The sequence below is a fragment of the Alkalispirochaeta alkalica DSM 8900 genome (assembly GCF_000373545.1).
GTDB classification, from domain to species: Bacteria; Spirochaetota; Spirochaetia; order DSM-27196; family Alkalispirochaetaceae; genus Alkalispirochaeta; species Alkalispirochaeta alkalica.
On record NZ_KB891691.1, the window covers coordinates 181,973 to 239,643 of the forward strand.

Sequence of the window (57,671 nt, forward strand, 5' to 3'; positions counted from 1 at the left end):
CCTGCGACGACTACGCGCTCCTGCGCCTCTCCCTCACCGTCGATTCTCGGGCCAATTATCTCCTCTGCCGCGCCCTGGCCGAAGAGGGGCTGGGAAAACCCTGGGAGCCCCCGCAGGTCCTGGATCCCTTCAGGGAGCGATTCCCCGACGGTGACGATCCCCTCCTGCAGCGTATTACGGAAGATCGGCTTCTGGGACGAACCCTTCCCCGGTACATTCAGATCCAGCTTACCACGCGCAGGGCCCAGACCCCCCTCTTTCTTCCTCCCGTGCCCGGCGCTCCTTCAACCGAAGATGGTCGCGAGGGGTCTCCGGAAGAGGCGCACCGGGACATGAGCCCCGAGACATTCGGGGCCATCCTGGACGAGATCGCCACCGTTGCCCCCGAGGCGGTGATATCCCTGGGGTATTACGGGGAGCCGGGACTCTGTCCCCGCTTTTCCGAGCTGCTTGACGCGCTGGAACGGGTGCCCCGGGCNAGGGTGTATCTGGAAACCTCCGGTACGGGCTGGTCCAGGGAAAACCGCGAGGCCCTGCTGGCCCGGCATAATCTGCTGGAGGCAGTGATCGTCGAGGTTGACGCGGCCCGGGAAGAGACCTACCAGGCCCTGCGCGGCNCGGGGTGGGAAGAGGTTCAGTCTTTTATCGGGGAGATAGGGCAGACTCTGGCGGGCCGAATCTACGTCCAGGCCACGCGCATGACCGATAACGAGTGGGAACTGCAGGATTTCTTCCGCCACTGGCAGGACCAGCCCGGCCTGACTCCCCTGATCCAGAAATACAATTCCTGCGCGGGGGTGCTCCCGGATCGNCGCGTGGCCGATCTCTCGCCCCTCGAGAGAGTTCCCTGTCGCCATCTGGAGCGGGATCTGGTCATTCTTGCCGACGGCAGGGTGATCGGCTGCCTCCAGGATCTGCAGGCCCAAACCATCCGGGGAGTCTGCCCCCGGGACTCTCTCGTGGCGATCTGGGACCAGGGCAAGGACGACTATGGACGCCATCTTCGCCAGGACTATCCCGAAATATGCAGGAAATGCGATGAGTACTACACCATCAACGCGTGATCGGAACGTCCCCTACACCGTGGTAGGCCATCGGCAGCAGAAGGCCGATCCCTCCCTCCCGGCCCTGGTCCTCCTGAACCGNAGCTCCCGGCTGGTTCGGCGCGACTACATCGCTGCCATCGTAGAGCAGGGCTTCTCGGAGATCATCTCCGTGGAACTGCGGGAAAACGCCTATACCGTGGAATCCCTGAATATCGAGTTTCCCGCCGTTCGCTTCCTTCTGCTGGACACGCCCGTGAACCCGGGAGCGCAGATCAACCTGGCCCTGGGGCTGATCGCCGCCGAGACCGTGCTTGTCATGTGGTCCACCATGGAGCTGCCGGGAAACCTCCTGCGGGCGAGGGATACCCTCATGGCAGGAGGCNCCCTNTGCCTGGCCCCCTCCCTGCGGGGAGAGCGGGGGGAGCAGCTTCCGGTGGTGCAGGTTCCCGCGCTCCATCGGCGGGCGCTGCGGGTCATGACCCTTCCTCTGCGAACAACGGCCCTGGACACGCTCTTCCCCTTCGACTACGTGGGCCTCTACCACCGTCTCAGGTTCGAACAGGCCGGAGGATTCGACGAAAAGATAGAGCGCTCCTTCTGGCAATGCCTGGACCTGGGGTTTCGCGTCGCCCTCTGGGGCGGCCATATTCGTATCGACCCCACCTTCCGGATGAGCTATCGGAGCATGCCCGAACCGGAAGANCAGACCGCCGGGGGAGGGTACGACCGCTTCTACGCCCGCAACCTGGCAGTACGCCTCCGCGAGAAAGGCCCCGCCGTCTCGCCGCTCCAGGCGCTTCCCTTTGCCCTGCGGAGCGGAGGAAGCCTCCTCGAGACATTCAGAATCTTCTCTGAGGCCTCCCGATGGGTCGAGAAAAACCGCGACCGCTTTCGGCGGGATGCCAGGACGGTGATCCGCGAATGGAGTGTCGATCATGGATAACCTGGCGACCTGCGTCCCGGACAANGCGCGTCCCGGAGAAGAGACAGCCGTTTTCCTGCAGGTNCGCCTGGCCTCGACGCGGCTGCCNCGAAAGGCCCTTCTCCTTCTCTCGGGGAAACCCGTGGTTCTCCACGCCATGGAAGCCTTGCGGACCCTCCCGGTGGACCAGTTCTGGCTCGTCACCGACGAGGAGAGTGCTCCGCTCCTTGAACCCTGGGCCCGCGAGGGCGGTTTCCGGGTCTTCGCCGGCGATGCCCGNGACGTNCTTCTCCGGTTCTGTCAGGCTGCAGGTCATAGNGGCGCAGAGGTCATTCTCCGCGCCACGGGAGATAACCCCCTGGTTTCCCGCGATGTCGCACTGGGAGCCCTGAGCCTCTTTTCCCGGATGAGNCCGGACTACGCAGCCCTGCGGGGCAGCCCCCTGGGAACGGGGGTCGAGGTAATTCGTGCAACAGCCCTGGAAGACCTGCGCCGCTTTTCTTCCTCGCCCGGTCACCACGAGCACGTGACCCCGGGCCTCTATGAAAACCCCCATCGCTATCGTCTCGCCATCGAGGAGGTTCCCCAACCGTGGCAAGCCCCCTNCTGGCGGGTCACCCTGGATACGCCCGAGGATTATCAGGTCCTGCAGGCGCTGTACAGCGAGTTGTACCGGGGCAGCCCTGTCACCCTGGAAGAACTTCTTGCCTTCGGCCGCAACCGGGTATGGCGTAGTGCCTAGGCGAATTCTGCTGATCGTCGAGCACCGGCGCGGCCACGGAACGGGCCACCTCCGGCGGTGTGCCACCCTCCTGGCGGAACTCCAAGGGGAAATCTCCTGGTTTCTTCCCCGGGACAGGGGCGCGGCCTGGTACACCCGTCGGGAGGTCTCGGAGATTCTGGGCCCCCTGGTCACTCCCCGGTGGGTAGAGACCCCCCGGGGGGACTACGATCTGGTCCTGGTGGACTGTCGATCCTTCTCGGAAGGGGAGATCGAGACCCTCCCTCCCGGGGCAGTGGTGGCAGGACTCGATGCGCCCGTGCCTCTGCGGCGGTACGCCTCCTTCCTGGTAGACGCCCTGCCTGCCCCGCCGGGATCGCCCCCCGCCAACGTGGCCGACCCGGGGTTCCTCCCGCTTCCCCGGAACGTCCGGTCGGAGTGGCCCCGGAGGATCTCGCGGGTTCTGGTTGCCTTCGGCGGAGAACCNCGGGATGAGCACGTCCAGGACGTGGCGGCCTGCGTGGTGGCGGCCTCTCGNCGGCAGGGACTCTCCGGGGTGATCGTAGAGGCCCTGTGTGGCGATCCCGCTCTCCGAGAAAATCGCCCGGTGCAGGGGGGAACCCCTTCTGTCCAGGATATCCGGTGGATATCCCCCCGACCGGACCTCGCCGAAACCCTGGCCGACTACGATCTGGTCGTCACCCATTTCGGACTTCTCGCCTGGGAGGCCCTCTGGGCCAGAGTTCCCGTGATTACCCTGAATCCCGGCCGCTATCACCGGCTTCTCTCGCGCGCAGCGGGGATCGCTACAGCCCGTTCACGGCGTGAGCTCTCCCGGCTGATCGGGAAGGGCTACGAGCTGGTCCTGGAGCGTTCCCGGGCGGCCCGCCCCGAAGACAAACGGTCCCTGCCGGACCTCCTGAACAGCCTGGTTCTTCCCCGGCGTGTGACCAGCCCCTCGGGGGCTTCAGGACGAAGGGTCCACCAGCGGGCGATCGCGCGCTTTCCTGACCGGACCTTCTTCCGTAATTCCCCGGACGGTCTGGTCTTTCTCCAGAACTTTGTGCCCCAGCAGATCGACTACAGCGAGGACTATTTTTTTTCCGAGTACCAGGCCCAGTACGGGCGCACCTACCTGGAAGACTTCGACTCCATAGCCCGGGTGGGAGCGCGGCGGATCGCCGATATTCTGAAGCATCTCCGCCCCTCTCAGAGCGCTCCCTCGCTTCTCGACATCGGGTGCGCTTTCGGGCCCTTCCTCGCAGCGGCTTCCCGGGCGGGCTGTCGCGTTCTGGGGTTCGAGATCAACGGGGAAGCCGTTCGTCATGTCAGGGAGAACCTGGGNCTCGAGGCCTGCCAGGGTGATCTCATGGATCTGGAGGAGGTCCGGGCCCGGGGTCCCTTCGATATCGTCACGCTCTGGTACGTGATCGAACATATTCAGGATCTCGATGCGTTTCTCCAGAGTCTTCACAGTCTTCTGAAGCCCGGCGGTATTCTGGCCTTTTCCACGCCCCACGGCAGGGGGATCTCGGCGCGCCGATCCCTGCGGACCTTCTTGAGCAACAGTCCCCGGGACCATTATTCTGTCTGGGATATCCCCTCGGCCCGGCGGGTGCTGAAACGGCACGGCTTCTCCCTGCGGGCTGTCCGGGTAACGGGTCATCATCCCGAACGGTTTTCTTCGCGTCTCCCGGCGGGATGGCATCCTGTTTTTCTGGCACTGTCGCGAATCGCAGGGCTGGGAGATACTTTNGAGGTTATTGCNGAACNTTCGCACANGCCGGATTTCGAGGGCAAACCGCAATTCGAAGGCAAATCGGAATTCGAAGGCAGACCAGGATATGCGGGCAGACCGGAATGCGCCGACGGAGAAGCAGAAACGAAGCGAGTAGTGGATTAACCAGTATGAAGCATGAACAACAGGAAACCGCCAGTAGCTCCGGCACCGATTCCCCGAAGGGTGCCCTCTTTATTCTTGGAGGGGGAACGATGCAGCTCCCTGCCATCGCCGCTGCCCGGCGCCTGGGGTGTGCCGTCCACGTGGCAGACGGGAACGCCTCCTGTCCCGGTGCGTCCCGGGCAGACCGGTTCCACCACATCGATCTGCGCGATCAGGAGGGGCTCGTGGCCCGTGCCAGAACGATCCCCGATCTCAGGGCGGTCTTCACGGCCGGTACCGATTTTTCCACCTCCGTAGCAGCCGTGGCCGAGGCGTTGGGGCTGCCGGGTATCTCCCGCGAGGTCAGCGAGCAGGCCACGGACAAGGCCCGGATGCGCCGCGTCCTGGCCGATGCGGGCGTCCCCGTCCCCCGGTTTATCGCCCTCCGGGGGGCGGATGAGCTCCCTTCCCGGGACATCGGTCTGGAGTTCCCCCTGGTGGTCAAGCCCGTGGACAACATGGGCGCCCGGGGTGTCATTCAGGTGGGTGATCCCTCGGAACTTGATCGGGCGGTATCGAGGGCCCTGTCTCTCTCCAGGCGGGGCAGGGTGATCCTCGAGGAGTTTATTCAGGGCCAGGAATACAGCCTCGACGCGATTGTGGTAGATGGGGTGGTTCATATCACGGGAATCGCCGAGCGCCATATTTTCTTTCCCCCCTTCTTTGTTGAACTGGGTCACACCATACCCGCCGGAATCACCCCTCGGGAGGAACAAGCCCTGGGCGAAACCTTCCGCAGGGCTATCGCCGCCCTGGGCATTACCCGCGGGGCAGCCAAGGGCGACATCTTTCTCGATACCCGGGGCGATGAACCCCGGGCGGTGGTAGGCGAGGTGGCGGCTCGCCTCTCGGGGGGCTACATGTCAGGCTGGACCTACCCCCTGGCCACGGGAGTCCCCCTCTCGGAAATCGGCCTNAGGGTAGCTCTGGGAGAATCTCCCCGGGGTGAGGACTTTGCTCCCTCGCGATCGCAGGTCGTGGCCGAACGGGCGCTCATCTCCTGCCCCGGAAAGCTGGTCTCCCTGGTCGTGCCCGCAGAGGAAGAGCGTCCCCCGGGGGTGGAGGAGCTCTTCCTCTGCGCCACTCCGGGCGACCGGGTCTCTCCCCCCTCGAACAACGTCGAAAAAATAGCCAACGCGATCGCCTGGGGTCGCGATGCCCGGGAGGCAGAAGAACGGGCCCTGAAGGCCCTGGATCAGATCGATCTCCACCTCGCGCCGGGCGACGGCGAGACCGAAGCCTTCCTCTTCGCTCCCGCCGGAGCCGGGGCCTTCCGTCGCTACCGTCTGGAAAACTGCCGGGGAGAAGAAATCTCTCTTCAGGATCTTTCCCTCTCCTGGTGCTACGGTGACGGAGATGCGCTCTGCCGGACCGTNCAACGGGGCGATCCCCTCCCGGTGGTNCCTCTCCCGGAGGATCTGCGCTGGGAGCGGTGCTACCCGGTCCGGGAAGCCCGGGAGGTCCTGGCGGACTGCNTCGATCGGGGCCGTGTGAGGTTCACCACCCCCCGTGACGCTGCCACCGGGGAGGGCGGGGCGGCTGGCCGGCTCTTCTGGAGTGCCTTTTCCGCAGCGGGCCGTCAGGGGGTTATCTATCTCCTGGACGCGCTTCTGGCCGGGAGGGTCCCCCAGGAGGTTTCTTCGTGAGGTTGTGGCAGGGAAAAGGGGCGATCGTCTTCCTGGGAATTCTCTTTCTGGGTGGAGGTGACCTCCTGTTCTCCCGATTCCCCGGAAACACTCTCCTGGCTGGCGCCGAAGCTGCCTCCCGAAACGGAGGAAGCCGTGCCGAAGAGGTCTCGCTGGAGTCCCTGCTGGAGCGGGTCTCGGCGCATCTCGAGTGGGATCCCTACCGGGGTCGGGGAGCGATCGTTCGTGGTGGAAGGAGCCTCTCCTTCGGCACCGGCCTGGGCTACGCCGTGGAAAACTACAGGCGTCTTCATCGCGTGGAGCCCCCCTTCCGGCGGGAGGGCGCCCTCGTCTTTCCCCGGGCCTTTCTCGACCTCGCCCTCCGGATCTTCCCGCCCCCCGATACGCTCCGCAGTGTGGGCGCCATCTTCATCGACCCCGGACACGGCGGACGGGACCCCGGGGCGATCGGGCGGCACGCCTTCGGTGAAGAGCTGCGGGAGCTGCGGGAGAAGGATCTGGTCCTCGATGTGTCGTTGCAGCTGCGGGATCTCCTGGAGGGGCGGTTCCCCGAAAAAAAGATCGTCCTCTCCCGGGAGGACGATACCTACATCACCCTGGAAGAGCGAACAGATCAGGCCAACCGGATTCCCNTGGCTCCCCACGAATCGGTTCTCTTCGTCTCGATCCACGCCAACGCCTCCCTCAACAGCCGAGCCAAGGGGTTCGAGGTCTGGGTTCTCCCCCCCGAGTTCCGACGGCGCGATCTGGTGAATCCCGAACGGGTGGGCGTGGAGGACCCCGAGGTTCTCTCGATCCTGAACACCATGAGGGAGGAGGAGATCACCCTGGAGAGCGAACTCCTGGCGAGAAATATCCTCTCCGGCCTCGATGCGGCTGTGGGAGCGGAGTCGCCGAACCGGGGGATCCGCGAGGAGAGCTGGTACGTGGTGCGTAACGCCAGAATGCCCTCGGTCCTGGTGGAGATCGGATTTGTCACCAACCGTGATGATTTTGTGCGACTGGAAGATCCGGCCTACTTGCGGCGAATCACGCGGGGAATCTATACTGGCGTTTTAAATTTTATCGAGAATTTTGAAGAGGTGGGCCGTGATTAGGGTGCGAATAATGAACCGGATCAGCGAGTGGTGGCAGAACAGAACCGTTGCGGGATGTACCNTGGNAGCGGTGCTTCTTGCCGTTCTGGCTGGAACACTGCTCGTTCTGGCCCTTGCGCCCGGTCCCCGGCGCCGTGTGGTGTTCTGGTTCCCCGACACCGCAGGGGCACACGCAAACGCCGAGTGGCGGTATCTTCCCCGCCGGGAGACGCCCCGGGAGTTTCTGGAGCTCTATCTCTCGGAGATGCTTCTCGGTCCCGTTCACATGGGATCTTCCGCCCTGGTGCCGCGGGGTGTGGTNTTCCGGATCGTCGCCCTGGGCGAGGGAGGGCGACTTTTTGTGGACCTTTCCCCGGAACTTCTGGTCGGTCGGGAAGAAGAAGTTGATATGGACCGATTATTTGCTCTTCTGGAGAAAAATGTCGTGCATAATTTCGGGTTTGTGAAAAATGTCATAATTACCGTTGGTGGAGATTTGCCGAATGTTCCCCGGTTTTCTTTCTCGCCGTTGACAAAGCAGAATGGCGCGTTATAATTTGATTGCAGTAACGTAATAACCCGGACTATGAAGTAAAGGAGACATGGATGAGACGTTCCGTCCTATTCGTTTTAGTTTTTCTGCTGTTGTTAGGTGCCGTCGCCGCTGACGAGGCGGTTCTCATTGATTTTGCTACGCTCACAGCGGACTATCCGGCTGACAATCCGCGCCACAACGAGCGGACTCTGGTGGATTACAGTATCGCTGCGGGAACCAGCTTCACCGAAGAAGAAAAAGCAGAGATGCGGATCTCTCTTGCCATCGACTCCTGGGAGGTCGATCTGGCTTCATCGTCCCGAAACGTGACAACCATCGCCGACAGCATGGTGCGCTCCGCCCCCGTGCGGGCCGGTGCGAGTCGCTACGAGGGTGAGACTGTCATGGGCGTCCGGGTCCGTTTCCCCACGGAGCCCTTTAACTCCTGGGCGCTGATTCGTCCTCCCTTCGAGATCCCCGCCTTCGCCGACCTCGAAGTTGTCGATGATACAGGCCAGCTTGTTGTGCCCCAGGAAGAGCAGGGCCGCGGCCGTAAGTTCGACAACTTTGGCGTGGTAAAGAACGTGGGGGTTCTGCGGTCGGTCTCCATGAACGTTCACGGGCTTAATTTTCCTCATTCCATCGCAATCGTCCTCCAGGATGAAAACAACCGGGAGCACGAGATTCTCATGGGCAACCTCCAGTTTGACGGATGGCGAACGCTCGAGTGGAGAAACCCCAGTTATATCTCCGAGGTCCGCAACCGCGAGGTGCGCACCATGCCTCTTTACCCGAACCTTTCCCCCATGAGGAAACTCATCGGTATTCGGGTGTACCGCGATGCGTCGCAGGTTGGCGGTGATTTCATCACCTACATCAAGGACATCAGCCTTACCTACGACCGGGCGGTCCTGCAGCTCGAGCGGGACATCGACGACGAGGCAGTCTGGGGGATCCTCCAGACCCGTGAGGAAACCCGGCGGGATGCCGAGTTGCGGCGCCTGGGGAACATTCAGGTCCTTCGTTACCTGGAAGATCGCAAGATGCACGATCCCGACGCTATCGATGGGTAACCGTTGGGCAGTGGGGTGAAACAGAGCGGCCCTTCGATGGAAACATCGAAGGGCCTTTTTTCGCTTGACTGACGTTTCCAAAAGCACGAGAATTAAGGCAATTATGAGCGACTATCTTGATCCGACAAACGAGGAACTGCTGAAGGATTTCTTCGTAGAGGCTGAGGCACAGATCGAGGTACTGGAAGGAAACATTCTGGTACTGGAAAACGATCCCTCAAACGGGGATGCGATTGACGAGCTCTTCCGGGCGGCCCATACCCTCAAGGGTGGTGCCGGCACCGTACAAATGAACGAGCTCGCGGAGTTCACGCATCTGGTGGAGGACTGTCTGGATATCATCCGGGAGGGAAAGATCCGGATCCAGGAGTCCACCGTTGATACGCTCCTGATCGCCACCGATGTAATCAAGGCCATGTTGGAAGAGCGTCGCCACGGCAAGATATACGCCGAGGATGTCTCGAAGATCGAGAAAGACCTTAAAGATATCCTCAGCGGTTCCTCCGGAGTTGCCGTCACCTCTCCGACCCCCGCCGGGAGTAATGTTGCTCCCGATCCCGGCCAGGGCTCTCCGTCGGCCGGCTCCGCCTCCTCTTCCGGGGAGCTCTCGGAGTACGAGCTCCTGGAACTGCGGGAAGCTGCCCAGGGTGGGGAAACGCTCTACGCAGTGCGAATCCTCTTCCGCGAAGATAACCCCATGAACACCGTGGGCGGGATCCACCTCTTCTCGGTGCTCAAGAGTTTCTCCACCGTNCTGAAGACAACTCCCGATTTCGATGCGCTCTACCAGGATATGTTTCATCCCGTCGTTACCTACTATATTGCCACCTCGGTGGATCCGGAGTTGCATCGGCGCAAGCTTGAAATTTCCGATGTCACCGAGAAGGTAGAGTTCTCTGAGGTCCTGGCCGTTCCCGGTGATAGCAGCAGTCAGGCACGTGGCCAGGTCGAAAGAGCTGCCGTGCCAGGATCCTCTTTTTCGGGGGGTGGCCCAGCTGCGACAGGGTCTGCACCGGCTGGTTCCCCCAGCCAACAGGATGAACTCTCTCCCCAGGAACTGGTCGATCAGCAGGCGGCAGAGATCTCGGCATCACTTGCCCAGGCCAGCTCCGGTGCCGATTCGGACAACGGTTCTGCACTTTCGTCCAACGGCTTGGACAGCGGTTCTGATGATTCCGCTACTTCAGCCGATTCCCGGAAGAAGCAGGCCTCGGGGTCGGTCCTTCGCGTTGACAGTCGCCGAATCGATAATCTCTTGAACCTTGTGAGCGAGACGGTAATNAACAAGGCCGCGTTCAACCAGATCAGCAACGATTTTTCGGACAATTTTTCAACCTTCCAGGAGGCTGAGGGCCAGTACCGGGAGCGTCTTAAAGAGCTCTTCGATTCCCTCCCGGACTACCTCGAGCAAATCCAGCACGGTCGGGTGGTCAAGGAAGTCAAAGCCGAGATTAACGAGCGCTTTTCTGATCTGCCAACTCTCTTTAACGAGTTCCAGGGCGATCTGAAAGGATCTGTTGCAAAGTTTCGCAACGCCTCGCAAAACCTGGGTCGCATTGCGGGCGAGCTCCAGGAAGGTGTCATGCGCATCCGCATGGTTCCCATATCCCAGATTTTCTCCCGCTTTCCCCGGCTGGTGCGCGATCTTTCCCGATCCCTGAAAAAAAAGATCGACCTTCAGATAGAGGGAGAGGACACGGAGCTCGATAAATCGGTTATCGAGGATCTGCTGGATCCGCTGATTCACTGTGTGCGAAACAGTATCGATCACGGCGTGGAAGACCCCTCAACCCGGCGTGAGCGGGGCAAGAATGAAACCGGCACGGTCACGCTGCGAGCCAGTAACGAAGGCAACATGATCCTCATCGAGATCGTCGATGACGGTCGCGGGATCGACGTCGATGCGGTACGGAAAAAAGCAATCGATCGGGGTATCATTCACCCCAGCAAGCAGCTCTCCGACGTAGAGGCCTTTAACTTGATCTTCGACCCGGGGTTCTCAACGGCCAAGTCGGTTACCAACGTCTCGGGCCGGGGGGTTGGCTTGGACGTGGTCAAGCGACAGATTGAGAAACTCAACGGTACGGTCACGGTCTGGTCCGAGCACGGACGGGGAACACGGTTTACAATCAAGATTCCTCTTACTCTGGCAATCATTCAGGGACTCCTGGTCAGAGTCGGCAAGGAGATGTACGCTATTCCCATTACTTCTGTCATCGACAGCCACCGGATAAAGCCCTCGGAGATCAAGATGATCGATAACTACGAGGTCTTCAACGTTCGGGAAGACGTGGTCTCGCTCATAAGGTTGAGCCGACTTTTCAGAATCCCCACCAACGAGAATCCTGATTATCACTACGTGGTAATCGTCGGGACAAACGAGCGGAAGATGGGGCTCATCGTGGATTCATTGATCGGCGAGGAGGACGTGGTGATCAAGCCCTTGCGGGATCATTTTACAAACTCCCCGGGCATCGCCGGTGCGAATATCACGGGCGACGGAAAGGTTTCCCTCATCATCGATGTCAGTCAGTTGCTGGAACTGGGCCTTCGCAGAGAGAAGGAAGAGCGGGCCCAGCGGGAACTCAAAATTGGATCCTGACCGGAGAGGACAATGGCGATAACGAATACGATTGAAAAGTCTTCAGCCGAAAACGACCAGAAGAACCTCACCCAGGAGGTGATCGATTTTAAAATGGTCACCTTCACCCTGGGAGGGAAGGACTACGGTATCGATATCATGAGGGTGAAGGAGATTGCCAAGTTTGCGCAATTCACCTATGTGCCGAACACCGCTCCCTACGTTCGCGGGGTATACAATCTCCGTGGTGACATCATCTCAATCATCGACCTTCGGTTAATGTTCAACCTCCCGGCGGAGCAAAAGGCCGAGGATCAACCCGAAAACGGTCTGATCCTCAGGTTGGAGACAAACATGTTGGGGGTCATTGTTGACTCCATAGATAAGGTCGTAGGGATTTCCTCTGCCCAGGTTCAGCCCCCACACCCGATCTTCGGAGACATCAACATCAAGTTCATCAGTGGAGTTGCCGAGTACGATGGTCGGCTCTATATTATTCTCGACGTGGACCGAATCTTCAGTCGCGACGAGGAGGAGAGCCCTTCCACCTCGGAGGAGCGTGCCTTCGCGGCTCCTGTCTCTACTGCCTCCCAGGCCTTCCATCACCAGAAGAGCACCGGGGAATCCGACGGAGGGGATAAAAGGCGTTCTGCCGACCAGATAACACGTGATTTTATTCACGAGGGTCTTCAGGCCTTTTCGAAGTTCCATGTCTCTCCCGTCAACGAGCACTGGTTCTCGGGGCGTCTCGGCGAATGGCAGGATCTCAGAAAGGAGCAGGGACGGGACGCTCAGTTTACTGATCTCGAGGATTCCCTGGAATTTCTGAAGCCCTTTTATTCTCACCAGACTGGAGCCTTCTGGGAAGACCGGTATATGGAGAAGATGGCTTCGGCGCTCCCCGAGGTCGAATCCTCGATCGTCCACGTCTGGAATCCGGGCTGTGGCGACGGCCACGAGGCGTACAGTATCGCCGTGATGCTTCGGCGACGGTATCCGGAGAAACAGATCAAGATATGGGCCGGGGACACGGATCTGCTCAAGATATCAACTGCACCGAACCTGGTCTTCCCTCGCGAGAAAGCCCCCCAGAGCTGGGACGAGTACCTCACAAAAGGGAAGAATGGTTTCACTCTAGCTCCGGTGATCAAGGATTCGATCCTCTTCGAGTTCAGCGACATGAAGAACGCCTCGGCCTTGCCGAAAATGGACTTCATTTTCTGTCGTGACGTCCTTTCTTTCCTGAGACCCGATGAACAAAAGAGGCAAATTGCCATCTTTGAAGAAACAATGAAACCAGCGGGGTTGTTAATCCTGGGTGATAACGAAAACTTGTTGGAAGACGGGGCCTGGGAACCGTCGGACGATTTTATCTCAATGTTCCGTTATAGGTAGGAGTAAATCATGCGAGTGGAATACATCAACCCTTTTGTTGAGTCGGCGTACAATATTCTTACGGAAGTACTCAACGAGGAAGTCAAGCGGGGCGATCTGTACTTGAAAAATACCGCTATGCCCATGCTGGGTATCGCTGCGATTGTCGGCCTTGCCGGGGATGTGGAAGGGCGAGTTCTCTTTGACATGTCCAACGACACGGGGATAAAAATAGCTTCCGCCATGCTCACCAGTATGGACATGGAGGCTGTAACCGAGATAAACGATATGGCCCGGGCCACGCTCACGGAGCTTGCAAACATGATTACCGGTCAGGCGGTGACGAAGCTGCATAACCTGGGGTTCAAGTTTGATCTCACACCCCCCGCGATCTTCACGGGGGATAACATGACAGTTTCAGATCCCAGCTTTGAGGCGCTGATCGTTCCCATGGAACTTCCCATGGGGAGGATCGAGATCAATGTGGCTGTCAGGGAGAGGACCTAATAATGAAAACAAAACAAGATTTTCCCAGCATCAACGAGCGCGAGGCGGCAGGGGTCGGCCCCGACGGAAAGCCCTATCGGGTGCTTGTTGTTGACGATTCCATGTTTGTTACCAAGCAGATTGGTCAAATTCTTACCTCCGAAGGTTTTGAGGTTGTTGCTTCTGCCGCTGACGGCGTTGAGGGGGTAGAAAAATACAAGGAGCTGTACCCAAATATCGACCTCGTAACGATGGACATTACCATGCCCAAGATGGACGGGGTCACGGCACTTGAAAAAATCATCGAGTTTGATGCAAACGCGAGGGTCGTCATGATAAGTGCTCTGGGCAAGCAGGATCTTGTGAAAAAATCGCTTCTCGTGGGAGCAAAAAACTATATTGTTAAGCCCCTCGACAGGAAGAAGGTTCTGGAACGAATCATCGCTTCCATTAAGTAACCCTGTCTTTCCGGAATTGCTTTTTCCGGGAAGGTTTCTTCTGGCCGGTCCCCGTGTTTAGTATAATAGCCTCTTTTTGTGCCCGTCAGGTTGATGGGCATAAAGAGCTTGACTGGGGGAGGGGATATGTCGTATCCTCAGGGTAGCTTTGATTTNGGGGGTGTTCCGGATTCGATTGGGGTGGTCCCGTGTAACTCGTTGCAGGTGGAGCGTCATCTCCTGATTGACACCTTTTTATCTGCCGAAGAAGCAGACTTTCTCCCTGTTGCTGCGTAAGTAGCCAGGGCGGGCGTGGGTTGCGCCGTTCTGAGCAACTCGTTGCTTGACAGAAACCAGGACTTGCCACCGGTTGTTTCCGGCTGATCGGTGGGACTCTTTGCCGGAATAGAGCGGCGTACGGTCTGTTCGCGCACCAAATACGCTGCCGACACTTTAAAGCACGAACTAAACCTGTAGATGCGTTTTGCCGGCACCTTAAGACGCGGGTTCAACTCCCGCCACCTCCAGGGCTTCCCGGCCAGCCGGGAGTACCGCCGGTCCAGACCGACCACGTCTGGACTGGCAGTGCTCCCGGTTTTTTTAGCTTTTTAGGCCTCTCTCTTGCGGAGTCTTCTACCCACCATAGGGGGGCGGTCCTGCGTCTGTTTCCGTTGCAACCATGATCGTCGCTGTCTGGATGTGCAGGCCTCTCGTCCTGAAGACATGTTGTATGGCCGTGGTGACGCTGTTTCGAACCAACACGGTGTGGGGGCGCTCAAACCAGACCCCCAGGAGAAGGGACCAGCCGTGAATGGTTTGTTCTCGCACCATGGTGATAGGTTCGGGTTCTTCCAGCGCCAGTGAGCACTGTCGCGCCGATGCGCGAAGAGCATCAAGTGAGTTCTCGATGGACTGTGCGATTGGGATCGTAATAATGAAGTCCAGTCGCCGGACGGGAAACCGGGTGACGTTCGTGATGGTCTGTTCCAGAAGGTGCTGATTGGGTATTCTTAAAAGCACGTTATCGAAGGTTCTGATCTTTATTGAGAGCAGGTCAACGGAATAGACCGTTCCCATCTGCTCCCCTACCTTGAGAACATCGCCTATCTCGAAATAGCGCTCCGAGACGAGAAAGAAGCCGCTTATTATATTGCTCAGGCTGGTCTGGCTTGCGATACCTACGGCGATACCCAGCACACCGGCAGCACCCAAAAGTCCCGATACGCTCACACCCGTCGCGTTCAGAACGCTAACAAAGAGGATCGCTGTTCCTGTATAGAGAAAGACCTTCCGCAGAACTTCCCTGGTCTGCTCGCGGAGCCCCTTGGCAAAACTTCTCAGAAGAATCTGTGAGACGATCCGGAGGACGATAATGCCCGCCAGAAAAAAGAGGAAGCCAAGAACAATTTTTTCCCAGTCGGCCGTGGTTCCAACGGAGAGATTCCTGAAGAAGCTGGAAAGAACTCTCATACCGCCAGATCCCTCAACCAGAGAAAACTTTTCCGGATGAGATCGCCCGAGGAGGCCTGGCGCTGTACGGCGCATTGCCTGGCGCCTCCCCGTCGGAGGGCCTTGCCGTCACCGTATGAAATCTGACTGAATTGGTCGGTGCCCCGAAAAGCCACCTTTACGTGGTTGCTCACGATACCGTCATCGGTCTGGTAGAGGTCGAGATGAACCGCCCGCAGGAGAAACCTCTCGAACCACAGGATCGACGACGAATCATTTGAAATAGTAAGGGGGACCATATACTGGTCAGCGGACTGATCAGGAATATCCAGGGGGACGAAGGGGATTTGATAGGCCGATTCTCCCGACTCGAATGTTCCAAACCAGGTTCGTTTGAGGGGCGCTGTGGGCAAGTCGAGGAAGGTCTCTCCTCCGATGATCTGCTGGCTCACCGGGGCAGTGACTACCTGTATCCAGAGAGGGAGAAAAACCTGGTAATGCACGGACGTTCCTGGAGAGAGCGCGATGGGCTGATCCGGGCGTAACAGAATCGGTTTGTCGTGGGTGGCAGGAAGAATGTGGGGGAAACTGTTGCGTGCCGGAAGAATGGTTCGGGACTCGGCCAGTCTGTCGGTGAGGAGGATGCCCCGGTTTGTATATTCGATCTCCCAGCCTGTAAGGGTCCGCGTAAAGGACATCTGCAGGGAACCCCAGGAAAAAACCCGGGATTCGTGCTGATCAAGGTGTATGGGGCCCCAAATACGCATTGATCCCCCCAAGCGGGGCAGTGCCGCACTGCCAGAAGAATAAAAAAACCGGCCTGAGGCCGGTTTTGGGCGGTACTGGAGTTGAACCAGTGACCCCATGCATGTCAAGCATGTACTCTAACCAACTGAGCTAACCGCCCTTTCGAAGATGCCCCATAGTACGGTAAATGGGGCATCCCTGTCAAGATCCCGGAGAGCTTTTTGTTCCCCCGGTTTCTGCGTTATGCCTCTGGTTTCCCCAGGGCGAGGACAGCCCTTTGGAGCTCTGCCGTGGCGCAGGCCAGGGCACTTGTTCCGATGGCGGGGCTCTCGCCCTGGAGGTTGCAGAAGACGCCGCCTGCCTCTCGCACAATTATCCCCAGTGGTGCGATATCCCAAGGGGACATCACCGGATCTGTCATGATATCTATCGCGCCCCGCGCCAGCAGCATGTAGCCGTAAGCGTCGGCCCAGGTTCGGGCGGCGAGGCAGTGCTCCAAAAGGCCAGTGCTGAGCCGGGGGTCCCGCTTGTAGAGATCGGCAGGATCGGTGGTTGCGAACCAGGCATCCTTCAGGGCCGTCGTCGACGAAACCTTCACGGCGCGGCCCCGCTCGTCCCGTGCTCCGTGTCCCAGGGCAGCGCTCACCATCTCTCCTGTAGCAGGAGCGTAGATTACCCCCACCACGGGCTCTCCCTCCCGCAGGAGGGCGATCAGGGTAGTGTAGAGGGGGACCCCTCGAATGAAGGTCTTTGTTCCATCGATGGGATCGATCACCCACTGGTAGGTATGGTCGCCCAGGGTTCCGCCCTGTTCCTCACCAAGAATTGCGTGGTCGGGAAAGCGCCGGGAGATCTCCCTCCGAATTGCCGCCTCTGTAGCCTTGTCAGCGATCGTGACGGGGCTGTCATCGCTTTTCTGCTCCACCGCCAGGTCGTGGCGGGCGAACCAGTCGAGGGAGACGCTCCCACCGATCCGGGCAAGGTTTTGCGCAAAATCGAGGAACATCAGGAGTTCGGGTTCACTCTGCTGTGATGCCGTCCCATGCCGTGCGGCCACGTCGGTGTTCAGTCCATTATCAATCATGGTTACAATCCCTTTTTGAGTTCGCGGTCCATCTCCCGCTTTTGATCTTTTGCCTTCAGTGATTCCCGCTTGTCGTAGAGCTTCTTGCCCTTGCAGACCCCCAGGGCCAGCTTTATCAGACCTTGTTTGAGATAGAATTCCAGTGGAACCAGAGTGAATCCCTTTTCGTCCACCCGGCGCCGGAGGCGGTCCAGTTCATCGGCGTGGCACAGAAGCTTTCGCCGTCGCGTTGGTTCGTGGTTAAAGAGATTGCCGTGGGTGTACTCCGTGATGTGGAGTCCCACCAGCCAGAGCTCGTTCTGGATGATCCGTGCGTAGGCGTCGGCGAAGGAAAACTTTCCTCGGCGCATTGATTTAACCTCGGTTCCCTGGAGGATAATGCCAACCTCGAGGGTATCTTCCACCAGGTATTCGTGAAAAGCCCGACGATTTCGGGCAAGTGTTTTTCGTTCAGCCATTGTCGCTCCCGATGATCAAAGTTACATTCACCTCTTTTGTGAGGACCCTACGAGGGCTCTGTGAGGACAAGGCGAAACCCCAGAAAGGGCGTTGCCCATTCCGGAGGCTGGCTTCCCCGGACCCCCGGAGCGGGAAGGCGAGCGTTCGCAAAGCTCCCCCCCCGTACCGTGGCGTGGTACCCCAGAGAGGGAGGAATGATATGGCCGTTCTCTCCGTACCAGTCCCTGGTCCACTGCCAGAGGACCCCCTGCATGGAGGAGAGCCCCAGAGCCCCCGGCGCGTCCTGATCAGAGGTCTGATCAGAAGAATCAGTACCCGGTGGCCGGTTTCTCCCGGGCAGGGCGTTCTCACCCCGGTGGCCGTCGAGAAAGGCCGCGTACTCCCATTCCTCCGAGGAAGGCAGTCCGATATGCGTCCCGGGGGGAATTTCCCCCGCCCCGAGAGCCCTCTCCTGAACCCATCGGGCGAAGGCCTCAGCTGCCGGGCGGGAGACAAAACGCACCGGTTTGTGTGCTTCGGGGAAGGATTGGCGGAGGGAGGGGCTCCCGATCCAGCTGCGCCAGTTTTCCGGCCAGTCCTGAAGGTAGTGGGGGTCATCGCTCTCTTCGGGAGCCCACTGGTCGTTCTCCGAGGCAAAGAGAGCGAACTCCCTGCGTGTGACCAGGTCGGCCTGGATCCAGAAGGGATCAGAAAAATCGACNATTCTTCCCGATGGCCCCTCCTGGTGAAGAGGGTAGCCGGTTATGTACGGACCGGCAGGGACCTCTGCGAAGGTCAGTCCCCCGGCCTTCCTGGTTCTGACGTCCGGAGGGAGTCCTTTTTCCAGAAAACCCGAGGTGACAAGAATGCTCGTAGATCGACCATCCTCGCGCTTCCGGGACCACTCCGAAGCAGCCGAGAGGAATTCCTCCCCGGGCTCGGCTCTCAGAAGATCTTCGGGAAAAAGGTTCTCGGCAAGGCGGAAAAAATCCTGATAATCAGTATCAAGTTGTATAAAAAAATGTACAACTCGAGCCANGGACCCCGCGTGGAGGACTCCGCCGGGATTTTGTACGCGCAGGGCAGCCCCTGTCAGATCGGCGATCTGGTGGGGACGCGCGTGAGCGAGGAGGTTTCGGAGATAGGCTCCTTCGACGGGGGCGCTTCGGTCAGGCCACGCCTCGGCATCAGGCCGCGCCTCGGNAGGGGGCACCGGGGATTTTTCATCGGCGCGGGCGACGGCTGGAGTGGAGAGGGCTGCCCAGAGCGCGCGTGCTCCATCGCGTGCCACGGGGGGGTGCTGAAACTGTCCTCCGGGATCGGTTCCCAGAGACCAGGCGGCGAAGTCCGCTACGGCCCGAGCCCGGATCGCCTCCCGATCGGCCTCGGTGAAAGGAAGGATCACCGTAGCCCGCAGGGGAGCCACCAGCGTGCCCGTCNAGCGTCCCCTGAAAGAGATTGCTTTGGTAGCGTTTTCAAACCCGGNGAGTTCAGCCCGTATTTCCCGCTCTCCGGCGGAAACAAAAGTCTCGAGAGGAGTTTTCCCCCGNAGAACACCGTCGATATAGACCGATGCTCCGGCAGGGACAGTCTCTATGGTGNCCACCGTTCCGTAGCGCCTGATTCCAGGGAAGAAGAGAAGAAAAAAGAGAGCTGTTGCCAGAATGAGGCCCCAGAGGAGGGGNACGTACACCCCGGGAGCAACACCCCAAAGGGGTGATAACTTCACAGAGATCGTCTCAAGCTCTTCTTCGGAGGTCACATCTTTCCAGGTTTTTTTCATAGTGTTCCCATGTCAGGTTTTTCCCATACCCGGTGTGGCTCGATTCCCGGTAGCTCCAGTCGGGAGTATAGGTACCCCATCGGGCTCTGTCAACGCGCGGTTACCAGACCGGGAGCTTGTCAACGCCTCTGTCGCGTGGTAGCCTCCCTGCCATGCGCGGGTTTTCTCTTCGCCTGGTACAGTGCACGGAACGTCTGCTCACCCTGAGGGCTCGCCGAAAGGCCCGGGCACGCCTGAAACAGGCGCGCAAGCACCCTGTTCGGGACTGGGTCGAGGCCTTTTTTCAGGCAGCGCTTCTGGTCCTGGTGATTAACCAGTTCTTCCTCCAGGCCTATCGTATCCCGTCTGGCTCAATGATCAGGACCTTTATCGAGGGCGACCGGATCTTTGTCAACAAAATGATCTACGGTCCCGAGCTCCTGCCGGGGTTGAAAAAGCTCCCTGGTCTTGTGCGGCCCGAGCGCAACGATGTCCTGATCTTCCTGAATCCCTCCTACATCGGCAGGGGAACCCTCTTTACCATCGCCCAGCGAACCATCTATATGCTGACCCTCTCCCTGGTCGATATCGACCGGGATGCGATNAGCGACGAGGCCCGGGCGCAACTGCTTATCAAGCGGGCCGTGGGGGTCGGCGGGGACCGGTTTCGCAACGATCTGTACGGGAACCTGGAGGTTCTGCCCCCGGGGGGGGACCAGTGGATCTCCGAAGAGGCTTTCCAGAACCTCACGGGAGAACACTACACCCTGCAACGTCTGCTGGACCGCTCGGATTACGAGCTCCTTCACGAGGGAGCTCGGGCACTGGCGTACCGGGATCTCAACCTTTCCCTCTCGGATCAGGAGTCCCGAGCTCTGGAGGCGCTCCGCCGGGGCGGAATTCGGGATCCCTTTGCCTTTGAGCTGGTTCGNCAGGGGACGCTCTTCGCTGCGGCCCCTCACAACGCCCGGTACCGCCAGCGCTACCAGTTTATTNCTAACGGCTGGTATGTCCCTCGGGACCGCATTTTCGGTCTGGGAGACAACCGGGACAACTCCCGGGACGGGCGGTACTTCGGGCCCGTCCACGAGGACAACGTTCTGGGCAAATCCATGATTATCTACTGGCCTCTGGACAGAATGGGCCGTATCCACTAGGAGCTGTCCTGATGCAAAACACGATTCAAAACACGGGAATTCTGCAACGTAGGGACGTGCGCTGTGAGCGATAGGTCAAAACGCAAGGGGCGGCGAGCCATCGTGGTNGTGTACCTTCTCTTTGCGCTGGCGGTGTACCTGGGATTCCGGAGCTACGGTCCTGCCCTGATCTCGGTTCAGGGAACCTCGCTCGCACCCTTTTTGCTCGAAGGAGACCTGGTNCTGGCTCACCGGGGTACCGCCGTCCTCGAGAGGGGGGCCCTCGTCTTTGCCCGCGCACCCTTTCGGACAACCCCGACCCTGGGGGAACGGATTACCCGGTTCCGCAGGGGGGGGCAGGAATCCTGGCCGGTTCCCGTGGGAAGTCCGGTTCTGCGGTTTGTGGCAGCCGTGCCTGGTGATCGTGTTATCTGGGATCATCAGGCCGTCACTGTGGGGGGGCAAAGATACCCAATCCCCTATCTTCACCCCGATCTTCCTCACCGGCAGGAAGAGGTCCTTCTGGGAGAGGGGGAGTTCTTTCTTTTGGCGCTGGAACCGGGCAGGGCCGATTCGCGGGTCACCGGGGCTGTTTCGGAGCAGGACCTGCTCTTTCGTATCCAGTCGGTGGTCTGGCCCCGGGAACGGAGAAAGGTCCTGGATCCCGGAAAAAAGAAACAGGCCGTATCGGACTCCTCATCGGAGATGTAACCCGGCCATGAACGTCCACACCCCTGATCCCTGCTACGCCTNGGGGNTTCTGTGGCCCTGAGCGACCCCCTGGCAGCCCCCTCCGGGGCTCCCGCGGGGGGACACCTCTATATCCATATTCCCTTTTGCAGGTCACGCTGCGATTACTGTGATTTCTACACCCGCTGCGGTGTATCGGAACGGCGCCAGTACGAAGTGGTGGAGGCGATCGCCCGTCAGACCGATGAGCTGCTGCCCCTGCTTCTGGAAGAGGCTGGCCCCGGACTTTCCACAATCTATCTTGGTGGCGGTACGCCCTCTGCCCTGACGCCCCGGGCAAGGGCACGGCTCTTTACCCTTGTGAGAGAACTGGGCCCCGCCGGGGAGACGACCCTCGAGGTAAATCCCGAAGATCTGACACCGGAGCTTCTGGAGGAGGCCGTCCGGGCAGGCGTCAACCGCCTTTCCCTGGGTGTCCAATCCCTCGACGCCCGGGCGCTTCAGCGAATCGGCCGGAAGATCGATCCCCGGGCCGTGAGATCCGGAATCGACCTGATTCACCAGCTCTGGAAAGATTCAGCGGGCCGCCGGAAGCGCTGGAGTGCCGACATAATCGCAGCGATTCCCCAGCGGGACAGAAANACTCTGGAAGAAGATCTCCAGGTGGTCCTCGCCGCCGGTGCGGAGCACCTCTCGATCTACGAACTCACCCTGGAGCCCGAGACCCTTTTGGGCCGGGATCTNCGCAGGGGAGTTTTCTGCCCCTCCCCGGAGGAAGAGATCCTGGCCGAAGGAGCTTTTCTGGANCACTTCCTGCTGTCCCGGGGATTCTCCCGGTACGAGATTTCGAATTATGCCCTGCCTGGNGGCGAAAGTCGCCATAATTCCGCCTATTGGGAGATGAGACCCTATCTGGGGGTTGGNCCCGGTGCGGTGGGAACCCTTCTCTTGCCCTCACCGCGCCGTCTCACCAATAGTCGGGACCTGGCTCTCTACTGCGGCGCCTCTCCACAGGGTCTCCAGATTGAGGAGATCGCTCCGGCCGACCATCTGAAGGATATCATCATGATGGGCTTCCGCACGGCCAGGGGAGTATCGGACGACCTCGTACAGGCCCGGTTCGGACGATCCCTGGAATCGTGTATCCCCGAGACGATCGCCCGATGGGGTGTGAGCCTGTACCGCGAGGGTCGCCCCGGGGCGCAGGATCAGCCCCTGGAGGGGGCATTTTACCGACTGGATTTCCGGTACTGGACGATCCTGAATACCTTCCTCAGGGAAGCCTTCCAGGAGATCGACAGGACGGGGCCCTTTCCTCCGTGGCTGTGACGAACACAACGGGATGGTGTCGCGATCGATGCCAGGGCGAGCGATGCCAGGGGGGCGAGTGATGGCGAACCCAAAACCTTGACAGCTCCGGGGTCAAGTGGTAGGTTCCTTTCACTTACTCCAGAAAACCACGAGGAGATTTCATGTCCGGCCATAGCAAGTGGGCCACGATACGGCACAAAAAGGGCGCGCAGGATGCAAAGCGCGGTAAAATCTTTTCCAAGATCATCAAGGAAATAACGATCGCTGCGCGTCTTGGGGGNGGCGAGATCGAGAGCAACCCCCGGCTCCGCACAGCTATAACCAAAGCCAAGGGCGCCAACATGCCCAAGGACAATATNGACAGGGCCATAAAAAAAGGTACCGGCGAGCTTGGCGGTGCCGATTACGTGGAACTTTCCTACGAGGGCTACGGCCCCGGCGGTGTGGCGATCCTGATCGACGCTCTGACGGACAACAAGAACCGTACCGCTGCTGACGTCCGGAGTATTCTGGCCAAGAACGGGGGGAATCTGGGGGAGAACGGCTGCGTCTCCTATCTTTTCAACCGTAANGGTGTTATCGCCTACAGCGCCGAACGCTACAGCGAGGACGAGATCATGGAGGTCGCCATCGAGGCGGGAGCCGACGATGTCGCAGTGAGTGGCGGGACGATCGAGGTAACCACCGCACCCGATGATTTCGAGTCTGTTCTGGAGGCACTCACTGCTGCCGGGTTTGAGCAGGATATGGCCGAGATCTCGCGGGTGCCCGATGCGACGGTCTCTCTGGATCCCGAAAAAACCCGCAAAGCCATCCGGCTGATAGAACTTCTGGACGACCACGACGATGTTCAGGAGGTAGCTACCAACCTGGATATTCCCGACGACTTCGACCCCGAGGGCTGATGGCTGTCATCCTGGGTGTCGACCCGGGTCTTGCCTCGACAGGATACGGGATTATTCGGGAGACCCGGGGGCGGCTGGAGTGCCTTGAGTACGGTGTGATCAGAACCCCGGCGCAGGATTCCCCGGGACATCGTCTGGAGANAATATATTCCGGGNTCGCCGATCTTCTTGAGCGCCACAGGCCGGACCGCGCCGGGATCGAAGGCCTCTACTTCACCAGAAATGTCACCAGCGCGATTCCCGTTGCCCAGGCCCGGGGGGTCGTTCTCCTGGCTCTTGTCCGGTTTGGCCTCGAGCCCCGGGAATACACTCCGCAACAGATCAAGCAGGCCGTTGTGGGGACCGGTCAGGCCGAAAAAGAACAGGTCATTCAGATGGTTCGGGTTATTCTGGGTCTCAAGGACCCGCCCCGGCCGGACCATGCCGCCGATGCCCTGGCAGCCGCCGTGGCGTGTATGCATAGTAGCTCCGGGAGGTGAAGCATGTTTCATAGCCTGACAGGACGGATCTCGGGTCACCAGTTTCCCCTGGTTTTTCTGGAGACGGGGGGGATCGAATGGGAACTCGAGGTGAGCGCCACCACCTTTCAGTCCGTTCTCGCGGTGGAGCGGGGCGAGGAGGCTCGTCTTCTGGTATATCTTCATACTCGCGAGGACCTTTTGAAGCTCTACGGCTTCTGGAGCGGTTCGGAACGCCAGGCTTTTCTGCAACTCATCACCGTTCCCGGCATAGGACCCCGTCAGGCCCTGAAGATACTCTCGGGAACAACCGTGACGCAGCTTACCCGGTTCCTGGAGGAGGAGGATCTTTCGGCGTTGACCAGGATTCCCGGGCTGGGAACCAAAACGGCCCAGAAGATGATTCTCCAGCTCAAGGGGCACCTGGTTCGGGAGACCCCTCCGGGCAGGACTGCTGCAGCTGCTCCTGTGGGGCCCCTGGAAGAACTGGCCACGGCGCTGGTGGATATGGGCTACGACAAGGGGTCGGTCCGCCCGGTTCTGGAGAGGCTCTACGACGAACTCCGTGAGCGGGCCTCCGATGCGGGCCAGGGGCCTGCGCCGGGAGATGAGAACAATCGCGGTCTGACGGAGCATCAGGAGCAGGAGCTCTTCCGGCGCGCCATCAGGGAGTTGAGCTCATGATCAATCACGACGATCACCCCCTGCGTCCCGACTTTGAGGAACAGGATCACCGGGAGAACGAGCTGCGGCCGCGCCTGCTGGAAGATTTTCTGGGTCAGGAACAGATCAAGGCCAATCTCCGTGTCTTTATCCAGGCCGCCCGGGAGCGCCAGGAATCGCTGGACCATGTCTTCCTCTCGGGTCCTCCGGGCCTCGGCAAGACCACCCTGGCCAGTATCATGGCCCACGAGATGGGCGCAGACCTCCGGGTTACAGCTGCGCCGGCTCTGGAAAAACCCAAGGACCTGGCGGGTATCCTGACCTCGCTCCAGGAAGGAACGGTCTTTTTTATCGACGAGATCCACCGGTTGAAGAGCTCTCTGGAAGAGATGCTCTACGTGGCCATGGAGGACTACGAGATCGACTGGATAATCGGGCAGGGCCCCAGCGCACGAACCCTGAGGGTTCCGTTGCCGCGTTTTACCCTGGTGGGAGCGACTACCAGACCGGGTATGGTGGCGAGCCCTCTCTATACCCGCTTCGGGATCCCCCTTCGTCTCGATTATTATACCCGCGACGAGCTGGCGGCGATCATTCGCCGAACCTCGTCTATCCTGGAGATAGCGATCCAGGAGGAAGCCGTTCTGCTCCTGGCCGAGACCTGCCGGGGTACACCCCGGGTGGCGAACCGGCTGGTTCGAAGGATGCGTGACTTTGCCCAGATCCTGGGTGAAGGGGTGATTACCGGTGCCGTTGTCCGCGAGGGGATGGAGCGGCTTAACATCGATCAGTACGGCCTGGAAGAACAGGACCGGCAAATTCTCCGGGCTATCGTTGAGATGTATCAGGGGGGGCCCGTGGGGGCCGAGACGCTGGCCATCTCGGTGGGAGAAGAGCTCGACTCTCTGGAGGTTTTTTACGAACCCTTTCTGATTCAGCAGGGGCTCCTCCAGCGAACCGCTCGTGGACGAGTTGCAACAGCCCGAGCTTACGCCGTTCTCGGCCTTCCCCAGGAGGACCCAGGTGAAGACCAGCGATCTCTTTTTTGATCTGCCCCAGGAGCTGATTGCCCAGGAGCCGCCCCTCGAGCGCGGGACAAGCCGTCTCTTTCTGGCCGATCGGGCCGGGGGCACTGCCGAGCATCGGGTCATGGCGGATATCGTCGAGGCGGTAGCCCCCGGGACGGTGATGATTTTCAACGATTCCCGGGTTCGTCGCGCCCGGGTTTACGCCAAAACGGTCGATACCGGGTCCAGTCAGGAATTTCTCCTGATAGAGCCCCGCGATCCGAACCGGTGGCTCGTGATCGGTCCCAATACAAAGAAACAGCGCCTGGGCAGGGTTTTTCGCTTTGACCCTTCGGGGATTACGGCCCGGGTCTCCTCGGTGGAGCCGCCCTACCGGGAGCTGACCTTCTCGGAGCCCGTGACAGATCAGTGGCTCGACGAGCACGGTCACATTCCCTTGCCCCCCTACATCGCCCGCACCGATTCCCCCGATGACGCGCAGCGGTACCAGACCGTCTATGCCCGTGCCGTGGGAAGCGTGGCTGCGCCCACGGCGGGGCTGCATTTCACCAAAGAGATCCTCCAGGCTCTGCAGGATCGGGGGGTGGAGATCCATTTTGTCACTCTTCATGTCGGGATTGGCACCTTCCTTCCCGTGCGAACCGAGGTGCTCGAGGATCACCAGATGCATACCGAACGCTACAGCGTTTCTCCCGAGACGGCCCGGGCAATCGGCAGGGCGAAAGAGGAGGGTCGGACCGTTCTGGCTGTGGGAACCACGGCGGTGCGAACGCTGGAGTCGGCCTGGGACGAGTCCCTTCAGCGTCTGGTGCCGGGGGAAAACGATACAGGGATCTTCATCTATCCCGGGTACCGCTTTCGCGTGGTGGACCAGCTCTTTACCAACTTTCATACACCGGGGAGCACGCTCCTGGCTCTGGTGAGCGCCTTTGCAACGCCGGATGATATCAGGCGCTGGTATCGCCTGGCTGTGGAAGAACGGTACCGGTTTTTTTCCTACGGCGATGCCATGCTGATCCGCTAGAAGCCGGGGCCGGAGGCCTGATCAGCACCCGGCTGGCAGGTAGAGGCCAGATCAACAGTCAGCACCCGGCTTGGCTTAGTAGGTAGAGGCATCCATTGCTTCGAAGGCCGAACGTACTTCTGCAACCCGATCCAGGTGGTTCTCGATGATCCGGCGGTAATTCAGGGAACCGCTCCGTATCCGGTGGTGCTGGTCTTCCCAGTGCTGGATTCGGTCCAGGCTGATAAACCGGATCGGTGCCGCCTCCTGGCTCCACCGCCGGGCCTCGTCCCAGTAGACCAGAGCATACGTAAAGAGTTCTTCTGCCCGGTCCAGGCTTTCCAGGTTCTGCTGTTGCCAGGGGGCGTTGTAAAAAAAAGCTTCAAACTTCATGTACTGGGCTCCCCACTGAAGGTAGAGTTCAGTAAGTTTCAGGTTGATGTGCATCGAGAAGAGATAGCGGTACCACTCCCACTCCCGCTCGTTGGCGATGCGCGCCAGGGCGTAGAGGGGATTTGCAAAATCGCTCCGCAGGGCCTGTTCCAGCCAATAGATGTTCTCGGCGATTCGCTGGGGATGGGTGTAGAAATGCTGATGATAGAGGCGATACAATTGCTCCCGGTAGATCAGGCGCGACGACGAAGACCCCGGCAGAGCCGGTGCCAGGAGAAAGACCCCCGTCAGGGTCCAGAGGAGAAAAAGACGAGACCTCATGGTGTTTCTATCGGCATTCGCCGGAAGAGTCACAAGGGGTTTCCCCTGGTTCTCCCGGAGAAAGTTTACCGAAGAGTGCAGGGGCGTTCCGGTCTCGCTTTACAGATCCAGGGCCGCACGAACCTCGCCGAAGATATCCTCTTCTCCCGGGTCGCCCGAGAGAATGTGGATCTTCATCTCTCCCCTCCGGACGGCCGGGAGAAGTGAAAAATCGTCCACTACCTGCCGGTACCGGAGGGCCACCTGCTCCTGGATCTCCCGCGTTTCCAGGGAGTCCCGCTCCTGGCGAAGGCCCGTTCGCCGGTGCGCCTCGTCCAGGGAAGTGTCGATAAAGAAAAGGTGCTGAGGCAGGGGGAAATTTCTGTTCAGTTCTTCGGCAAAGCCCGGTTGTGCCAGGGACCCCTGATAGGCCAGAGAGGAAAAAAGATAGCGATCGCAGACAACCATCGCCCCCGCAGCCAGACGATCCCTGATCCCGCAATCGGGACGGTAAAGATGCTCGTGCCGGTCGGCGGCAAACAGAAGCGCCAGTGTCTCGGGTCGAACGTATTCAGGACCTTTCAGCAGGCTCCTGATAAGGGTCCCTGTTGCAAAATCGGTGGGCTCGCAGGTAAATTCAGCGGAGCCCTGCCGGGCAAGATATTGAGTCAGGCGTCGCGCCTGGGTTGTCGTACCGGCTCCGTCGAGGCCCTCGAAAACGATGAACCCCGGCCAGACATCTTCGGACCAGGAAAGGTGCGGCATCGTGCATGCTCCCTCGGTAATGTGATACCATGACTATACGGGATTGAGGAATGAACAGGAAGCGACTGACTCGAAAGATCCTTCTCTTTCTCGTGGTCTCGGCGGTGACATCGCTTCTCGCGACGGGCGTGTTCTGGCTCGTTCCCCGCACGGAAGAGCAACTCCTTGAGATCCGGTCCCTTCTGGTCCAGGACTTCGAATCGGCGATCGCCCAGGATATTTCCTGGGAATCGGCGAGCCCCTCGGTGTTGAGGGGAGTGACCCTCCACGGGGTCCGGCTCTCCGGTGGCGCGGCCTCGGCCAGGACCGTCTCGGTAGGGATCAGCCTTTCCCACATTCTGGCCGGAGACAGACACCGCATGATTCCCCAGGTAACCCTGGGCTCGCCACACATCCGGATCGCTTCCCCGGAAGAGCAGGCCCAGTGGCTTCAGACGATCGCCTTTTTTCGTGGCGACGGTACGGGTCGCCGGGAAATCACCATCCTGGTGGAGCAGGGGGAACTGCACCACTTCTCCGATTCTCCCGGAGCTCCTCCCCGGGAGATATTTCTGGAAGGTATTTCTGCCCAGGTGATTTTGGGCAGGGCCTCCCTGACAGGAACCCTTCGGGCAGAGTCATCCCTGCGTGCCCGGGTGCAGGATCATCCTTTCGAAGTCCAGACCCGTGTAGCGGCGCGTTTCAGCGGAAGCCGCTCAGGCGAGGTTGGGGGGGCCACCCTGGAGCTTCAGGGGATCGGGGGAAGCCATTTTACCACCCGGGATCTGACGCTTCGGCTGGAACGTCGAGGCGATGCTCTCTCGGTGGAGCGTATCCGGAGCCACGATGCCCTGGACCTCATGGCAGAGATCGATCTTTCCGACGAGACCCTCGGCGTGGTCCTGCGAAGCGAAGATTTTCTTCCCTCGTCGCTTCTCCGTTTTCATGGTCCCTGGGCCGCCTGGAACGAGTGGCTGCGAAGCCCCGTGACAACCCGGTCGCGGGCGCTTTTCCATCGCCAGGAAGGGTTTCTCGAAGCCCGGGGTGATATCGCCGGAACCCTGCGGCACAGGGTCCTCCCCGAGCCGCTCCCCCTGGAAGCATCCTTCGAGCTTTCCCCGGAACTTCTGCGACTCCCCTCGCTGATGGTTCGGGGAACCCGGGGGCGCGCCCATTTTTCAGGATCCTGGAGGCGCCACGCCCAGGCTCCTGATGGAAGGGTCAGTTTTTCCCGGTTTTCCTACGCATCGTCCCCCCTTCTGGAGGGGGTCCTTCTGGTGAGTGCCTCCTCCGATACCGTGGGTATCAGTTCGGGAGAGCTCCGGATTAACGATTTTCCCCTGTATAACCTGGCGGGCAAGCACCTTCGGGGGGGGCGCTACAACTCCCTGGACTTCTCCCTCTCCCTGGAGGAAGACGTGCCGGGCCAGCTTCGCGGATCGGCGCGATACGCTGCGGGCGGTGATATTCTGGAAGATATCACGGGGGAACTGGAGGTCGAACAGGCGAATCTCCTCGAGCTGGTCTCGGCTCTGAAAGCTCTGGATCCCGATCTTCCCGTCCAGATACCCTCGTTCCCCCCGGACGCACCCGACTATCGAGTCAGCGGGACGGCCCGCTTCGATCGTCGGGAAGGCGATCTCCTGGTACGGCTTCCCTATCTCTCGGTCTGGGACAGGGACCTCCCCCAGCGTCAGGGGGTGATCTCGGCAACCTATCGGGAGGGGATTCTCGAGATCAGGCAGTTCTACCTCCGGGAGGGGGACATTACCGTGGCCGGGTCGGCCGAGGTGGACCTCCTCAGAAGAGGGGACGAGATATCGTTCTCTACAGATTTCACGGTCAACGGGGTTTCCTATTTCCTGGACGGGTCCTTCTTTCCCGAGGGCATTCTGGAGCTTCGCGGTCCCCAGGGTTTTTCTGCAACCCTGCGACGCACCTCGGGGGGGGCGCTCTCTCTGGTGGCACGAACCCGCAACACGCCCCTGCCTATGGGAAATCTCCGCATAACCGCCGATTTTGAGGCGCTTTACTTCGACATCACTGACTGGTACCTGACGATCCAGGACGGAGAGCTCCGGAATATGCCTCTGCCGAACCACAGGATCGGCAGGGCGACCTTCGCAGCGGCCTTCCATCCCGAAACATTTCATCTGGCGATCACCGAACTGAATGATCAGGTAAGTACCCTGGCCGGCTCGGTCCAGGCCCGGTACCGCCTGGATCGGGGTGATCCCGAGATATCGCTTACGGGGGGATTTTCCGGGATCGAATCGGATGAACAGTATCGTCTTGCGGCCCGCTACGCCGGGGGCAATATCGCCCTGGATCTCCGGTTTGCCCAGGCTCCCGCCACACGGCTCTCGCCCCGGGTCGAGGAAGGAACCCTGACCGGAACCGTGCAGATGGTGGGGGAACCCCGGGCCCCCGATTTCCGGGTCTTTCTGGAATCCGAATCGCTTCTCTTTCAGGGGGTCCCCCTGGCGCTCCGTTTTTTTGTTCAGGGTGACCAGGAACTTCTGCGGATGAACCAGGGATCCTTTACGTACGGGACTACCAGCCTGGAGGTTCCCCGGGTAATGCTGAACCGCACGAGTGGGGCTATGGAGGGTGAGCTCTCGGCTCAGCGGGAAGGGCGGGAGATTGATCTGGTTTTCTCGGGGGAGACCGCTCCGCTGGATGTGCTCGACCTCGAGGTCTTCAGGACGATGCCCCTCGATCTGGCCCTCACCCTGACGCCTTCCGACGAAGCGCCGCCGGAAGACCCCCGGGCCCTGCGGTATCGTCTCCTGCGGACAACGGAAGAGACCCTCCTGGAGCGTCAGGACCGGGCTATTCGCCTCCATCTGACCGACCAGGGGGAGATCGATCTTCTTGTTGCGGGAGATGCACCCTTCCGGGGGCGTGCGCGGGGCTTCGTTTCGTCCGAACGGATCGAACTTACCATCTCGGATATTCACATCGAGATGGATCACCTCACCCTGCCTCCGATTCTCCAGAGTTTCAGTCTGGAGGGGGGGACGATGCGGGGATCCCTGCGTGCTATCGGTCCTCCCGGTGATCCCAACCTCTTTGGAACCCTCGCGGTCCAGGAGGGGCGAATCAGGACGCCCTTCTCACCCGATTCTGTGGGACCTCTGAACACCGTTCTGATCTTCGAGGAGAATCAGGTGCGAATGCAGCGCACCCGGACCCCTGCGGGGCTGGCCTCGCTCGATGTCTCGGCGCGGATCCTTCTGAGCAATCTGGATTTTGAGGAATACCGCATCGACCTGGAGATACCGGGAGAAACCGGTGGACGTGTGGTTGCCACCTTCGGTCCCATGCACGTAGACGGCTTCGCCCGGGGGGCCTTGCAGGTGGCAGGAACGCTTCAGGATCTTGATCTCACCGGAGCGGTAACGCTCTACGGAACGGAGCTGGCACTCGACCCCTCCTTTGATCCCGAATTAATGATTGGCCCCCACATGACCACCGATCTGCGGATCAGCACGGGCAGGGGGGTCCGGTTCATCTGGCCCGATGCGGAAATACCCATTCTCCGCAGTAACTTCGCCCTGGGTCAGGGGGTCCAGCTGGTTCTCGATACCCGGGAGGGAGCCTTCTCTCTGGTGGGCGTCATAGATATTCAGAGCGGTGATGTCCTCTACTTTGACCGGAGTTTTCTCCTGCGCGAAGGGTCGGTCGAGTTCAGGGAGACCCAGGTAGAGTTCGATCCCCGGATAACTCTGCGGGCAGAGCTGCGCGAGGCAACGCCCGATGGGCCGGTCCGGATCTATCTCGTCTCGGACAGGCAACGACTGAGCGAGTTCAGTCCCCGTTTTGAATCGAATCCTCCCCTGGACGGAGCCGAGATCGTGGCGATTCTCGGGGGAAATATTTTTCAGACCACCGGCGAGAGTGCTTCCAACGTCCCCTCGGCCCTTCTCTCCACCACCGATCTGGTTACCCAGTTCGGGTTTTTCCGTCAGTTCGAGAACGCTGTCCGGGAGAGGCTCGATCTGGATCTTTTTGCCGTTCGGACCAGCGTAATCCAGAATATTCTGCTCACGGCGCTCACTCCCGTTGAGGAGGAAGCACTCCAGACGGCACCCACCCTGGGAACCTATCTTAATAATACATCAATTTTCTTTGGTCGCTATATCGGCGATAGCGTCTTTGGTCAGACCGTTATCCAGATGCGGGCCCGGGATCACGATATATTTGGCGATGACCAGGGGTTTCAGCGCGTTGGAGGGGTATTGATAGATTCAGAAATTAGTTTAGAATGGCAAACGCCATTTTTTATGTTGGAGTGGAATCTTGCTCCGCAGAATCCTGAAGAGCTCTTTGTAAGAGACAACACCTTCTCGTTTCTGTGGTCATTTTCGTACTGATTATTTTAGGGAGCATGAATGCGACTATTGCGCTGCGTCCTGCTGCTTTGTGTAGTTGGCGGGGTATTACAGGCCCAGGATAACCCCGACTGGTACCTGAACGAACCGATTCGGGAGATCCGTTTCGAGGGGTTGCGAACGGTCACGGAGAACGAACTCTTCCCCGTGATCGAGAGTTTTATCGACGAACCCTTTACGGAGCAGACCTTCCTGGAGTTGCAGAGGCGACTCTACGCCATGGATCTCTTCGAACAGATCATCCCGAATGCCGTCCGGCCCGGGGACCTGCCCGATGGACCCGACGACGGGATGGTCCTCTCCTTCGAGGTCCAGGAGCGGCCCGTTATAACAGCCATCCAGTTTTCGGGGAACAACCGTCTGGGGCGAAACCGGCTTCGCGATGTCATCCTCCTGAAGCAGGGGGACATGGTAACCCGGTCCAAGCTGCGCATGGACGAGGAAGCGATTCGCAACCTCTACCTCGAACAGGGATTTCCCAACATCTCTGTCTCTTCCGAGTTCATCCAGGAGGAAGAGGAGAACATTGTCCGGTTCACCATCAACGAGGGGGCTCAGCTCTCGATCGAGTCGATCCGGTTTGCGGGAAACCAGTTCGCCTCCGAGGCGAATCTGCGGGGCGTCATGCAACTGCGCGAGCGGAGCATCTTTAATCGCGGTCTTTTTCAGGCGACGCTCCTGGAGCAGGACAAGAACAGGATACGCCGCTTCTATTACGAGCGGGGGTATATCGACGCCGATGTTGTCGATGTGCGAAAGGATGTTCGGGAAGAGCCCGACGAGAACCGCAGTTATCTCACCCTTACCCTGAGCGTGGACGAGGGTGCCCAGTATACCTTCGGGGGGATCACCTTCCAGGGGAACACTATCTTTTCCGATGATGAGCTGGGGGGGCTGGTCCGGCTCGAAGCGGGTGACGTCCTGGATCTGGTCCGCTTCGAGGCAGATTATCAGCGCGTGGCTGACCGCTATTACGAGAGCGGCTATATCTTCAACCAGATCACCCGTCGCGAAATCCGTGACGAGGAGACCAGGACGATCTCTTTTCAGGTAGATATCGTGGAACGGAACCGGGCGCATATCGAGAACATCATCTTCCGGGGGAACGAGAAGACCAAGGACTTTGTGCTCGCCCGGGAGATCCCCCTGGAAGTGGGGGACGTCTTCAGCGCCACCAGAATTCGTGAGGGCCTTCGTAACCTGGCAAACCTTCAGTATTTTTCTGCCATCGCCCCCGAGACTCCGCCGGGAAGCACCGAAGGTCTCATGGACCTGATCATCAATCTGGAGGAGGGGAGTACCGCCGATATCACCTTCGGTCTCGCCTTCGGCGGGAACCAGGATTTTCCCGTCTCGGCCCAAATCCAGTGGCAGGACCGGAACTTTCGTGGCCGGGGTCAGATTTTCGGGATCCAGGCCACGGCCTCGCCGGTGAATCAGCGGGTGACCTTCAACTTCCGCGAGCGGTGGCTCTTTGGACGGCGCTGGTCGGGAGGGCTTAATCTGAGCTTTGACCGGTCCGTGATCAACAACGTCCCCCAGAATGCCCGGGCGCCCCTTTATGCCGATGGCGACGACAACGCGGTACCGGACCCGTATAATCACGAAGATTATGTCTTCACCAAGGACGGTACCGAGTTCAACGGCCGAACCTATAACGCCGGTGATCGCTTTCCGGGAACTCCCTCGTCAACGGCTGTAGGNAAATACAATCTGGAGAACGAGTACGAGTATCTCGGTGGAAGTACGCGTAATATTCCCTCGGAAAACCTCATGAGCTACGACGCCTACAACATCCGTCTGGGCGCGAACACGGGCTATACCTTCCGGACTCCCCTGGGGCGATTCACCCCGCGCACCTCGATCAGTACGGGAATCCGGTACCTCACCTACGACGATTCGATCTACCGTCCCGCCAGCGATACCACCCGCGACAACCACGAGCGGTGGCGCTTTATCAACACCTGGGGGCTCGGTGCCGCCCTGGACCGGCGCGACTTTATTTACAGCCCCTCCAGCGGCTTCCGCCTGGACCAGCAGTTCAACCTTACCGGAGGGTTCCTGGGAGGAGAGCGCCACTTCACCCGCTCCGAGACCACGGCCGAGGTCTTCTTCACCCTCTGGGACGTTCCCTTGGGNGAATGGAACTGGAAGATGGTCCTGGGCATGCAATCAAAACTCAGCTTTATCCTGCCCAACTTCCTCTACTCCGAGGATAGCGACAAGTATTTCAAGATCGAACAGAGCGACACCCTCCGTCTCGACGGCATGTTCACCTCCCGGGGATGGTCCTTCCGTAGCGACGGGGCCACCACCTGGAACAACTGGATCGAGCTGCGCATGCCCCTCTCGGAGCAGGTAATCTGGTGGGATACCTTCTTCGAAGCCGCCGTGATGAGGGAATTCTCCTCAAACCTGGCCAACTGGGACGACCGGCAGCGCATGAGCGACATCGAGAAACAGGACTGGCAGTTTACCATCGGTACGGGAATCCGTTTCGTTATTCCCCAGTTTCCCATCCGTCTCTATCTGGCAAAGCGCTTCGAGTACGACGAGAACGGAAACATCGAGTGGAAGACGGGCAACCTCTTCAACGGGGGTGATTCCGACAGCGGACGGGGCGTCGACCTGGTCTTTACGATCGGTGCGGAGTTCTTCTAGGAACTCCGCCCTGAAGCAGGCCATGGACGCGAGACAACAAACACAATATTCCTTTCGGAGGAGCGCGAACGATGAGATATGACACACCCTTTGGACGGACCGGCAAAACCCTGAAATGTATCCTGGCGGGAGGACTCCTTCTCCTGGGAGGAGCCCTGGTCTCGGCCCAGGGGATCTCCACCGTGGGGATCGTCAACATCAACCAGGTTTACAATTCCTTCTACCGCGACTCCCAGGCCGTGCGGGATCTGGAGCGGCTTCGCCAGCAGTACCAGGAGGAGATCGACGAGCACTTTCTCGAACTGGAGAGCCTGAAAGACCGTCACGTGAGTGCCCGGGAAGTGGGCAACCGCCGCCGGGCCGATCAGCTCGAAGAGCAAATCACGGAACTCCAGCGCTTTCTCGAAGACCTCACGCGGCGGCGGCGCCAGCAACTGGAGCATCGCCAGACTCAACTGCTCTCGGACGACTTCCTGCAGCGCCTGCAGAACGCGATCCAGTACGTGGCCGAGACCGAAGGGTTCACCCTGATCCTCCGATCCGACACCGAAGGTATCCAGTGGTGGTCCTCGGAGATCGATGTGAGCGACAAGGTCCTTCAGCGGCTGATCCGAACCAGCCGATAGGCCCGGACAAGCTCCGTGTCTACCCCGATGCTGCGGCAGTACGAGGCGCTCAAGTCTCGTCACCGCGACGCCTTTCTTCTCTTCCGCCTGGGCGATTTTTACGAGCTCTTCGGCTCCGACGCCCGGGAAGCCTCGCGTCTTCTGGGACTCACCCTGACCCAGCGTCAGGGTGTCCCCATGTGCGGAGTCCCTCACCACGCCTCGCGCGGATACATCGGGCGCCTGCTCGCACAGGGGCGAAAAGTGGCGATCTGCGAGCAGATCAGCCCCCCCGACGGCAAGGGGTTGGCCGAGCGGGATGTGGTGGAAGTACTCTCGCCGGGGGCTGTCTTCGATCAGGATTATCTTGATCCCGAGTCAAACAACTATCTCGTGGCCCTGGGGAAGGAAGGGGACCATCTCGCCGTGGGCTGGTGCGACGTCTCCACGGGGGAGCTCACCCTGGCCGCCTATCCTGCGCGGGATCAGGAGTCGCTTCTCCAGAGGGAGATTGCGCGGCTTCACCCCCGGGAGATCCTCGTCCAGGAATCGCTTCTGGAGCGATCCCGGTATCTTTCTTCCCTCGCGGGGCGTTCCGGCGGTGGCAGCTCCGGCGGCGCCGGGTCCCAGGGCTGCCGTGACGTGGTGGTAAACCGCATACCCGACTGGGGCTTCTCCCGGGAATCTGCCCGGGAACGGCTCTGTGATGTCCTGGGGGTGGAAAATCTTCGGGGCTTCGGCTTCGAATCCTCCGACCCGGCCCTGCTCACGGGAGGGGCTCTCCTGGATTATCTGCAGGAAAACGCCCGCCACGTCCTGGGGCATCTTCACAGCCTCCGCCGCCATCACGACGAGGACGTACTCATTCTGGACGATGCCACTCTGAGAAATCTGGAAATCGTGGCGAACATGCACGACGGGAGCCGGTCCTTTACGCTCCTGAGCGTCCTGGATCAGACGGCGACGCCCATGGGGAGCCGCCTCCTGCGGCGTCGTCTCACCCTGCCTGCCCGCGATCAGGAGGAGATCGAGCGACGGCTGGATCAGGTGGAGGAGCTCTATCACCGGCAACAGGATCTTCTGCGGCTGCGGGAGCTCCTGAATCAGGCCTACGATCTGGAGCGCCTCACCTCTCGCCTGGGAGTGGAGAAAGCCCACCCTCGGGATGTAGCGGCCATCGCAGGAACAATCGAAGTCGCNGGGAAGATAGCAGCCATCCTTCCCGACTGGTTTGGCCAGGATGCCGAATCGGGCCTCCTGGAGAGGCCCGACCACTGGCAGCGGGCCCTGGCCCTGGGTGACCAGATCTCTTCTGTTCTCCAGGATGATCCTCCTGTGGCACTCAACGAGGGAGGCATTATCCGGGAGGGCTACGATACGCGCCTGGACCGGTTGCGCCAGCTCCAACGGGGAAGTCAGGAAGTTCTCGCTGCCTATCTGGAGGAGTTGCGTCGCGAGACGGGGCTGCAGAGCCTGAAGATCAAGTATAACCGCCTCCTGGGGCACTTTTTTGAGATTCCCCGGTCCCAGGCAGAACGAGTCCCCTCGTTCTTTATCCGGCGGCAGAGTCTGGCCAATGCCGAACGGTACACTACAACCCGCTTGAGCGAGCTCGAGGGGGAGATCAATAACGCCACCGAGGAATCGGTGGCCCGGGAACAGGAACTTTTTCTGGCGTTGCGGGCCCGGGCTGCAGAGGAGATCCCGCTCCTGGCGACTCTGGCGGACCATCTTGCCCGGGTCGACGCAGCAGCGGCCCTGGCAAGAGCTGCTACTCTTCAGGGATACCGGCGGCCCCGACTGATCGGGGAACCTGTAATCCGCATCACCGGAGGACGGCACCCCGTGGTAGAGGCGCACCTCCCGGCTGGTGATTTCGTTCCCAACGATCTCGCCCTGGATCAGGATAAAACCCGTTTTGCTCTCATAACAGGGCCAAATATGGCTGGAAAATCCACGGTTCTGCGGCAGACGGCCCTCATCGCGCTTATGGCGCACGCCGGGAGCTTTGTCCCGGCCGAGAGCGCCGAGATCGGCCTGACCGATCGCATCTATTGCAGGGTGGGGGCCTCGGACAACATCGCCCGGGGCGAATCGACCTTTCTGGTGGAGATGAACGAGACCAGCAACATTCTGCGGAACGCCACCGGTGCAAGTCTGGTGATCATGGACGAGGTGGGCCGGGGAACCAGTACCCACGACGGACTGGCCATCGCCTGGGCCGTCTGCGAATATCTGCTGGGCCAGGTGCGCTGCAGAACCCTCTTTGCTACCCACTATCACGAGCTCTCGGGGCTCGAGGGGGCGGGCTTTTGCCGTCTCACCATGGCTGTGGACCATTCCGACCAGCAAATTGTCTTCCTGAAGAAGCTCCGCCCCGGCTCGGCCGACCGTTCCTACGGGGTGGACGTGGCCCGCATGGCGGGTATTCCCGAGGCGGTCATCGAACGGGCCCGGCAGCTTCTGCTCCATTTTGAGGGCCGTTCCCGGGACGCCGGAGCGCAGGGAGAGGGGCAACCTGCGGCCCCCCCTGCGCCGCCCCCTCGCGAGAATGGAGATGGAGAGTCCCGAAGTGGATCGCAGGAAGAGCTCTTCGCCCCACCTGACCTGGTAACTGCGGAGCTCGCCGGGATCGATCTCGACCAATGCACGCCCAGGGATGCCCTGGATCTCCTCTACCGCTGGCAGAAGCTCCTCCAGGAGGATGCGTTCCCGCGCCGGTGAGAGGCCTGGCGAACCTCACGCTCCACCTGCCGGAACAAATCGTGCCGGTCCCGGAAGCGCGGAGTTCCCCGGGGCCCTCTCGAGGGTATGACCTTCTCTGCCGATCCCTCAGCTTCTCCTGATGTACCAATCCTCTCTCGCCTTCTGGGGGTGCTGTCCCTTCTCCGGACCGACTCCTGCGAGCTCTGTGGAGAGACCTCCCTTCTCCAGGAAGAGCTTGGCGGTTTCTGCGGTCCTTGCGTGGAAGACATCCTCTCTGCGCCCGGCCCGTTTCTGCTCGAATCGTCCCCGAGGGTCTGGGCTGCCCGGGAGTATTCCGGGGAGATGGTGCAGGCCATCAGGGTCCTGAAAAATCCCGGCCACAGGAAAGCTGCTCCTGTCCTGGCAGATCTGCTGCTCAGGCCCCTCTACCGGAAATTGCAGGAGTCCTGGATGACCGAAGATGATCTGGTGGTCGTGCCCGTGCCGGCCTCTCCCGCCGGGAGGCGGTCGCGCGGGTTCGATCAGGCCCGCCTCCTGGGACGGGCACTCTCGTCCAGGGAGGCCCTGCTGGTGAAGAGATCCCGGGGCAGAGCCCAGAAGGTCCTCTCCAGGGAAGAGCGGCGGGAAAACGCGGGGAGCCACTTCTCGCCCTCCCGGCGAATCCCCCCGGAGGCTGTTCCCCGCCGGGTTGTACTGGTGGACGATGTGGTAACCACGGGAGCAACAATCGGGCGGTGCGGGGAAATTCTCCAGNAACTGGGCGTGGAAGAGTGGGGTGCCCTTCTTCTCGCGGTCCGTCTCTGAAGAGAGGCGACCGCCTCTCCTCCTGACTCCTCTACTTGACCATCGTGTCATTTCGGAATAGAGTGACCACGACAGCTCACGGCTTGGACAGCAAAGAGTCGCTTCTGCCGGCTCTTTTTTTGTATACTGCCAGACCCGCGGAGCTCGTCTGCCGGGGGGTGCTCCGGCAATACCTGAAGAGAGGAACTCATCATGTACAACCGGAAACCGGAAGGTCCCCTGGCCGAGGCAGTCCGGGAGATCGTGGAACCCCAGGGATATCGACTGGTCTCTTTCTCATCGGAAGTGATCAGGCAGCGTCCCCACGTTCATTGTGTGCTTCATCACCCCGAGGGGATCGTCCTGGATGCGCTGGCGGAGCTGCATCGCGCTCTGGAACCGCGCCTGGAAGCCCTGCTCGAGACCAGGGATCTGCGTGTCGAGTTCAGTTCACCGGGGATATCCAGAGTACTGACGAGTTTCCACGAGTTCGACGTGTTTTGCGGCTGTCGGGTGCAGGTGCTTTGCCCGGGAGCGTCGGAATGGATCTCGGGGACCATCTTGTCGGCCGACGAGGGATCCTGCGTGATCCGCACAGACGACGGTCGGGAAGAAACCTTTTCTCCCGAGATGATCACGAAAGCACGGCTGACCGAATAGAGGCGGGAGGAACAGATGGCGACAGGACTTGCGGATGCTATCCGCGCCGTAGTAAACGACAAAGGCATTTCCGAAGAGCTGCTCATCAGCGTAATCGAAGACTTTCTTCTGGCTGCGTACAAGCGCACCTTTGGTCACGACGAAAACGCCGTGGTCCAGTTCAGCGACGATGGAACNGAGGTAACGCTCTACGCCCAGAAAAAAATTGTCGATGACCTGGAGGACGAGGTCACCGAGATATCCCTGGAGGATGCACTCCTCCTGAACGACGAATGCGAGGTGGGGGACGAGCTTCTCATCGAGATCAACCCCCAGGATTTTGATCGGGTGGCGATCCAGACGGCAAAACAGCGGGCCCGCCAGCGAATACGGGAGATCCAGAAAGATACCCTCTATTCCGAGTTCATCGACAAGGTGGGGGAGCTCGTTATCGGCTACGTCCAGCGGGAGCGGAACGGCAACGTCTTTATCGATCTGGGCAAGGCCGAGGGCATTTTGCCCAAGCGCTACCAGTCCCCGCGCGAGATCTATCGTCCCAACGATCGAATCAAGGCTCTGATCGTGGATGTCGCCAAGAGCGGCACGGGGCTTCAGATCGCTCTCTCACGGACGCACACCGATCTGGTCAAGCGGATCTTCGAGATCGAGGTTCCCGAGATTTACGGGAAAACCGTGGAGATCGTCCGGATCGTCCGCGAGGCAGGGTACCGCACAAAGATCGCCGTAGCCTCCAACCGCGAGGACGTGGACCCTGTAGGGGCCTGCGTCGGGCTTCGGGGGGTCAGAATTCAGGCGATCGTCCGGGAGCTCGAGGGTGAAAAGATCGACATTCTCAAGTACGACTCGGACCCCCGTATGCTCATAAAAAACGCCCTTTCCCCCGCCGAGGTTTCCAACGTCATTATTCTGGACGAAGCCCGCCGCCAGGCCCTGGCTGTTGTTCCCGAGGAGCAACTCTCCCTGGCAATCGGAAAGCAGGGGCTCAACGTCCGGCTGGCGAACCGCCTGGCTGACTGGAACATCGATGTCAAGACTCCGGATCAGCTGGACGATCTCGATCTGGCAGCGGAGTCGAAGCGCGCCATGTCCATGCTCTTTGGCGACAGTGACAGCACCGAGGAAGAGATTACCGATATTGCCGAACTCCCCGGTATCAGCCAGGAAATGGTAACGATTCTCAAGGACAATGACCTCACCCTCATCGAGGAAGTGGTGGGCCTTTCTGCCGAGGATCTGGGAGAGCTTCAGGGCATGACTCCCGCCATTGCCGAGGACCTGGGCAAGATTATCGCCGACAACGTGGAAATCGTCGAGCAAGACGCCTCCTACGAGGATGACTACGACGAGGAAGACGACTACGATGACTACGATGATGAATCAGAGGATTCGGAAGAGGATGAACAGGAAGACGATGACGAAGAAGGGGAGATCATCTCCTCCATCGCCGAGCTTCCCGGCATCACCGGAGAGATCATTGAAAAACTCCGGATCGCAGGAATCGTGGAACTGGAAGAACTCATAACGCTTGATCCTGCAACGGCAGGATCGATAGAGGGCCTGGATTCGGAAGAGGCGGAGACAATCCGTATGATCCTTACCGAATTTGTGGAGATCGTAGAGCCCGAAGACGAGGCCGCTCAGGACGAGTAGGCCTGTTTACAGAGGGCCCGGGCATTCTGTACAATCAGGGAAAGGACGCATATGGCAGAGGAACAGGACAAGCAGAAACCGAAAGCAACGCTGATAAAAAAGAAACCCGAGAAACCTGGAGCGCAGGCCGAAGCCTCCCCCGAGAAAAAGAAGGTCCGGGTAGTGGTAAAGCGGAAACAGAAACCGAAAGAGGATTCCTCTGCTCCCCGAGAGACCCCCGNGGCGGCATCGCCCGGGGCGCCTCCCAAGCCGGCGCAACCCGTGGCACCGGCAGAATCGGGGCAGCCTTCCCGTCCTGACTCATCTGCTGCTACCGGTGCTTCTGCCGGAACGGGTCCTGTCGCCAAAGATACTCCGTCGGCGGAATCTCCCCGGGNCGCAGAGAGCTCAGCTCCTGCCCGGGCTGAAGCTCGCCCGGCCGGGCCCACTCCAGCTGCACAGGATGGGCCCTCATCGGGAAAACCTCCGGTTACANGCGAATCTCCGGGGCAGGGTCCCCAGAAACCNGCCGCTTCCCCGGCNCAATCATCGGTGGAAAAACCTGCTTCTCCCGGCGCGCCCTCTGCCGGAAGCGGTCCGGGCCAGCGGCCTGGTCCCCGGGATCAAGCCCAGTCCGCCGATGGCCCCCCTCGCCGGCGTCCTCCCCAGTCCGGTCAGGGGCAGGGAGGCGATGACCGGTTTCGCCGAGGACCTCGTACGGGAGGCCCCGGGGCAGGGCCCGATGAACGACGACGACCCGGTGGTCCGGGTGGCCCCGGTGGTCCGGGTGGCCCCGGTGGTCCGGGCGGTCCCCGCTATGGTGGCGGTCGCCCCGGTGGCCCAAGTGGTCCCGGTGGTCCCTCACGCGGTCCCGGTGGTCAGGGCGGCCCCGGCGGTCCCCGCTATGGTGGCGGTCGCCCCGGCGGCCCGGGTGGTCCCGGCGGTCCCTCACGCGGTCCCGGTGGTCAGGGCGGCCCCGGAGGTCCCCGCTATGGTGGCGGTCGCCCCGGTGGCCCCGGCGGTCCCTCACGCGGCCCCGGAGCGGCGCGCTACGGTGGTGGTGGCCCGGGTGGTCCTGGTGGTCCCCCGCGTGGGCCCGGTGGCCCCGGCGGGTCTGCTGAAACAGGCCGGCAGCCCGGAAAGAAGTTCTTCAAGAGCAAGAAAACTCGTGGCGGAGGATTTGACAGGGACGATCGGGTGCCCGAGAAGGAGCTTCGGTACAACCGAAAGAAGCAACCCCAGGTCAAGACAAACCCGGTTCCCAAAGAGATCGATATCATGGAGGTCATCACCGTCAGCGAACTCGCTCGCAAGATGAACCTCAAGGCCAACGCGCTGATCGGAAAACTCATGAGCATGGGTATGATGGTAACGATCAATCAGCAGATCGACGCCGAGACTGCCGAGATCCTGGCCAGCGAGTACGGTTGCTCTGTCAGAATCGTTTCCCTCTACGACGAGACGATCATCGAGACCGGCGAGGACCGTCAGGAAGATCTGCGACCGCGATCCCCCATCGTTACCGTTATGGGACACGTCGATCACGGAAAGACCAAGCTCCTCGATGCGATCCGCTCCACCGATGTGGCCAGTGGAGAGCAGGGGGGAATTACTCAGCATATCGGTGCCTATCAGGTCACCATCGAGGAAGGAACCGTTACCTTCCTGGATACTCCGGGTCACGAGGCCTTCACCCTGATGAGGGCGCGGGGCGCCCAGGTGACGGATATCGTCGTTCTGGTGGTTGCCGCAAACGACGGTGTCATGCCCCAGACGGTAGAAGCTATCGACCACGCCAAAGAGGCAAAAGTGCCTATTATCGTGGCGATCAACAAGATAGATCTCCCCGAGGCGAACATCGACCGGGTCAAGCAACAGCTTTCCGAGCACGGAATCATCGTGGAGGACTGGGGAGGCGATATCCCCGCCGTGGAGGTCTCGGCGCTCAAGCGGGAAGGAATCGGCGATCTTCTGGGCACCGTCCTGGTCCAGGCCGAAATCATGGAGCTCAAGGCGAACTTCAACCGTTCAGCCGAAGGGAAAATAGTCGAGAGCAGAATTGATCCGGGTCGCGGTACGGTGGCGACGGTGCTGATCGAAAANGGAACCCTCAAGGTGGGAGATTCCTTCGTAGCGGGNATTTATCGNGGCAAGATACGGGCCATGTTCAACGATCGGGGTCAGAAAGTAGATACCGCCGGCCCCGCCATGCCGGTGGAGATCATCGGTCTTGACGGTGTACCCGATTCGGGAGACCCCTTCCAGGTAACCGATGGCGAAAAACTCGCCCGTCAGGTCAGCTCCAAGCGTCAGGAACTCAAACGCGTCGAGGCTGCCCGGAACGTCAAGAAAGTGACCCTGGACAACCTCTACGACAGCATTCAGGAGGGCGAGGTCCAGGAGCTGAAGGTGGTGATCAAGGGTGACGTCCACGGCTCTGTCGAGGCCTTGCAGAACGCTCTGGAGCGGCTTAGCACCCCCGAGGTGCGGCTTGTGGCGATTCATGCTGCCGCAGGAGCGATCAACGAAGGTGATGTCATGCTCGCCAGCGCCTCAAACGCCCTGGTAGTGGGATTTCACGTTCGGCCCACCCCCCGGGCCATGGTAACGGCCGAGAAAGAAAAGGTGGAGATCAGGAAGTACAGCATCATCTACGATGCCGTGGAGGATATCCGCTCGGCCATGGAGGGAATGCTCGCGCCGGATCTCATGGAAGAGGTCCTGGGAACAGCCGAGGTTCGGGAAACCTTCAAGGTGCCCAAAATNGGAATCGTGGCGGGTTGTTACATCACCAGCGGCAAGTTTACCCGAAACGCACAGGTCCGGGTCTTCCGGGAAGAGATCCAGCTCTACGAGAGCAAGGTCAACTCCCTGAAGCGCTTCAAGGACGACGTTCGGGAGGTCGAGACCGGCTACGAGTGTGGTATCGGGGTGGAGAAGATACAGGATATCAAGGTAGGCGATATCCTTGAAGCCTTTATCGTGAAAGAGGTTGCCAAAAAACTCTGATGGATGAAACTCGACACGCCCGGCTGGAATCCCGGATTCTCCAGGAGCTGAGCACCATGCTCATGAAAGGCGAGATCAAGGACCACCGGGTCGATACCCTCGTCTCCTTCAGTTATATCAAGCTCGCCAAGGACGCGGCCACGGCACGGATCGGTGTATCGACGGTTCTCGATAACAAGAACCACGCCGCCCGCGCCGTGGAGGGGCTGAACTCGGCCGCAGGCTACCTCCAGGGACGTCTGGGAAAACTCCTGAAGACCAGAACTGCTCCGCTCCTTCGCTTTGTAGAAGATCATAGCCTGAAGGAAGCCCAAACGGTGATCAGCAGNATCGATGAGGCGGTTCGGACCGATCAGGAAATTGCCGCCGCCTCTCGCGACCAGGACGATCAGAACCAGGACGACCATGACCAGCGGAATCCTTCTGCTGAACAAANCCCCGGGGATTAGTTCGGCCCGGGTCCTGGGGCCCCTGAAGCGATCGTTCTATCCGGCAAAAATAGGCCACACCGGGACACTCGACCCCTTTGCCTCGGGGCTCCTGGTGGTTCTGGCCGGTTCTGGAACGCGCCTCTCCAAATGGTTNACCGCCCTCGACAAGCGCTACACGGCGGTTGTTCGTTTCGGNGAAGAGACGGACACNCTCGANCCCGAAGGGTCTGTGGTTGCCACGGCACCCCTTCCCGAGGCGTCGAGGATCCAGGCNGTNCTTGACCAATTCGTGGGCACCATCGAACAGGTGCCGCCGGCCTACTCGGCGATCCATATCAGGGGNAAAAGNGCCTACGAGCGTGCCCGGCAGGGTGAGACGATGGATATCCCCTCCCGATGTGTCACGGTCACAGACCTCTCGATCGAGCCCCTCGACACCGCTGCCGGACGCTACCGCATGCAGGTCTCCTGTACGAGCGGAACCTATATTCGCTCTCTCGCCCGGGACCTGGGACGGGCAGCGGGGTCTGTGGCATCCCTGGAATCGCTCGAACGGAGCGCCGTGGGGGACTTCTCGCTGGATAACGCCCANAGCCCGGAAGAGATTCAGGATGCTCCGAATCCCGGAGATCTGTTGCTCTCCCTTCCCGAGACGTTTCGTCGTCTCCCCGGGACACAGACCCTGACGGTCCCCGAGGATCTGGAAGGTCGCCTGCGCACGGGCACGCCCCTGGCCAGATCNGTAATGGCGCCTCTGACAGNGGCCCTGAAGGGGCTCCCCCNGCAGGAAGATGCCGTTCTCCTGGTCTCCCCGGAGGGGAACGAACTCGCTCTCTGCGAGAAGGAGCAGGGGCGGTGGACCTACAGGGTGGTTTTCCCGGCATGACCACGAGTCTGCGCTACTGGACCAGTTTTAGGGATATTCCCTGGCCTCCCTCCGAAACAGGTCCCACAAGCCTTGCTCTGGGGGTCTTTGACGGGGTCCATCGGGGGCATCAGGAGCTNCTCCGTCGCGTTATAGCCGAGGCGNAGCAGACGCCCCGGGGAAGGGCGGGGGTCCTCACCTTCGAACCCAACCCCGCAGGGTTCCTCTTCCCCGACTCCTTTCCGGGGGCGCTCTCGCTTTTATCGGAACGGGTCGAGGAGTTTCAGCGCTTCGGCTTCTCCGACGTGGTGGTGGTAGAGTTCTCCCGGGAATTCGCCGACCTCCCGGGAACAGTTTTTCTCGAGCGGTTTCTGGAGATCTTTCCTCATCTGGAAAGCGTCGTGGTGGGCTTTAATTTTCATCTGGGCCATAACCGTGACGTGGACTCCCNGGCGCTCAGAACCTGGTTGCAGGGGCGGGGAATCAGGGTTGACATCGTTCCTGCCCTAAAAGATAATGATGATTCGATTAGCAGTTCCCGTATTCGTCGTGCCGTCGCGGCTGGGGACCTTGCCGTGGCAAGCCGCCTGCTCGGACGGCCCTACCGCATCGCGGTTTCCGGTGTGGGAGGGGTGCGAACAGGGGCGTCGGCGCAGTTATTTCCTCCTCCAGGCAGGTATCGGTGCACCNTGGTNGGAGAGGACTCGAGCCGCGAGGGCATGATGGAGATATCCGAGAACGGGAATCTCTGGTGGGAACCGCAAATCGATCAAATACATTACGTGATCCCTACGGTGTGATCTCAAGGAGTAAAGGAAGATGCCAATCACAGCAGAGCAGAAGCGCGCACTTGTCGAGGAATACGGCAAGGACCAGAAAGACACGGGAAACCCCCAGGTCCAGATCGCAATTCTCACCACCAGGATTCAGGAGCTCACGGAGCATCTGAAAATTCACAAGAAAGACCACCACACCCGACGCGGGCTGCTCAAGCTTGTTGGTCAGCGTCGGCGCCTGCTCCGCTACCTGAAAGGGAAAGACCTGGAAGCGTATCGGGCATTGCTGGTAAAGCTTGGAATACGTAAGTAGTATCGCCTCTGCGCGCCTCCCCAGGGCGCGCAGGGCAACGTAAGGAAACAGTATAGATGCAAACAGTAACTATCCGAATTGGAGAGCAGGATCTTGTTCTCGAGACCGGGCGGATGGCGAAGCAGGCAAACGGGGCTATCTTTGCCACCTACGCCGGAACTGCCGTGCTCGCTACAGCGACCTGCTCCGATGAGCCTCGGGAAGGGCTCGATTTTGTTCCCCTCTCAGTAGAATACAACGAGAAGTACTACGCTGCGGGTAAAATTCCCGGTGGCTTTCTCAAGCGGGAAGGGCGTCCCAAGGACAAGGAAGTGCTGGTCTGTCGTCTGATCGACCGCCCCATGCGCCCCCTCTTCTCCAAGAAATTCATGCGGGAGCTTCAGATCGTACCCACCACCATCTCGGCGGACCGGGTCAACCCTCCCGATGTGATCGCCATGGTCGCCGCCAGTGCAGCGGTCCATATCAGCGATATCCCCTTCGACGGGCCTGTAGGGGCGGTTCGCGTCTGCTCGATCCAGGGCGAACTCGTCGTAAACCCCACCTTCGATCAGATAGCCGAATCCGAGCTGGAGATCATCGTGGCCGGAACAAAAGACGGGATCACCATGGTGGAAGGTGGCGCCCGCGAGGTCGGTGAAGAACTCATGCTGGCAGCGATCGACAAGGCCCGGGATGTGATCCTGGATATTTGCCGCGCCCAGGACGAGTTGCGGGAACTGGCAGGGAAAGAGAAACTGCCTCTCGTGGCCGATCCTCCGCCCCTGGCGATCGCCGATGATATTCGTGCCTTTGCAACGCCCCTCTACGAGGAAGCCTGCTTTGTAACGGAGAAAATGGCCCGCCAGAAGGCCGTAAAAGCGGCAAAAGAGAAGAGTCTCGAACACTTTGCCGAGGCCCTGGAGGACGAAACTCACCTGCAGCAGGCAAAATCTCTCCTGGGGGACATCCAGCAGGAAGTGGTGCGTCGTTCAATTCTGGAGAAGAAGTACCGCAACGATGGCCGTTCCCTGGAAGATATCCGGAAGATCACCTGCGAGACCAACCTCCTTCCCCGGACTCACGGGAGCGCCCTCTTTACCAGNGGTGAGACACAGGCCCTGGCGGTGGTTACCCTGGGGACGATGTACGACGAGCAGATCATGGACGATATCGACGGTGATCGCCGTGAGAACTTCATGCTCCACTATAACTTCCCCCCCTTCTCGGTGGGNGAGACGGGACGTCTGGGAACGGGCCGTCGCGAAATAGGTCACGGCCACCTGGCGCACCGGGCGCTTGAGGGCGTTCTGCCCGGGAAAGAGGCCTTCCCCTATACCCTGCGACTGGTGAGCGAGATCCTTGAGTCCAACGGTTCTTCCTCCATGGCAACGGTCTGCGCCGGTTCGCTGGCCCTGATGTCAGCTGGTGTGCCCATCAAGAAACCCGTAGCCGGTATCGCCATGGGTCTGATCACCGAGGGTGACTCCTACGCTGTCCTGAGCGATATTCTCGGGGACGAAGATCATCTGGGTGACATGGACTTCAAGGTCACCGGAACCGACGAGGGCATCACNGCCTTCCAGATGGACATCAAGATCAAGAATGTCTCCCCCGAGATCATGAAAGCAGCCCTGGACCAGGCAAAGCGTGGCCGGATGCACATCCTGGAGAAGATGGGCGAGGAAATCAACCGTCCCCAGGAAGAGCTGTCGGAGCACGCTCCCCGGATTATCACCTTCAAGGTAGATCCCGACGAGATCGGGCTCCTCATCGGAAGCGGCGGGAAGACGGTGAAGGCCATCTCCGAAAAGTTCGGGGTTCAGGTGAACTTCGAGGACAGCGGCAATGTAACGATCTATTCCAAGGACAAAGCCGCTGCCGATCAGGCAAAATCGGCCTTCGAGCAGTTGCTGGTTGAGCCCGAAATTGGCGTGGTCTATCCGGGAATCGTGAAGCGCATCACCGATTTCGGCGCCTTCATCGAGTTCCTCCCGAGTCGCGAAGGACTCTGCCACATCAGCAAGATGTCTGCCCAGAGAATAAACTCCGTCGAGGACGTTCTCTCCATGGGTCAGGAGGTGGATGTCAAGATCGTCGAGATCGACAAAATGGGGCGGGTCAACCTGAGTCTCATCTACGAAGGCATGAGTGAGGGCGGCCCTTCCCGCGGCCCCGACCGAGGACCCGACCGGGGGCCTCGCCCTTCGGGGAACCGGGGTGGTCGTGATGGCGGTGGCCGGGGAGGAAGCCGGGACCGTGGCGGGCGACGCGACTAGACCAGTCCCGGTGCGCTGTAGCGCGCACCGGGGATACGCGCCGGAATACGCCTCTTCGGGAGCGGCCGGCGCGGATCTTCGAGCCTTCCTGGAGGAACCGCTCTCTCTGCAACCGGGGGAGCGGCACGTGGTTCCTACGGGGGTCCATCTCGAGATCCCNCCGGGTTTTGAGGGTCAGGTTCGGCCCCGGTCGGGCCTGGCAGCCCGGCAGGGAATCACCGTGATCAACGCTCCTGGAACGATCGACAGTGATTACCGGGGAGAGATCATGGTTCCCCTGGTCAACCTGGGTGATCGGGAGGTCTCCATTGAACCGGGCGACCGGATCGCCCAGCTCGTGCTTGCTCCGGTGGTTCAGGCAACCTTTGTGGATACCCGGGATCTTTCCGAAACCGGGCGAGGCGCTGGCGGATTTGGATCCACCGGGACGCGATGATTCTGAAGAGGCCCGGGTCCGGAACTTCGGGCCTTGCCTTCCGGTACATCGGGGGGGAGTTCTGTATCTCCTTCCTGGTGTGCTTTGCCTTTTTTTTCTTTATCTTCTTTGTTAACCAGCTCCTTCTCCTGGCAGAGGATATTCTCCAGAAGGACGTTCCCCTTTCCGATGTGGCGCTCCTTATCCTCTACTCGCTTCCCTCGATCATCGCCATCTCCGTGCCCTTCGCGACGCTGGTGGGGGTTCTCATGGCCGTGGGGCGCCTCTCTACGGACAACGAGATCGTGGCGTTCCAGGCGAGCGGGTTTTCCCTGCTGNGCCTCTTTGCGCCGATTCTGGTGGCCGCCCTGATTCTCTCGGGCCTCTCCTTCGGGGTGAACGATGTGCTTCTTCCCCGGGGCACGCGCAACTTTGCCAGGCTCTACCGGGATCTGCTCTACGCGAACCCCGCCCTGGAGCTGGAGCCCTTTTCGGTCAAGCGCTATCAGAACGATACGCTCATAACGGGAGCTGTCTCTCCCGGNAGGATCCAGAACTTCGTNATCCTCGATACAGACGGCCAGGGGTTCCGNCGCGTTATAACGGCCGCAGAAGCGCGGCTGGTGCGCGAAGGGGATCCCAACTCGATCGGACTGGAACTCAGTGATGTTGTNACCCATTCCACCGAGGGAGGAACCCGGCAGAACTACAGTTTTGCCGAAACCCTGCGGTACAACATTCTTCTGGAAGATATCACCGTTGCACTCCGGGCGCCGGGGCCCCGGGAAATGAGCGTCCGCGCCGTAGCCGGGGAGATCCGGAAAAAAGAGGAGGCCCTGGCCCCGCGAATCCGGACGTGGGAACGAGAAATCGCCCTGGAAACTCACCAGCTCGGCCTGATGGCCCTGGACGAAAATCTCCCCGACCGGNGAGNTCTGCAACAAGGATCCCTGGATCGGCAGGTCCGGTCGATCACCAGAAGACTCGAGAGGAAGCCCCACGATCGATCCCTCCAGATATACCGGCTGGAATACTACAAGAAGTTCAGCATTCCCTTTGCCTCGGTCTCTTTTGTCTTCCTCGCCTTTCCCCTGGGACTCTTCAGCAAGCGGAGCGGACGGAGCGTNGGTTTTGGAATCGGTCTGCTGATCGCCACCGGTTACTGGGCGCTTCTCATAGGCGGTCAGACCTTTGGAAGCCAGCGTCCGGAGGTGTCGCCGCTTCTGGCAATGTGGCTTCCCAACGCGCTCTTCTTCATTCTGGGGCTCTTCCTCTTTTTCCGGAGGATGACNCGATGAAACTTCTCTGCCGATACCTCCTGGGAACTTTTCTCTGGACGCTCTTTATCTCGCTCTCTTTTTTCGTGCTGATCGTTCAGCTGGTAGAGCTCTTTGCACATCTGGTGCAATATCTGGATCTGGAGGTCCCTCTCTCGCGTATCCTGCAGGTTCAGCTCCTCTTCCTTCCACAGGCCGTGACCTACGCACTTCCCATGGCCCTGCTCTTTGCGGTGGCCTTCACGCTGGGCTCCTTCTACGCACACAACGAGCTTGTAGCCGTCTTCGGGGGCGGTCTGCCACTCTGGAGGTTTGTCCTTCCCCTGATNACCCTGGGGGTCTTGCTGAGCGCAGGACTTTTCNTCTTTACAGAGTTCGTGAGTATTGAGAGCCTTCGGCANAAGAACGCCCTCTCCCGGGAACTGCTCCATATCACACGAACCCATAGCAACACCGACATAACCGTGCGNGACCCCCGGGGNAGATTCATCTATTCCGCCGAGTATTATAACGATCGGGCGGAATCGCTCTCCCGGGTCACNGTGATAGAACGGGATGATCAGGGACGTTTCAGGCGAAGGATCAGTGCGGCCACGGGCAGATGGAAGGGGGAGCACTGGATCTGGGAGGAGGGGGTTCTCTTTACTCTCGGGAACTCCAGCGTCTCTGATGATCCCGGGGCCTCCGGCGATTCCCAGGCAGTAGATGGTATAGAAGCCCGGCCCTTCGAGACCCTCTCGGAGCCCGTCTTCACCCAGCCCCCCGGAAGTTTTCGCCGGATAACCCAGGATATCGACGAGATGCGACTTCGCGAGGCCCGGGAGTGGGCCGGAACATTGCGAAACGCCGGGCAACCCTTCAGAAAAGCCCTTACGGACTATTACAGCCGCTACTCCTACGCCCTGACCCCCCTCGTGGTGGTTCTCCTCTCGAGTTCGCTGGGGGGGAAGTTCCGGAAGAACATTCTCCTCATGAGCCTCCTTGTCTCTCTGGTGGTAACTGTGGTCTACTACGTGTCGAGCATGATCCTGGGCCTCATGGCGGGGAACGGGCTTATCTCCCCCCTGGCCGGAGCNTGGGCAGGAGTAGGAATTTTCGGCCTCCTGGGAGTGTTGCTCTTTCGCGTCGCGAAGACCTGAGCCAGCTCCCTGAAACGCACAATACCCGAGAGATACACACTATGGCATTTTTTTCAATCGACAAAACAGACAAAGATTGCGCAGCCCGCACGGGAACACTGGTTCTCCCCCATGGCCCCGTCTCTACCCCGGCCTTCATGCCCGTGGGAACGGCCGGAACGGTAAAAGCCGTCGATCACGACCAGCTGCACCAGATGGGATACCGTCTCATTCTGGCCAACACCTACCATCTCTTCCTCAGGCCCGGCATGGAGACGATCGGTTCTTTTGGCGGGCTCCACAACTTCTCAAGCTGGAACCACAATATCCTCACCGACTCCGGGGGATATCAGATCTTCAGCCTGGCTCCCTTCCGGAAGATTACCGACGAGGGGGCATCATTCCGGTCGCACCTGGACGGGAGCAAGCACCTGCTCACGCCGGAACGGACCGTTGATATCCAGGTAACAATCGGCAGCGACATCCAGATGGTTCTGGATGTCTGCACGGGCCCGGACATCGATCACCGGGCTGCTCTGGAAGCTCTGGACACCACCACCCGATGGGCTGCCAGGGCACGGCGACGCTGGACCGAACAGCAGCAAGAGCAGGGCTACGCCGGAGCGCTCTTCGGGATCGTCCAGGGGAACTTCTTCCCCGATCTCCGCACCGAAGCCGTGCAGCGCACGGAAGAGCTGGACTTCCCCGGGATTGCCCTGGGAGGTCTCTCTGTAGGGGAACCCTTCTCGACCTACTGTGATATTCTGGCTCATACGGCGCCGCTCCTTCCCCGGGAGAAGCCCCGTTACGTCATGGGCATCGGCACCCCCGAGTACATCCTGGCAGCGATCGAGCAGGGGATCGATATGTTCGATTGCGTTTTTCCCACCCGGGCGGCCCGAACAGGTACGCTCTTTACCACCGAGGGGCGGATCAACTTCAAAAGCGCGCGCTACGCCCGCAGCATGGATCCCCCGGACCGGTTGATCGACTCCTTCGGGGGGCGCCAGTACAGCCTGGGGTACCTGCGCCACCTGACAAAATCGAACGAGATTCTGGGGTGCATGCTCGCGGCCCAGCATAATCTCCGCTTCATGAAATGGCTGGTGGACCAGAGCGCCCGGGCAATTCGGGAAGGAACTTTCAGAAGCTTCAAGAAGGACTTCCTCGAGCGCTATGCCGAGGGGACCAGGGCAGCCCGGGAGGGATCATCCCTGTGAAGAATCAGGAGAGCGCTCCGCCAGGGCATCGGCATCACGTTGTATCGACGGCGATCGTTATGGTCTCCACACTGGTTTCCCGGCTGCTGGGGTTCCTGCGGATCGCCGTGATCGGGGCGGTCTTCGGTGCCTCGGGCCAGGCCGATGTTCTTAACCTGGTGTTTAATATTCCAAACAACTTGAGAAAACTTCTCGCCGAAGGCGCGCTCTCTTCGGCCTTTCTTCCAGTCCTCACCAGGACCCACCTGGAAGATCCCTCCGGCGAGGGGTCCCGGCGAATCGTGCGGCAGCTTCTGGGGTTACAGCTGGTCCTGCTGATTCCGCTTCTCCTTCTTGCAACGATCTTTGCCCAACCCGTGGTAGACACCATTCTGGCTTTCCCCGAACCGGAACGGCAGCTTCTGGCGGCAGATCTTTTTCGCTTTCTTATACACTACATCCTTCTCGTTTCCCTGGCAGCGGTCCTCATGGGAACCCTCAATTCCCACCAGAGTTTTCTCGTTCCCGCCCTGGCACCGTTGCTCTTTTCCTTCGCCGTCATTGGTTCGGTCGCCACCTTTCATTCCCGCTGGGGAGTATTTTCCATGGTCTGGGGGGTTCTTCTGGGAGGAGCAGGACAGCTTCTGCTTCAGGTCTATCCGGTAAAGAAGCGGGGCTATTCCCTGTGCCCGCTCTTTTCCCTGAGAGACCCCCGGTTTCTGCAGATCCTGAAACACTGGATACCCGTTGTTTCCACGGCCAGCGTCTTTGCCGTGGATCAGCAGGTCTCTCTCTTTTTTGCCAGCGGCCTCGCCGACGGAAGCGGTTCAGCCATGACCAATGCCCTGGTCTTCTGGCAGTTGCCCTTNGGTATCTTTGGCGCCTCGATCACCACGGTGCTGTTTCCTCTCATGAGTCGACAGGTTGCTCAGGGTGATATTTCCGGGGCGGGGAGGACGGTCTTTGGAGGCCTCAGGGCGCTCGCGCTCCTGCTCATTCCCGCCGGGGCGGGCCTCGCGCTTCTGGGAGGGCCTCTTATCGCCGTGGCCCTTCAGCGGGGGGCCTTTTCCGCCTCAGCCACCCGCCTCTCGGCCCGCGTGCTGGCGGGGTACAGTCTGGGCCTCTTCAGCGTGGGGGCCTTTACCTTTTTGCAGCGCTTTTTTTATGCTCTGGGTGAGTACCGAACGCCACTCCTCGTGGCGGGTATTACCATGGCCACTGATATTGTGCTGTGTCTGATCCTGAAGGAGACCGTTCTGGCTGTAACAGGGCTTGCAATCGCCAATAGTATCGCCTTCACGCTGGGAATGGTGCTGCTCCTCATGGCCCTGAGGTCCCGAATTGATTTTTCTCCCCTGGCAACCCTTGCCGTGGCCATCGTGAAGGCCCTCCTGGCATCGTCAGTAGCGGCAGGAGCCGTTCTGGCGGTGCGCTGGGTCCTTGCCTTCCATGGTCTGCACGAGTGGTGGAGAGCAGGAAGCAGCCTCGTTTCTCTCGGTCTGCTCTGCGCCGAGGCGCTGCCTGCGCTGGTTGTTCTGGTNGGCACCTACCGGATTCTTGGTATTTCAGTTCCCTCGCTCCTGCGTCGCGATTCCAGTGCGGTCATGGGAGCATAAAAAGCGGAGGTTTCATGGTTTTTGTGCGCACATTACAGAGTTCCCTCCGGTTCGTCCGTCCTGTCACAGGGGGTATCGCCTGTGTTCTGGTGGTTGCTTCTGTTTTTCTCCCCCCCCCGGTGTTTGGACAGGAAGCCCGGGAGGAGACGGAAGAAGCCCGGCAGGAGGAGGCAGCCCCGCCCACAATTTCCCAGGCTGAGGAATGGCGCGAAACCCTTCGCTTCGGTATCAATTCGGCCGTAGCTGAACTGATACCAACCCTCGCCAGGAACAGGGAGGAGGAACTCGCCCCGGAAATTCTGGAGGTCTTTGCAACCAACAACGACCCGGCCGTTCTGAAAAGCGCCGTGGAATACCTGCGGCAGCTCCAGGTGCCAGGCGGAGAAGACCGGGCCTTCCTGCTGATTCAGGAATACTTCGATCGTTCTTCGGACCTGACCACCCAGGTTCTGGGATACCTTCGGGAGATCCAGGCCGAGCCCGATGAAATGACTCGCGACATTCTGGTGGAGATGAGTCGCATGAGACCCCCCTCGCGGGCTGTGGCGGCAATCAGGTACTATGCCGCAGCTGAGAAGACAACGATCGAGGATCTGATCGATCTCTACCAGGAACCGGGCCTTTCCGAAGACGCCCAGGGACAGGTCCTGGTGGAGATGGGGATTCGCGGCGACGGGCGGGCCTTTGAATTTGTAGCCGACATACTGGGTGACGATGAGGAAGCTACTACGGTGCTGCAACGTTTTGCCATCGACACCCTGGGAAAACTGGGTGACGAGCGGGCAATCCCGATCATCCTCCGACAGTTTTCCTCCCCCGACTCCCTCACCCGTGCCTATGCCGTAAACGCCCTGACCAATTTCGATACTCCCGAGACGAACCAGGCCCTCCTGGCGGCCCTGCGTGACGAGTTCTGGCGGGTTCGGGTTGCAGCGCTCAAGACGGTGGCCGAACGGTCCATGACGGAGGCTCTCCCGGCGGTTCTCTTCATGATCAGACGGGATCCCGAGCGGCCTGTCCGTCTCGAAGCGCTTCAGACAGCTGCGCTCCTGAATGAACCCCGAGGGTGGGATCTGCTCCTGACACGGTTGAAGGACCCCCGGGGTAACGAGGAGGAACGAAGCATCATCGCCGATCTGGCGGTGCGGAAGAATCTCCAGGGCTCCCTGGAAACGCTGAAAGAGGTGATACAGGAGGAGTGGGAGCGGGAAAACAGCAGAATCCTCGACAGCATCGGCCGGTCCGTCTCGGAAGGGTCAGATTGGGACCTGGCCCCTCTGGTGGAGCTGCTCCTGAACCATCCCAACCCCATTATTCAGGTTTATGGAATGAGGGGGGTGGGCGAGAGTGGCCTTCGCCAGTTTGCTGATCTGCTGAGAGAGCGCCAAACCGAGGGGAACCACCCCCTGGTTCGGCGTACCGCCGAACGTGCGCTCAGGAATTTGGGGATGGACTAAAAAACCCCGGCGTCTTCTCCTGGTATAGGAGAACACACCGGGGCCAAATCCGGGCGTCCCGGTTCTAGAGCAGGTCCGAGACCTTGATCGATTCGACCCGCAGATGGTATCGCCGTTCGTTAATCTCGAAGTCCAGCTCATCACCGACCTTCGACCGCAGGAGACGGTTCCCCAGAGGGGAAAGATAACTGATCACGTTTTTGTTCGGATCCGATTCCCAGGGGCCCAGGATGGTGTATTCCAGTTCGGTATCTTCCAGAAGATCCCGGAGTACAACGCGGGTTCCCACGGAGATCTCGTCGTCTCTGACCTCGGAGGGATCGATTTCCCGAGCCTGCTCAAGCTCGCTCTTGAGGCGGGCTGCCCGGTTGTTCAGGCTGTCCTGACGCTCCATGGCTGCCTTGTACTCGGCGTTCTCCTTGAGGTCTCCGTAGGATCGGGCAACCTCGATCTCCTTCGAGTTCTGGGGAACTTCCACCTGTTGAAGGTGGTTATACTCGGCCTTCTTGGCCTCGTGCATCGCCGTGGTGCAGTAGAGGACTTTCCGAACCGTTGCCTGATCGATCTCGCCCTCACCGTAGAAGTGAAAGTCGGGAAAGCGGTTCAGGACTTTCTGCTTCAGATCAACATTAATCTTGGGATCCAGGTCTTTCACATCGGAAATGAGGGTGAAGATCCGCGATACCGATTCCTCCTCGGCCTCATCGATAAAGCGGGGTAGCCGCTTGTCCCTGAAGAGGAAGGAGTGTATCTGCTTGTTGATCTTCCGGTTCAGACTGACCTCCTTGCGGTTGTCTATATCCCGGAAGGTCAGATCGTAGAGGTGAATCATGGAGAGAAGGATTTTCTCCTGGCTCAGCCCCATCTCCTCAAACCAGGGAGCATCGTCGCAGTGCCGGACAAGCCACACAAAGGTCTCCCGCATGGTCCGGTAATTTTCAAAGATCCGGGCAATAAAATCCAGCACGATGGGTCGTTTTCCGTGACGGTCGAGTTCGTTGAGGACATCCCTGCTCAGATAGTAGGGGAGGAGCTTGGCGTAGACCTCGGCCCAGTTATTGTCCACGGCCCGCAGGTGTCCCAGAAAACGCTTCTTCAGGCTCGTTGACTCGATCCGGGAGAAAACCTCCTCGACGTTTTCAATCTGCTCGTAGGCCGCCTGAAAATCGAGTTCCAGATCCTGCTGGAGGAAAGGGTACTTCGCCACCAGATCGGTGAGAACGATCAGCGAGGAGATACTGTACTCGTTGGAGCTGCCACTGGACCGGACGGTCGCGGCAAAGTAGTCGAACATCTCGCGAAAAAATTCGCTGTCGAGCCCCTCGGCGCTCTCGTTGTCCACGTAGGTGAGAAACTCCTCCAGCGTTCGAACCCGGTCGAAGAAGGTCTTGTCACCCTTGAACTTGTTGTAGGTTTTTTCCTCGAAGGATACCGGGTGATCCCGAACGGTGAAGTGGTCGGCCTTGTCGGGCAGCATTCCAAAGTCCGAGTTGGTTCTCAACTCTTCCCGCGCCTTGGTGCTCCACGATGTCCACTCTCCGGGGCTCAG

At 60.0% G+C, this 57,671-nt stretch carries 44 protein-coding genes, 1 tRNA gene and 1 other RNA gene (1 of these 46 cut by a window edge); 37 read left to right on the forward strand and 9 right to left on the reverse strand.

Annotation, left to right across the window (positions count from 1 at the left end):
• Positions 1 to 20: 20 nt before the first annotated feature.
• The 11 genes from B071_RS15100 to ssrA all read left to right on the forward strand — a co-directional run bounded on the left by B071_RS15100 (position 21) and on the right by ssrA (position 14,367).
• Positions 21 to 1,064, forward strand: a complete 1,044-nt coding sequence (locus B071_RS15100) for a spiro-SPASM protein (protein ID WP_438829517.1) — start codon at positions 21 to 23, stop codon at positions 1,062 to 1,064.
• 917 nt (positions 1,065 to 1,981) lie between these two features.
• Entirely contained in the window at positions 1,982 to 2,710 is a 729-nt protein-coding gene (locus B071_RS0100785) for a cytidylyltransferase domain-containing protein (protein ID WP_018525194.1), read from the forward strand.
• 1,141 nt (positions 2,711 to 3,851) lie between these two features.
• A complete protein-coding gene (locus B071_RS20380) occupies positions 3,852 to 4,592 on the forward strand; it encodes a class I SAM-dependent methyltransferase (protein ID WP_438829518.1) in 741 nt (246 codons plus the stop codon).
• An 89-nt stretch (positions 4,593 to 4,681) separates the two neighbouring features.
• Positions 4,682 to 6,277, forward strand: coding sequence for an ATP-grasp domain-containing protein (locus B071_RS0100795; RefSeq protein ID WP_438829519.1), 1,596 nt, complete (start codon positions 4,682 to 4,684; stop codon positions 6,275 to 6,277).
• 395 nt (positions 6,278 to 6,672) lie between these two features.
• Positions 6,673 to 7,374 carry an N-acetylmuramoyl-L-alanine amidase family protein gene (locus tag B071_RS20385; RefSeq protein WP_438829520.1) on the forward strand — a complete coding sequence of 234 codons (702 nt, stop codon included), beginning with the start codon at positions 6,673 to 6,675 and terminating at the stop codon, positions 7,372 to 7,374.
• A gap of 585 nt (positions 7,375 to 7,959) precedes the next feature.
• On the forward strand, positions 7,960 to 8,961 hold the full coding sequence (locus B071_RS0100810; protein WP_026244874.1) for a flagellar filament outer layer protein FlaA: 1,002 nt from the start codon (positions 7,960 to 7,962) through the stop codon (positions 8,959 to 8,961).
• Positions 8,962 to 9,064: 103 nt separating this feature from the next.
• On the forward strand, positions 9,065 to 11,563 hold the full coding sequence (locus B071_RS0100815; RefSeq protein ID WP_018525200.1) for a chemotaxis protein CheA: 2,499 nt from the start codon (positions 9,065 to 9,067) through the stop codon (positions 11,561 to 11,563).
• 12 nt (positions 11,564 to 11,575) lie between these two features.
• The gene (locus B071_RS0100820; protein WP_018525201.1) at positions 11,576 to 12,937 is read left to right on the forward strand and encodes a CheR family methyltransferase; all 1,362 of its coding nucleotides are present in this window, start codon (positions 11,576 to 11,578) and stop codon (positions 12,935 to 12,937) included.
• Positions 12,938 to 12,946: 9 nt separating this feature from the next.
• Positions 12,947 to 13,423, forward strand: a complete 477-nt coding sequence (locus B071_RS0100825) for a chemotaxis protein CheX (RefSeq protein ID WP_018525202.1) — start codon at positions 12,947 to 12,949, stop codon at positions 13,421 to 13,423.
• A 2-nt stretch (positions 13,424 to 13,425) separates the two neighbouring features.
• A complete protein-coding gene (locus B071_RS0100830) occupies positions 13,426 to 13,860 on the forward strand; it encodes a response regulator (protein ID WP_018525203.1) in 435 nt (144 codons plus the stop codon).
• Positions 13,861 to 14,016: 156 nt separating this feature from the next.
• Positions 14,017 to 14,367: a transfer-messenger RNA gene (gene ssrA / locus B071_RS18845) on the forward strand.
• A 105-nt stretch (positions 14,368 to 14,472) separates the two neighbouring features.
• Here ssrA and B071_RS15115 read toward each other — a convergent pair.
• The 6 genes from B071_RS15115 to B071_RS0100860 all read right to left on the reverse strand — a co-directional run bounded on the left by B071_RS15115 (position 14,473) and on the right by B071_RS0100860 (position 19,340).
• Positions 14,473 to 15,309, reverse strand: a complete 837-nt coding sequence (locus tag B071_RS15115) for a mechanosensitive ion channel family protein (RefSeq protein ID WP_018525204.1) — start codon at positions 15,307 to 15,309, stop codon at positions 14,473 to 14,475.
• Positions 15,306 to 16,154, reverse strand: coding sequence for a DUF432 domain-containing protein (locus B071_RS0100840; protein ID WP_498365784.1), 849 nt, complete (start codon positions 16,152 to 16,154; stop codon positions 15,306 to 15,308). Before B071_RS0100840 ends, B071_RS15115 begins: the two co-directional genes overlap by 4 nt.
• Positions 16,122 to 16,195 (reverse strand) — tRNA-Val (locus tag B071_RS0100845). The genes B071_RS0100840 and B071_RS0100845 overlap by 33 nt, the downstream gene beginning before the upstream one ends.
• Positions 16,196 to 16,276: 81 nt before the next feature.
• Positions 16,277 to 17,119, reverse strand: a complete 843-nt coding sequence (locus B071_RS0100850) for an inositol monophosphatase family protein (protein WP_018525206.1) — start codon at positions 17,117 to 17,119, stop codon at positions 16,277 to 16,279.
• A gap of 2 nt (positions 17,120 to 17,121) precedes the next feature.
• On the reverse strand, positions 17,122 to 17,577 hold the full coding sequence (gene smpB / locus B071_RS0100855) for an SsrA-binding protein SmpB (RefSeq protein ID WP_018525207.1): 456 nt from the start codon (positions 17,575 to 17,577) through the stop codon (positions 17,122 to 17,124).
• Positions 17,578 to 17,624: 47 nt separating this feature from the next.
• Positions 17,625 to 19,340 carry an SUMF1/EgtB/PvdO family nonheme iron enzyme gene (locus B071_RS0100860; RefSeq protein ID WP_018525208.1) on the reverse strand — a complete coding sequence of 572 codons (1,716 nt, stop codon included), beginning with the start codon at positions 19,338 to 19,340 and terminating at the stop codon, positions 17,625 to 17,627.
• Positions 19,341 to 19,492: 152 nt separating this feature from the next.
• Between B071_RS0100860 and B071_RS0100865 the strand changes: the two genes are divergently transcribed.
• From B071_RS0100865 to queA, 8 genes are all read left to right on the forward strand, one after another.
• The gene (locus tag B071_RS0100865; protein ID WP_018525209.1) at positions 19,493 to 20,476 is read left to right on the forward strand and encodes a S26 family signal peptidase; all 984 of its coding nucleotides are present in this window, start codon (positions 19,493 to 19,495) and stop codon (positions 20,474 to 20,476) included.
• 108 nt (positions 20,477 to 20,584) lie between these two features.
• A complete protein-coding gene (locus tag B071_RS0100870) occupies positions 20,585 to 21,166 on the forward strand; it encodes a S26 family signal peptidase (RefSeq protein ID WP_018525210.1) in 582 nt (193 codons plus the stop codon).
• A 51-nt stretch (positions 21,167 to 21,217) separates the two neighbouring features.
• Positions 21,218 to 22,474 (forward strand): coproporphyrinogen-III oxidase family protein, encoded by a 1,257-nt coding sequence (locus B071_RS15120; RefSeq protein WP_018525211.1) that lies wholly within the window; start codon positions 21,218 to 21,220, stop codon positions 22,472 to 22,474.
• A 143-nt stretch (positions 22,475 to 22,617) separates the two neighbouring features.
• A complete protein-coding gene (locus B071_RS0100880) occupies positions 22,618 to 23,361 on the forward strand; it encodes a YebC/PmpR family DNA-binding transcriptional regulator (protein ID WP_018525212.1) in 744 nt (247 codons plus the stop codon).
• On the forward strand, positions 23,361 to 23,840 hold the full coding sequence (gene ruvC, locus B071_RS0100885) for a crossover junction endodeoxyribonuclease RuvC (protein ID WP_018525213.1): 480 nt from the start codon (positions 23,361 to 23,363) through the stop codon (positions 23,838 to 23,840). Before B071_RS0100880 ends, ruvC begins: the two co-directional genes overlap by 1 nt.
• Positions 23,841 to 23,843: 3 nt before the next feature.
• The gene (gene ruvA, locus B071_RS0100890; RefSeq protein ID WP_018525214.1) at positions 23,844 to 24,503 is read left to right on the forward strand and encodes a Holliday junction branch migration protein RuvA; all 660 of its coding nucleotides are present in this window, start codon (positions 23,844 to 23,846) and stop codon (positions 24,501 to 24,503) included.
• Entirely contained in the window at positions 24,500 to 25,531 is a 1,032-nt protein-coding gene (ruvB, locus tag B071_RS0100895; protein ID WP_018525215.1) for a Holliday junction branch migration DNA helicase RuvB, read from the forward strand. The genes ruvA and ruvB overlap by 4 nt, the downstream gene beginning before the upstream one ends.
• A complete protein-coding gene (queA, locus tag B071_RS0100900; RefSeq protein ID WP_018525216.1) occupies positions 25,506 to 26,534 on the forward strand; it encodes a tRNA preQ1(34) S-adenosylmethionine ribosyltransferase-isomerase QueA in 1,029 nt (342 codons plus the stop codon). Before ruvB ends, queA begins: the two co-directional genes overlap by 26 nt.
• A gap of 75 nt (positions 26,535 to 26,609) precedes the next feature.
• On the opposite strand, the gene B071_RS0100905 is transcribed toward queA, so the two are convergent.
• Together B071_RS0100905 and tmk are read right to left on the reverse strand one after the other, a co-directional pair.
• Complete coding sequence (locus tag B071_RS0100905) at positions 26,610 to 27,227, reverse strand: DUF8513 domain-containing protein (protein ID WP_018525217.1); 618 nt, start codon at positions 27,225 to 27,227, stop codon at positions 26,610 to 26,612.
• Positions 27,228 to 27,326: 99 nt separating this feature from the next.
• Complete coding sequence (gene tmk, locus B071_RS0100910; RefSeq protein ID WP_018525218.1) at positions 27,327 to 27,971, reverse strand: dTMP kinase; 645 nt, start codon at positions 27,969 to 27,971, stop codon at positions 27,327 to 27,329.
• Between the two features lie 50 nt (positions 27,972 to 28,021).
• Between tmk and B071_RS0100915 the strand changes: the two genes are divergently transcribed.
• The 18 genes from B071_RS0100915 (at position 28,022) to B071_RS0101005 (ending at position 56,122) form a co-directional block, all read left to right on the forward strand.
• On the forward strand, positions 28,022 to 32,326 hold the full coding sequence (locus tag B071_RS0100915; RefSeq protein WP_018525219.1) for a translocation/assembly module TamB domain-containing protein: 4,305 nt from the start codon (positions 28,022 to 28,024) through the stop codon (positions 32,324 to 32,326).
• 18 nt (positions 32,327 to 32,344) lie between these two features.
• Positions 32,345 to 35,005 carry an outer membrane protein assembly factor BamA gene (gene bamA, locus B071_RS0100920; protein WP_026244878.1) on the forward strand — a complete coding sequence of 887 codons (2,661 nt, stop codon included), beginning with the start codon at positions 32,345 to 32,347 and terminating at the stop codon, positions 35,003 to 35,005.
• Positions 35,006 to 35,076: 71 nt separating this feature from the next.
• Positions 35,077 to 35,631, forward strand: coding sequence for an OmpH/Skp family outer membrane protein (locus B071_RS0100925; protein WP_018525221.1), 555 nt, complete (start codon positions 35,077 to 35,079; stop codon positions 35,629 to 35,631).
• Between the two features lie 27 nt (positions 35,632 to 35,658).
• Positions 35,659 to 38,334, forward strand: coding sequence for a DNA mismatch repair protein MutS (gene mutS / locus B071_RS0100930; protein ID WP_018525222.1), 2,676 nt, complete (start codon positions 35,659 to 35,661; stop codon positions 38,332 to 38,334).
• A 978-nt stretch (positions 38,335 to 39,312) separates the two neighbouring features.
• On the forward strand, positions 39,313 to 39,759 hold the full coding sequence (locus tag B071_RS18080; protein ID WP_018525224.1) for a ribosome assembly cofactor RimP: 447 nt from the start codon (positions 39,313 to 39,315) through the stop codon (positions 39,757 to 39,759).
• A 15-nt stretch (positions 39,760 to 39,774) separates the two neighbouring features.
• Positions 39,775 to 41,409 carry a transcription termination factor NusA gene (nusA, locus tag B071_RS0100945; RefSeq protein ID WP_018525225.1) on the forward strand — a complete coding sequence of 545 codons (1,635 nt, stop codon included), beginning with the start codon at positions 39,775 to 39,777 and terminating at the stop codon, positions 41,407 to 41,409.
• Positions 41,410 to 41,460: 51 nt separating this feature from the next.
• The gene (gene infB / locus B071_RS19375) at positions 41,461 to 44,397 is read left to right on the forward strand and encodes a translation initiation factor IF-2 (protein ID WP_051075235.1); all 2,937 of its coding nucleotides are present in this window, start codon (positions 41,461 to 41,463) and stop codon (positions 44,395 to 44,397) included.
• The gene (gene rbfA / locus B071_RS15145; RefSeq protein ID WP_018525230.1) at positions 44,397 to 44,846 is read left to right on the forward strand and encodes a 30S ribosome-binding factor RbfA; all 450 of its coding nucleotides are present in this window, start codon (positions 44,397 to 44,399) and stop codon (positions 44,844 to 44,846) included. The genes infB and rbfA overlap by 1 nt, the downstream gene beginning before the upstream one ends.
• Complete coding sequence (truB, locus tag B071_RS15150) at positions 44,803 to 45,714, forward strand: tRNA pseudouridine(55) synthase TruB (protein ID WP_018525231.1); 912 nt, start codon at positions 44,803 to 44,805, stop codon at positions 45,712 to 45,714. The genes rbfA and truB overlap by 44 nt, the downstream gene beginning before the upstream one ends.
• The gene (locus B071_RS0100965) at positions 45,711 to 46,493 is read left to right on the forward strand and encodes a hypothetical protein (protein ID WP_018525232.1); all 783 of its coding nucleotides are present in this window, start codon (positions 45,711 to 45,713) and stop codon (positions 46,491 to 46,493) included. The genes truB and B071_RS0100965 overlap by 4 nt, the downstream gene beginning before the upstream one ends.
• A gap of 19 nt (positions 46,494 to 46,512) precedes the next feature.
• Positions 46,513 to 46,782, forward strand: coding sequence for a 30S ribosomal protein S15 (gene rpsO, locus B071_RS0100970; RefSeq protein ID WP_018525233.1), 270 nt, complete (start codon positions 46,513 to 46,515; stop codon positions 46,780 to 46,782).
• A 56-nt stretch (positions 46,783 to 46,838) separates the two neighbouring features.
• Positions 46,839 to 49,040 (forward strand): polyribonucleotide nucleotidyltransferase, encoded by a 2,202-nt coding sequence (pnp, locus tag B071_RS0100975; RefSeq protein ID WP_018525234.1) that lies wholly within the window; start codon positions 46,839 to 46,841, stop codon positions 49,038 to 49,040.
• Positions 48,991 to 49,476, forward strand: coding sequence for a dUTP diphosphatase (dut, locus tag B071_RS0100980; protein ID WP_083914289.1), 486 nt, complete (start codon positions 48,991 to 48,993; stop codon positions 49,474 to 49,476). Before pnp ends, dut begins: the two co-directional genes overlap by 50 nt.
• Complete coding sequence (locus B071_RS0100985; protein ID WP_018525236.1) at positions 49,473 to 50,753, forward strand: LptF/LptG family permease; 1,281 nt, start codon at positions 49,473 to 49,475, stop codon at positions 50,751 to 50,753. The genes dut and B071_RS0100985 overlap by 4 nt, the downstream gene beginning before the upstream one ends.
• Positions 50,750 to 51,871: an LptF/LptG family permease gene (locus B071_RS0100990; protein ID WP_018525237.1), complete on the forward strand. Its 1,122-nt coding sequence runs from the start codon at positions 50,750 to 50,752 to the stop codon at positions 51,869 to 51,871. Before B071_RS0100985 ends, B071_RS0100990 begins: the two co-directional genes overlap by 4 nt.
• Before the next feature lie 41 nt (positions 51,872 to 51,912).
• Complete coding sequence (gene tgt, locus B071_RS0100995; RefSeq protein ID WP_018525238.1) at positions 51,913 to 53,070, forward strand: tRNA guanosine(34) transglycosylase Tgt; 1,158 nt, start codon at positions 51,913 to 51,915, stop codon at positions 53,068 to 53,070.
• Positions 53,067 to 54,665 (forward strand): murein biosynthesis integral membrane protein MurJ, encoded by a 1,599-nt coding sequence (gene murJ, locus B071_RS15155; protein ID WP_018525239.1) that lies wholly within the window; start codon positions 53,067 to 53,069, stop codon positions 54,663 to 54,665. Before tgt ends, murJ begins: the two co-directional genes overlap by 4 nt.
• 14 nt (positions 54,666 to 54,679) lie before the next feature.
• Positions 54,680 to 56,122: a HEAT repeat domain-containing protein gene (locus B071_RS0101005; protein ID WP_018525240.1), complete on the forward strand. Its 1,443-nt coding sequence runs from the start codon at positions 54,680 to 54,682 to the stop codon at positions 56,120 to 56,122.
• 64 nt (positions 56,123 to 56,186) lie between these two features.
• On the opposite strand, the gene greA is transcribed toward B071_RS0101005, so the two are convergent.
• On the reverse strand, positions 56,187 to 57,671 hold the 3' portion of the coding sequence (gene greA, locus B071_RS0101010) for a transcription elongation factor GreA (RefSeq protein ID WP_245534026.1). 1,239 nt of this gene lie beyond the right edge of the window; the window shows 1,485 of its 2,724 coding nt (coding positions 1,240–2,724); the start codon falls outside the window, past its right edge; the stop codon is at positions 56,187 to 56,189.

Bases quoted from the DNA above. Each gene is read 5' to 3' on its own strand.
- ruvB (WP_018525215.1), top strand. From the start codon at position 24,500: ATGATCAATCACGACGATCACCCCCTGCGTCCCGACTTTGAGGAACAG.
- B071_RS0100820 (WP_018525201.1), top strand. From the start codon at position 11,576: ATGGCGATAACGAATACGATTGAAAAGTCTTCAGCCGAAAACGACCAG.
- ruvA (WP_018525214.1), top strand. From the start codon at position 23,844: ATGTTTCATAGCCTGACAGGACGGATCTCGGGTCACCAGTTTCCCCTG.
- B071_RS0100825 (WP_018525202.1), top strand. From the start codon at position 12,947: ATGCGAGTGGAATACATCAACCCTTTTGTTGAGTCGGCGTACAATATT.
- B071_RS0100840 (WP_498365784.1), bottom strand. From the start codon at position 16,154: ATGGGGTCACTGGTTCAACTCCAGTACCGCCCAAAACCGGCCTCAGGC.
- smpB (WP_018525207.1), bottom strand. From the start codon at position 17,577: ATGGCTGAACGAAAAACACTTGCCCGAAATCGTCGGGCTTTTCACGAA.
- B071_RS0100850 (WP_018525206.1), bottom strand. From the start codon at position 17,119: ATGATTGATAATGGACTGAACACCGACGTGGCCGCACGGCATGGGACG.
- B071_RS0100905 (WP_018525217.1), bottom strand. From the start codon at position 27,227: ATGAGGTCTCGTCTTTTTCTCCTCTGGACCCTGACGGGGGTCTTTCTC.
- B071_RS0100810 (WP_026244874.1), top strand. From the start codon at position 7,960: ATGAGACGTTCCGTCCTATTCGTTTTAGTTTTTCTGCTGTTGTTAGGT.
- rpsO (WP_018525233.1), top strand. From the start codon at position 46,513: ATGCCAATCACAGCAGAGCAGAAGCGCGCACTTGTCGAGGAATACGGC.
- B071_RS0100830 (WP_018525203.1), top strand. From the start codon at position 13,426: ATGAAAACAAAACAAGATTTTCCCAGCATCAACGAGCGCGAGGCGGCA.
- B071_RS0101005 (WP_018525240.1), top strand. From the start codon at position 54,680: ATGGTTTTTGTGCGCACATTACAGAGTTCCCTCCGGTTCGTCCGTCCT.
- B071_RS18080 (WP_018525224.1), top strand. From the start codon at position 39,313: ATGTACAACCGGAAACCGGAAGGTCCCCTGGCCGAGGCAGTCCGGGAG.
- B071_RS0100915 (WP_018525219.1), top strand. From the start codon at position 28,022: ATGAACAGGAAGCGACTGACTCGAAAGATCCTTCTCTTTCTCGTGGTC.
- B071_RS0100925 (WP_018525221.1), top strand. From the start codon at position 35,077: ATGAGATATGACACACCCTTTGGACGGACCGGCAAAACCCTGAAATGT.
- tmk (WP_018525218.1), bottom strand. From the start codon at position 27,971: ATGCCGCACCTTTCCTGGTCCGAAGATGTCTGGCCGGGGTTCATCGTT.
- B071_RS15115 (WP_018525204.1), bottom strand. From the start codon at position 15,309: ATGAGAGTTCTTTCCAGCTTCTTCAGGAATCTCTCCGTTGGAACCACG.
- tgt (WP_018525238.1), top strand. From the start codon at position 51,913: ATGGCATTTTTTTCAATCGACAAAACAGACAAAGATTGCGCAGCCCGC.